Below are 56779 nucleotides of genomic sequence, written 5' to 3'. Positions count from 1 at the left end.
GAGGCCAGGCACGTCGATGAAGGCAGCGGCCTTGTCGGTGTTCTTGATTCTCGATGCTGCAGCACCGCCGGCCTTCAGCCAGTCGTGGGCGGTGAGTTCGGCGGCCTTGCCGAGCCCGATGACGACGATGCGCTCGACGGGCGCGCCTTCGGGGGCGACAATATCGAGCCCGCTCATGGATTTCGCGGAGAATCGGGCGATCCTGGCAGCCTTGGGGATCACACCTGCCGGGTCGACCGTATCGGTGCCGGCAGCGCTGTCGGCCTCCGCGGTCTTCAACAGGATCGCCAGGCCGCCATTGAGCTTTGCCGACTTCGAGAATGAAATTTCCAACTTTACTGACATGTCTTCTCCGCTGGGATTCTTTGAAATCCGTCCCTCGCGGATAATTTCGCGTTTGGCGGGTCTGTCAATGGCTTGCGACAATTGTTATGGTCGCCCGCAGCCATCAGGGCTCTCATGTTTTCGTCAGTTTCGTAGATATTCGCGTTGACAGTTTTTTCGAAAAATCGATGGCGGGGCCTGGCAATCCGCCTGCCGAAAACGACTTTCGGCGCATTCATGCTGCTGTTTTGGATGTGGTGGGCGCTGCTTGCCGTCTTCCGCGCCTTTCCCGGAATAGACATCTATTTTTCCCAGCTTTTTTTCGTGGGCGCAGATTGCGACGCGACTGCTGCTGCCGGGAGCATCTGCGGCGGCTTTCCCTATCGCGACGTCGCGACCTTCGACCTGCTGCGCACCGTCTTCTTCCGCCTGCCCTATGTGGTGGCGATCGTGATGGTGTGGAAACTCGTCGAATGCTACCAGCAGCATGGCGCGACCTTCAACAGAGAGCGCGCGCAAAAGCTCAAAGTCGCGCTCGGAACGCTGCTGATCGGACCGGTGCTGCTCGTCAATGTCGTCCTGAAGGAACATTGGGGTCGGCCGCGGCCGATACAGACGGACATTTTCGGCGGTGCGCTGCATTTCGTCGAGGCAGGTTCGGTTGCCGGAAAATGCGTTTCGAACTGCTCGTTCGTCTCCGGCGAGGCGGCGAGTGCCGGCTGGCTCCTCTGCCTTCTGCTCTTCGTTCCGAAATCCCTGCGTTATGCGCTGGCGCCGCCCGTGGCGGCGATCTCGATCCTCACCCCGGCGATGCGGCTATCCTTCGGCGCACACTACCTTTCCGACGTCGTTCTTGGATGGCTTTCCTCGCTTGTCGTCTTCGCCGCATTGCTGGCGTTAACTGAGTCGCAACAGCATCAAAAAAATTCTGAAATTTGAATGAATTTTTGACACCAGCTTGTCGCAAAAGCGCGACAAAGAGCGTAGAGGGATTCTCCTGCAAAGCCGTTTGGGCGTGCAGGTGCTTTCAAGGGCAGGCATGAAACTACTCGAGACATACATATTGCGGCGCGTCGGCCAGATGTTTCTCGTGGCGCTCCTGCCCGTTCTGGCGATCATTTGGACGACTCAGGTTCTGCAGCGCATCAATCTGGTCACCGACAGCGGCCAGTCGATCGGCTCGTTCGCCAAGCTGGCGACGATGATTCTGCCGTCGATCATTCCTGTCGTGCTGCCCTTCGCCCTCGTTATCGCGATCACCCAGACGCTGACGACGATGAACAATGATTCCGAGCTCACTGTCATCGACGCGGCCGGGGCGCGGCGCAGCGTGCTGATCCGCCCGATCCTGCTGCTCGCCGCTGTCATCAGCGTCTTTTCCTTCTTCGTCGACAACGTCGTCGAGCCGCGCGCAAAGACCGTCGTGCGCCAGATGATCGCCGAGACCTATGCTGACCTCCTCTCTTCGGTGATCGAAGAAAAGACCTTCCGCAAGCTCGATGAAGGCCTCTATGTACAGATCTCGCAGCGGATGGCGGGCCGCATGCTGAAGGGCCTTTTCGTCGCCGACGAGCGCGACCCGGCCTATGAACTGATCTATTATGCGAAGGAAGGCGCCGTCGACGACACGGGCACGACGCTGATTATGCATGAAGGCGAAGTGCACCGCAAAACGCCCGACGGCAACGTCTCGGTCATCAATTTCGATTCCTATTCCTTCGACCTCTCGGACATGACGGAGAATCGCGGTCAGGCGACGCTGCGCGCCAGCGACCGTGACCTGTGGTTCCTGTTCAATCCGGATCCCGCCGACAAGGACTATACGATCCGGCCGCAAAGCTACCGCGCCGAACTGCATCGGCGGCTGACCGACTGGATCCTGCCTGTCGTCTTTGCCCTGTTTTCACTGGCGATCGCCGGCGATGCGCGCTCGCACCGCGAAGCGCGGCTGCATCCGATGGTGAGCGCTCTCGCTTATGCCTTCGCGATGCGATGGGCGGCCTTCTACGCGGCCAATCAGATCGACACCGATCCTGAATATATCGCCGTCCTCTACGCCATCCCGATCGTCAGCAGCATCGTCTCGATCGTCTTCCTCGGCCTGCACAAACGACTGGTCATGCCTTCGTTCATCCGCGACCGGATTTCGTCTTTCTGGAGACGGATGCAGGAAAGGCTGCTTGCCGCAACCGGCAGGACCGGCGGGGGCACTGCCCAATGATGTTCGGGACATTGTCGCGTTATTTCTTTCGCCGCTATCTGGTGACGACGGGCTGGTTCCTGATCGGCGTCTCGGCGATTTCTTTCCTCCTCGATTTCAGCGAGACGGCCGGCCGCATGTCCGGCCTTCCCGGCTACACGATCGGCGGCGGCGTCTTGATGACCGCGGTGCGCCTGCCGCTCATCCTGCAGCAGACGGTGCCGTTCATTGCGCTGTTCGTCGGCATGACGGTGCTGATCGGCCTCAATCGCAAATATGAACTCGTCGTCACGCGCGCAGCCGGCATTTCGGTCTGGCAGTTCATGTTCCCGTTTATCGCCGGCTCGCTGGCGCTCGGCCTGTTGACGATGGCGGCGCTCAACCCGCTTGCCGCCTGGGGACAGCGCCAGGCGCTGCTGGTCGAATCCGACTGGCGCGGCGAGAACGCGGTTCTGCGCAAGGCGCCGCAGATTCCGTGGCTGCGCCAGATCAGCGGCCGGGACGATGTCATCATCGGCGCCCAGACGGTTCAGGAGAACGGAACCAAGCTGATCGACGCGGTGCTGATCCATTTCGATTCACGCGGTCAGGTCATTCTGAGACAGGACGCCGCCACGGCAAAATTGGAAGATGGTTACTGGCAACTTAACACCGTTGTCGAGCGCAAGCCTGGCGAAATCCCCGTGCGTAAAGCTTCGGTTCAACTTCGCACCAATCTGAAACAGGACTTCGTCCAGGAGCGGCTGACAGCGCCGGAAACAATTGGTTTCTTTGACCTTTCCAACCGGATTGCGGCGGCCAAATCCTTCGGCATCTCGACCAAGGCGCTGGAGACGCAATTCAACTCCCTGTTGTCCCAGCCATTGCTGCTGGTGGCCATGACTTTCATAGCCGCAACAGTGTCCCTAAAATTTAGCCGGTTCAACCAATCCCGCTCCGTGATTCTGGGTGGCATCCTTTCGGGCTTCATGCTTTATGTCATCACCGTGCTTGTAAAGGCATTCGGAAGCAGTGGAGTCGTGCCTCCCTTCGTGGCGACGTGGATACCGGTGGTCGTCGCGCTGGCCTTGGGTGCGACTATTCTGCTTCATCAGGAGGACGGCTAGTGGCGGCAGGCGACCGCAAGTATTTTAGTAAACAGCTGGTTGCCCTGCTTGTCGGTGCGGCTTTATGTTCCTATTTCGGCAGCGCCCCGGCCTCTTTCGGCCAGGCCAGCGCGCCCGAACAAAATATAGAGAAGAATATTCCCGAAGGGGCCAAGCTCCTGCTTTCGGCCAATGAACTCGTCTATAACCGTGACGCCGATCTGGTGTCGGCGGTCGGCGGCGTGCAGATCAACTATGGCGGCTATAAAATGGTCGCGCAGAAGGTCGAGTACAATCAGAAGACCGGCCGGATGATGGCGCTCGGCAATGTCGAGCTCGTCAGCCCCGACGGCAATCGTATCTATGCCGACGACCTTGACGTGACCGACAATTTTGCCGACGGGTTCCTGAACTCGCTGCGCATCGAGACCGCCGACAACACGCGTATCGTTGCCGAAAGCGGCGAGCGCGTCGGCGGCACGATGATGATTCTCAACAAGGGCGTCTACACGGCCTGCCTTCCCTGCGCCGAAGATCCGAAGCGCGCGCCCTTCTGGCAGGTCAAGGCCCAACGGGTGATCCAGAACGGCGAGACGCATACGATCCGTCTGGAGAGAGCGCGCTTCGAGCTGCTCGGCCATCCGATTGCCTTCCTGCCGTTCATCGAAGTTCCCGACAATACGGTGAAACGCAAGTCCGGCTTTCTGTTTCCGACGATGAGCCTGTCGCAGAATCTCGGCTTCGGTCTTTCCGTTCCTTATTACTATGTGATCTCGCCGAGTATGGACGCGACGGTCACCGCCACGGGCTACACCGCCCAGGGCTTCCTCATCGAAGGCGAATTTCGCCAACGCTTCGAAAATGGCACGCATATTCTGCGCGTCGCCGGCATCGACCAGGCAAAGCCGGGCAACTTCAGCTCCGGCACCAGCGATGCCGAAGCCGACCAGCGTGGCATGGTGGCTTCGAAGGCCGAATTCCGCATCAATCCGCGCTGGACGTTCGGCTGGGACGTCATGATGCAGAGCGACAACAATTTCTCGAAAACGTACAAGCTGCGGGGCCTGACCGGTACGGATCGTACCAACCAGATCTACCTGACAGGGCTCGGGAAACGCAATTATTTCGACATGCGGGCGTTCTATTTCGACGTCCAGGATGCCGATCGGACGAATACCGCTGAAAAGCAGCAGGCGATCGTCTATCCGGCGCTCGACTATCACTATGTGGCGCCGCAGCCGCTTGCCGGCGGCGAGCTTTCGGCGGATGTCAATCTGACGAATATTTCGCGCACACATGATGACTTCTATACCGTCGACGGCTTCGACCGTTTCCGCGGCCTGAAGGGCCAGACTTCGCGCCTGACCGCCGAGCTGCAATGGAAGCGCACCTACGTCACGCCGACCGGCCTGGTGATCACGCCGCTTCTGGCCGCGCGCGGCGATGCCTTCGCGTTGAACATGGATGACCCCACCGGCTACACCGGCAACTACGTCGACGGCAATTCCGCCACCCGCTCGATGTTCACAGCCGGGCTGGAGATGCGTTATCCGATCCTGATGACGACGGACAATAGCACCCATATCCTCGAGCCGATCGCGCAGATCTATGCCCGCCCCGACGAGCAGCTCGCCGGCCGCCTGCCGAACGAGGATGCGCAAAGCTTCGTCTTCGACGCCACCTCGCTGTTCGACCGCGACAAGTTCTCGGGCTACGACCGCGTCGAAGGCGGTACCCGCGCCAATATCGGCGTTCAGTACACCGGTACATTCGACAGCGGTTACAAGCTGCACGGCATCTTCGGCCAATCCTATCAGATCGCCGGCCAGAACTCGTTTGCGACCGATGACCTCGTCAATGTCGGCGCGGATTCGGGCCTTGAAACCGACCGCTCCGATTATGTCGGCCTTGGCGGCGTCGAAACACCGTACGGCGTTTCCGTCGCCGCCTCCTACCGGCTCGACGAAAAAGATTTCGAATTCCGCCGCGGCGATCTGACGACGGCCTACCAGAACGACACCTTCTCGACGCAGCTGACCTACACTCATCTCAGCGCCCAGCCGGCATATGGCTTCGCCGAGGACAATGACGAGATCCAGACCAACAGCAGCGTCAAGTTCAAGGATTACTGGTCGATTTTCGGCGGCATTGCCTGGGATCTGAACAATGATGTGATCAGCCGGCGGACGATCGGCCTCTCTTATGACGACGAATGCACGATCTTCACGATCGCCTATACGGACAGCAGAGATTCCGACGACGAGTCGGGAAGCGACTGGACGATCGGCGCACGGCTGACCTTCCGCACGCTCGGCGACATCAAGATCGGTTCCGACACCCTCGAATGACGGGCGATCGGCGCAAACATGGCCTGAAGCCATTCTTTCGCCGTAAGCCTGTGCAGGACATTGCCGCCAGTCGGTATCTGAGGCATAGGGGTTTCGCGCCGTGATGGAAGCGATTTCGGCGTGTCTCGCACTGTGGTAAGAACGCCGCGAACAACGTCTCGCGGCGCTATCGGGAGGTCAACAGATGATTGACGCGAAAAAAGCCATAACCAAGTTCCTCGCCGGGGCAGCGCTTGCATTGCTGACAGGCCTTGCCAGTCCAGCGCTTGCGGCCAGTGAAGTCAAGGCCGTGGTGAACGGCACCGCCATCACCAGCGGCGATGTCGCCAAGCGCCAGGCCTTCCTGCGGCTGCAGCATACGAAGGCCGATGCCAAGACCGCCGAGGAGCAATTGATCGATGAGGCGCTCAAGCGGCAGGAAGTTGCCCGCGTCCGTATGTCGGTTTCGCAGCAGGACGTCGATGCGTCTTTCGCGCGCTTTTCGAGCGGCAACAAGCTTTCCCCAGAGCAGATGTCGCAGATCCTCGATCGCGCCGGCGTCGGCGTCGATCATTTCAAGGGTTTCATCGCCGTGCAGATGAGCTGGCCGCGTGTCGTCAACGCCCGCTACGGCTCGACCTCCCGGCTGTCGAACTATGATCTCGTCTCGCGCATGATGCAGAACAACAAGCAGAAGCCGGTGACGACGGAATATATGCTGCAGCAGATCATCTTCGTCATTCCGCAAGCCAAGCGCGGCGCCATCACCGGCAAGCGCAAGGGCGAGGCCGAGGCGTCGCGCTCCAAATTTCCGGGCTGCGATCAGGCAAAGGTGTTTGCTGCGACGATGCGCGACGTTTCCGTGCGCGATCTCGGCCGCCTGCTCGCCCCCGAGATTCCGCCGGATTGGAAGCCGCTGGTCGAGCAGGCCAAGGGCAACACGACGGGGACCCGCGTCACTGACAAGGGCGTCGAATATCTGGCAATCTGCAGCCAGCGGCAGGTCTCCGACGACCAGGCCGCCGAAATGGTCTTCCGCCAGGAAGATCTCGACAAGTCCAAGGCCGGCAAGGATGCCAGCCCAGAAAACGAAAACAGCAAGAAATACCTGGATGAACTGCGCAAAAAGGCGCAGATCGCCTATCGCTGACCGACAATGGCGATACCGTTTTCGCGACCGCTTGCGCTGAGCCAGGGCGACCCCGCCGGCATCGGGCCGGATATTACTTTGATGGCTTGGCTGAGGCGGCGTGAACTCGGGCTACCGCCTTTCTTCCTGATCGGCGACCCCGATGTTCTGGCGTTGAGAGCCCGCCAGCTCAATCTGGCGGTCTCGATCCGCGAGACCGACGAAGCCAGCAAGGCCGCCGGCATGTTTGCCGATGCGCTGCCCGTCATGACCATACCGGCCGGTATCGAGGTCGTGGCCGGCGAACCGCATGCGGCAACGGCGAAAGGCACGATCGCGTCGATCGAGAAAGCCGTGTCGCTTGTCATTGACGGCGAGGCGCTCGCGGTCGTCACCAATCCGATCGCTAAGGCCGTGCTTTACGAGGCGGGTTTCCGGTTTCCCGGCCATACCGAATTTCTCGCCGATCTCGCCGCCAGGGCGACCGGCCGGCCGGTGACACCGGTGATGATGCTGTCCGGACCGAAGCTCCGGGCCATTCCCGTCACCATCCATATTCCGGTCCGCGACGTGCCGCAGGCGCTGACGGGCGAACTGATCACGGAAACCTGCAGGATCGCCCATGAAGATCTGAAGCAGCGCTTCGGCATCGAGGCGCCGCGACTCGCCGTTGCCGGCCTCAACCCGCATGCGGGCGAAGGCGGGGCGATCGGCACGGAGGACGAGGACGTCATCCGTCCGGCGATCGAGCGCCTGCGCGATGAGGGCATCGATGCGATCGGCCCCCTGCCCGCCGATACGATGTTTCATGACGAGGCGCGGACGCGATACGACGTTGCCATCTGCATGTATCACGATCAGGCGCTGATCCCGGCCAAGGCACTTGGTTTCGACGACAGCGTCAACGTGACGCTCGGGCTTCCCTTCGTGCGCACCTCGCCGGATCACGGCACCGCTTTCGGCATTGCCGGCAAGGGACTGGCGCGCGAGCACAGCCTCGTTGCGGCGCTGAAGCTCGCCGCCCAGCTCGGCCGCAGCGCGGAAAGCCGCCGCTGATGGCAGCACTCGATGGCCTGCCGCCGCTTCGCGACGTCATCCAGCGTCACGGCCTCGACGCGCGCAAGGCGCTCGGGCAGAACTTCCTGCTCGACCTCAACCTCACCCAGAAGATTGCCCGCACGGCGGGCGCGCTCGAAGAGGCGACCATCGTTGAGGTCGGCCCTGGCCCTGGCGGATTGACGCGGGCGATCCTGGCGCTCGGCGCCAGAAAGGTCATCGCCATCGAGCGGGATCCCCGCTGCCTGCCAGCACTCGCCGAGATCGCCGATCATTATCCCGGCCGGCTGGAGGTGATCGAAGGCGATGCGCTGAAGATTGATTTCGAGACCTTGGTCCCCGAAGGCCCGATCAAGATCATTGCCAACCTGCCCTACAATGTCGGCACGCAGTTGCTGGTCAACTGGCTGCTGCCGAAAGCCTGGCCGCCGTTCTGGCAGTCGCTGACGCTGATGTTTCAGAAGGAAGTCGGCGAGCGTATCGTCGCCAACGAAGACGACGATCATTACGGCCGTCTCGGCGTGCTCTGCGGCTGGCGGACGGAGGCACGCATGGCCTTCGACGTGCCGCCGCAGGCCTTCACGCCGCCGCCGAAGGTGACGTCGACGGTCGTGCAACTGACCCCCCGCGAAACCCCGATCCCCTGCGCTGTCGGCAATCTGGAAAAGGTGACGCAGGCGGCCTTCGGCCAGCGCCGCAAGATGCTGCGCCAAAGCCTGAAACCGCTCGGCGGCGAGAGCCTGCTCGTCAAGGCCGGGATCGATCCGGCGCGTCGGGCGGAAACCCTGTCCGTCGAGGAATTCTGCCTTCTCGCAAACAGCCTGTAGGGTAATTCCAGGAACGTCCGAAGCGGTTTTCCCACAAATTACTCTAAAGCGACGGCGTCTCTTCCAGCAACTCGCGGACGAAGTCGAACATGCCATGGCGGCGGTCGCGGCGCAGGCGTTCGGCCTTGACGATCGATTGGACGGCGTCGAGGGCGGCGTTGAGATCGTCATTGACGATGACATAGTCGTATTCGCGCCAGTGGGCGATCTCGGCGCGGCTGTTGGCGAGACGCGTCTGGATGACCTCCTCGGAATCCTCGGCACGGCGATGCAGCCGCGACTGGAGCTCGGTCATGGTCGGCGGCAGCACGAAGATCGAGACGACGTCCGCCGACATCTTCTCCTGCAATTGCTGGGCGCCCTGCCAGTCGATGTCGAAGAGCATGTCGCGGCCTTCGGCCATGGCCTGCTCGACCGGCTCGCGCGGCGTGCCGTAGAAATTGCCATGCACCTCGGCCCATTCGAGCAGCGCGTCGCTATCGCGCAGCCGCTCGAACTCGCGCACACTCTTGAAGTGGTAATGCACATCCTCGACTTCGCTCGGGCGGCGCTGGCGCGTGGTGACGCTGACGGAAAGGCCGATTTGCCTGTCGGTCTCCAGCAGCGTGCGCGCGATGGTGGATTTGCCGGCGCCTGACGGCGACGAGATGACAAGCATCAAACCGCGGCGGGCGATCTGCACGGGCGAGGATTTCGCCGGTTTCATGTCTTACTCCAAATTCTGGACCTGCTCACGGAACTGGTCGATCACGACTTTCAGCTCGATGCCGGCAGCGGTGACCGCCGAGGCATTCGACTTCGAGCAGATGGTATTCGATTCGCGGTTAAATTCCTGTGCAAGGAAGTCCAGCCGGCGCCCGGCGGGGCCACCTTTCACCAAGAGATCGCGCGCTGCGGCTATATGAGCCTTCAGACGATCGATTTCCTCGCGCAGATCCGCCTTGGTCGCCAACAGCGCGGCTTCGGCATGCAGCCTGTCGCGGTCGAGCGCGGCCATGCCGTCCATCAACAAGGCGACCTGCGCGGCCAGCCGCGCGGCGATCTCCTGTGGCGAGCGCGACGGATCGGCCTCGATCGTCCGTGTCAGGCCTTCGATCGTCGTGACGTGGTCGTGAAGAATGCGGGCCAGCGCCGACCCCTCCTGTTCGCGCATCGCTCGCAGATCGGCAAGCGCGGCCAGCAGGCCGGCAGCGATATCGGCGTCACGGGCGGCAAGCGCCTCCTCGCCATCCTCGCTTTCGCGGAATTCGACGATGCCGCGCACCAGAAGCAGCGTATCGAGCTTCAGCGGCGCCGGATCGATGACACCGTCCAGCTGCTCGCGCATGGCCAGCACGGCGGCGAGAGCCTCCTTGTTCAGCACCGCCTCGAAACGGTTCTCGTCGGCGGTGACGGATAGGGATGCCTGCAGGTTGCCGCGGCTGAAGCTTTCGCCGGCGAGGCGGCGGACATCTGCCTCCATGCGTTCGAGACCGGGCGGCAGGCGCAGGCGCAGGTCGAGGCCCTTGCCGTTGACCGAGCGCAGTTCCCAAGCCCAGCGCCAGCGGCCGCTCGTTCCCTCGCGCCGCGCAAAACCGGTCATGGACTGCAAAGCCATGCGTGCCTCCCGAAAGTATCAGTTGATCTTCTTTTTCTTCGGCGGCGCGACGGTCGCGCCATTATCCGCCGGCTGCTCTTCAGGTTGGCCGTCGACTGCGATGTTCGGGTCCGAACCCTTGTCGGCTTCGAGCTTGCGCCAGCGCTTGACGTTGGCATTGTGCTCCTCGAGCGTCGCAGCGAATACATGGCCACCGGTGCCGTCGGCGACGAAATAGAGATCCTGCGTCTTCCAGGGATTGGCGACGGCTTCCAGCGCATCCTTGCCGGGATTGGCGATCGGCGTCGGCGGCAGACCCTTGATGACATAGGTGTTATAAGGCGTGTCCCGCTTCAGGTCCGACTGGTAGATCGGCCGGTCGGCCGGTTTGCCCTCGCCGCCGAAGAGGCCGTAGATGATCGTCGGGTCGGACTGCAGGCGCATGCCCTTGCCGAGCCGGTTCAGGAAAACGGAGGCGACATGGGCACGCTCGTCGGGAACGCCGGTTTCCTTTTCGACGATCGATGCGAGCGTCACGAACTCCTCCTTGGACCGCAGCGGCAGCGACGAGTCGCGCTTGTCCCAGATCTGATCGACGAGCTTCTGCTGCGCAGCCGCCATCTGTTCGATGATTTCCGAGCGCTTGGTGCCGCGCGAGAATTTGTACGTATCCGGACGCAGGCTGCCCTCGGTCGGCAGTGCCGCCGGCAAGTCGCCTTCCAGCACGGTATCCTGCAGCATGCGGTCGAACATCTGGCGGACCGTCAGGCCCTCGGGGAAGGAAACGGAATAGAGAATGGACTTGCCCGATTTCAGCAGCTCCATGATATCCCTCATGGAGGCCCTCGCCTTGATCTCGTATTCACCCGCCTTCAGGCTCTCACCGGCAGAAAGATGCGTTGCCGTGAGATAGCGGAAGATGCGGGCATCGCTGATGATCGCGTTGCGCTCGAGGTTCGAGGCGATTTCGGTCAGACCAGCACCGTTGCGGACGATGAAATTGGTGTTGGTCTGCAGCGGACCCGGGTTCCGATAGGTCGATGTGGCGTAGTAGAAGCCGATGACGGCGACGACGCAGACCAGAACCGCCATCGTCATGATGAAGTTCAGGAAAAGAACGACCTGGCCGCGGGCTTTCTTGGACCGCTTCGGCGGCTCCGGAACGCGCTCCGGACGCAGGGCTTCGCTCGGCGACTTCGGGATAATCGGTCCCTTCTGCGCCTGGGTATCGTTGCTCTGGTTCGTCGTATCGCTCACCGGCAATCCTCTAAAACTTGACCCTCACTTCGCTATTTCGCGAAGCAATGCGGCAAAAGCAGGTTCTGCCGCCGTTCAACGACGCCGCTGACGGTCGTTATGCTTTCGCACGCCCCCTTACGCAACGTAGAGGACGGCCGGTCTGCGGTGCAAGGGAGACCTGTCACACCGCTTGCAGGACTCTTATTGCGCGTAACGGCGCAGTACGAGCGACGCGTTGGTGCCGCCGAATCCGAACGAGTTGGACAGCGCCACATTGATGTCTCGCTCACGCGCCTTGTGCGGAACAAGATCGATCGCCGTCTCACGTTCGGGATTGTCGAGATTGAGCGTCGGCGGCGCGATATTGTCGCGAATGGCGAGCGTGGTGAAGATCGCCTCGATGGCGCCTGCAGCACCGAGAAGGTGTCCTGTCGCCGACTTGGTCGAGGACATGGAGATCTTCGACGCCGCATTGCCGACCAGCCGCTCGACGGCGCCGAGTTCGATCGTGTCGGCCATGGTCGAGGTACCGTGGGCATTGATGTAATCGATATCGGCCGGCGTCAGCCCGGCGCGCTTCAGCGCCATCGCCATGCAGCGCCCGGCGCCCTCGCCGTCTTCGGAGGGCGCGGTGATGTGATAGGCGTCGCCCGACAGGCCATAGCCGACGATTTCGGCATAGATCCTGGCGCCGCGCGCCTTGGCGTGTTCCAGTTCCTCGAGCACGACGATGCCGGCGCCCTCGCCCATGACGAAGCCGTCGCGGTCGCGGTCATAGGGGCGTGACGCCTTCTGCGGATCGTCGTTGTGCTGGGTCGACAGCGCCTTGCAGGCGGCAAAGCCTGCAAGCGAAATGCGGCTGACGGGGGATTCCGTGCCGCCGGCGACCATGACGTCGGCATCACCCAGCGCAATCAGCCGCGCGGCATCGCCGATCGCATGCGCACCCGTCGAGCAGGCGGTGACGACCGAGTGATTGGGTCCGCGCAGCTTGTGGCGGATCGAGACCTGGCCGGAGACGAGGTTGATCAGGCGACCGGGAATGAAGAAGGGGGAGATGCGGCGCGGGCCTTTGTCGCGCAGGGTATAACCCGCTTCGACGATGCCTTCGATGCCGCCAATGCCGGAGCCGATCAGCACGCCGGTGGCGATCTGGTCTTCATCGGTTTCAGGATGCCAGCCGGCATCGGCAAGCGCCATGTCGGCGGCGGCCATGCCGTAGATGATGAAGGGATCGACCTTGCGCTGCTCCTTCGGCTCCATCCACTGATCGACATTGAAGGTGCCGTCGGTGCCATCACCGATTGGAATACGGCAGGCGATCTTGGCGGGAAGGTCGTCGACCTCGAATTCGGTGACGAGGCGGGCGCCGTTCTGACCGGCAAGCAGCCGGGACCACGTCACCTCGGTTCCGCATCCCAAGGGTGATACCATGCCGGTACCGGTGATGACGACACGTCTCATCGCGTGCTTTCCCCCGTCTCTTATGTTCTATGGAGAAATATGCCGAAAAGAAAAGGGCGGACTCCAGGCCCGCCCTTTCTCAAATTCACAGGATCAGGCCTGGGCCTTCTCAATAAACTTCACGGCATCACCGACCGTCAGGATCGAGTCGGCAGCATCGTCAGGAATTTCAACGCCGAATTCTTCTTCGAAAGCCATGACAAGTTCGACCGTGTCGAGCGAGTCAGCGCCCAGATCGTCGATAAAGCTGGCGCTCTCGACGACCTTGTCGGCATCAACGCCAAGATGATCAATAACAATTTTCTTTACGCGTTCTGCGATATCGCTCATGTCGGTTTCCTCGACCTTATGTCCTGATCGGAATGCCATCGCGGCACCCCTACCCTGTTTCAGCCTGCGATGTTTTCAGACATCCTCGGCAAACTCGTTTACCCGGCTTCAGAGATGTCCCAGGCTTGCAAAAAGCCCGCCGGTCCGTCTGCTTTCTCGGGACGACTGTTGACAGTCATGGCCCGCTTAACATGCTTTATGTCTGCCGCAAAGCCAGAAAATCAACGGTTCGTGATTGCTCAACATGCTATTGGCGGAAATATTCCCATGCCAACAGTTTGTCGTTTCAGATCATTGCCATGCCGCCGTTTACGTGCAGCGTCTGGCCCGTCATATAAGCGGCCTCGGAGGACGCAAGGTAAGCGACCGCCGAAGCGACCTCGCCGCCCGTGCCCATGCGCTTCATCGGGATCGCCCCCATGATCGCTTCCTTCTGCTTGTCGTTCAGCTTGCCGGTCATGGCGCTCTCGATGAAACCGGGCGCCACGCAATTGACCGTCACGTTGCGGGTGGCGATCTCCTGCGCCAGGGACTTGGTGAAGCCGATCATGCCGGCCTTGGAGGCGCAGTAATTGGCCTGGCCTGGATTGCCGGTGACGCCGACGACGGAGGTGATGTTGATGATGCGGCCATAGCGGCGGCGCATCATCGGATGCGTCAATTCGCGCGTCAGGCGGAAGGTCGACGTCAGGTTCACCTCGAGAACGGCGTCCCAGTCCTCGTCGCTCATGCGCACGAACAGGCCGTCGCGAGTGATGCCGGCATTGTTGACGAGGATGTCGACGCCTTCGAGATCGGCCTCGGCTTTCTGGCCGAGCGCCTTGACCTCATCGCGGTCGGAGAGGTTCGCCGGGAAGATCTTGACGCGCTCGCCGAGATCGGCGGCCAGCGCCTCCAGCTTCTCGACGCGGGTGCCATGCAGGCCGACGATGGCGCCCTGCTTATGAAGAAGGCGGGCGATTTCCTCGCCGATACCGCCCGATGCGCCTGTGACGAGAGCCTTGCGGCCGGAGAGATCGAGCATGGAAACGTTCCTTATATCTGGAGATACCAATCAGGCCATGAGGGCGGCGACGGCCGCGTCGATATCCGCCGGACCGTTGACGGAGATGCCGTTGATCGTCTTGTCGATGCGGCGGGCAAGGCCGGTCAGCACCTTGCCGGAACCGAGTTCATAAAGCGTCGTCACTCCATTTCCGGCGAACCATTCCACCGTCTCGCGCCAGCGGACCTGACCGGTCACCTGCTCGACCAGCAGGCTGGTGATCTCGTCGGCGTCAGTCACCGGGGCGGCACGGACATTGGCGATGACAGGCACGACGGGATCGGACTTGGCGACTTTTGCCAGCGCTTGGCGCATGGCATCGGCGGCGGGCGCCATCAGCGTCGAATGGAACGGAGCAGAGACCGGTAGCAGAATGGCGCGCTTGGCGCCCTTGTCGGTCGCAAGGACGGCCGCCTTTTCGACAGCTGCCTTCTCACCCGAGATGACGATCTGGCCGCCGCCATTGTCGTTGGCGATCTGGCAGGCGCCGACGGCGGCGGCTGCCTCACAGACGGCAACGACGTCGGCATGTTCGAGGCCGATGATCGCGGCCATGGCGCCGACGCCGACGGGGACGGCGGCCTGCATGGCATTGCCGCGGATGCGCAACAGCCGCGCGGTGTCGGCGAGCGAAAAGGTGCCGGCGGCGCAAAGTGCCGAATATTCGCCGAGCGAGTGGCCGGCGACGTAGGCGACCTTGGACTTCAGATCCAGCCCTTTGGCTTCGAGAACGCGGATAACGGCGATGGAGACGGCCATCAGCGCCGGCTGGGCGTTCGCCGTCAAGGTCAACGTATCCTCGGGACCGTTGAACATGACGTCCGAAAGCTTTTCACCGAGCGCCTCATCGACCTCTTGGAAAACGGCGCGGGCTTCGGCAAAATTCTCGGCGAGATCCTTGCCCATGCCGACGGCCTGACTGCCCTGACCGGGAAAAGTGAAAGCAATGGTCATTCTCATGTCCCTGGCTGATGCCCTGATTGCGCCCCTTAAGGCTGTTTTGCCTCCAATTGACATTCTTTCCGGCAGAGTCAAGTGGCGGCTCATTCTCCGCAAAGCCTTTCGCGCGCGCGCAAAAGCCCGGTTTTTGCTCTTGCGCTCCGCCAAATCCAGCCTAGATTTGCGCAGACCTTCCCAAGGCTTTCACCTCTCTCCCAAGGTTTTTCCATGAAGTACAATTCACTAGGCCGCACCGATATTTCCGTTTCAGAGATTTGCCTTGGCACCATGACCTGGGGCTCGCAGAACAGCGAAGCCGATGCCCATGCGCAGATGGATTACGCCGTCGAAAAGGGCGTCAATTTCTTCGATACGGCCGAACTTTACCCGACCACCCCGGTTTCGGCCGCGACACAGGGCTGGACGGAAGACTATATCGGCAGCTGGTTCGAGAAGACCGGCAAGCGCGACGATATCGTGCTCGCCACCAAGGTCGCCGGCCGCGGCCGCGATTATCTGCGCGGCGGCGAAGGTGCCGATGCAAAGAATATCCGCCTGGCGCTCGAGGCCAGCCTGACGCGGCTGAAGACGGACTATGTCGACCTCTACCAGATCCACTGGCCGAACCGCGGCCATTTCCATTTCCGCCAGAACTGGAGCTACAATCCGTTCACCCAGGATCGCGACAAGGCCGTCGCCAATATGCTCGACATCCTGGAAACGCTCGGCGCTCTGGTGAAGGACGGCAAGATCCGCGCGATCGGCCTTTCCAACGAAACCACCTGGGGCATACAGAAATATCTGACGCTCTCCGAACAGAAGAGCCTGCCGCGGGTCGCCAGCGTCCAGAACGAATACAACCTACTCTACCGCCATTTCGATCTCGATCTCGCCGAACTCTCGCATCATGAGGATGTCGGGCTGCTTGCCTATTCGCCGCTCGCCGGCGGCATCCTGTCCGGCAAATATGTCGACGGCGGCAGGCCGAAAGGTTCGCGCGGTTCGATCAACCACGATATCGGCGGTCGCCTGCAGCCGCTGCAGGAGCCGGCGACCAAAGCCTATCTGGAGATTGCCGCAACATATGGCCTCGAGCCGGCAGCGATGGCGCTCGCCTTCTGCCTGTCACGTCCCTTCATGGCCTCGGTCATCATCGGCGCGACCTCAATGGAGCAGTTGAAAATCGATATCGGCGCAGCAGACATTACGCTTTCGAACGAGATCCTGGCGGAAATCGCCAAGGTGCACCGGCAGTATCCGCTGCCGCTTTGATCATATTTGTTTGGCTCCCGCCCGATCCGACCATTGGCCTGCATCGGGTTCGGGTGTCCGATTGCGCTTGCCTTTCCACGAAAAATCCGTATAAGCCGCCCTGTTCGTTAACCCGGTCTTCTGGCTGGTGGCTGAACGGAGGGCCGGTTTCCTTACGGAAATCGTTCGGAACGGAAGCGTTCCAGCCTCCCGTGTCTCCGCTCTCGACCGTCTCGGAAACGCTTTCTTGCCTGGGCCCGCCCAATCAGGAGCAGTCGTTGAGGCTTAGCCGCCGAATATCGGGTTGAACCAAACGCAAGAAAGGCAAAGCTGTCATGGCTCTTTATGAACATGTATTCCTTGCCCGGCAGGATATTTCCGCTCAGCAGGTCGATGCCCTCGTAGAACAGTACAAGGGTGTGATCGAAGCGAATGGCGGTAAGGTCGGGCGTATCGAGAACTGGGGCCTCAAGTCCCTCACCTACCGCATCAAGAAGAACCGCAAGGCGCACTACGCCCTGATGGACATCGATGCACCGGCTGCTGCCGTCCAGGAAATGGAACGTCAGATGCGCATCAGCGAAGACGTTCTTCGCTACATGACGATCGCCGTCGAGAAGCATGAAGAAGGTCCGTCTGCCATGATGCAGAAGCGTGACCGTGACGACCGTCCGCGCGAAGGCGGCCGTGGCCCACGTGAAGGCGGCTTCGGCGATCGTGACCGCGGCCCGCGTCCGCCGCGTGAAGGTGGCTTCGGCGACCGCGACGACCGTCCGCGCCGTCCGCGCGAAGACCGTGTATAAGGGAGATCTGAGATATGTCTGAAACTTCCTCCGCTCCGGTCCGCCGCCCGTTCCATCGCCGCCGCAAGACCTGCCCGTTCTCCGGCGCCAATGCGCCGCGGATCGACTACAAGGACGTACGCCTGCTGCAGCGCTACATTTCCGAGCGCGGCAAGATCGTTCCGTCCCGCATCACGGCCGTTTCCCAGAAGAAGCAGCGCGAACTCGCCCAGGCGATCAAGCGCGCCCGTTTCCTCGGCCTGCTGCCCTACGTCGTCGCCTGATCATCGGCCGACGCACACACCTTTGAGGGAAGGCATTCGTGCCTTCCCTTCTCCCTTCCGCGATGGGCGCGGATCGGAACTGTTAAAACCCATGTTGAGACGTTTCTGAATTTGATTCAGCAACATCCTCTAACTGCTTGATGAAGCAGGACAGCGACCTTGAAACGACCGAACATTAAAACGCTGCTGATCGGCGCACTCGCCGGATTGACCGCCGCCCTGCTGGTGCTGGGCGCGAGCATGCAGCCGTCGTTTTTCAGCGCGCTTCTCTACACGGCCTCGGCTCTGCCGATCCTCATCGTCGGGCTCGGCTGGGGCAATACCGCCGCGGTCTCGGCCGTCGTCAGCGCCGCGGCACTCGGCGCGATCTTGATCTCGCCTTCCTTCGCGCTGATCATGACGATGGTGACGCTGCTGCCGGCCGGTTGGCTCAGCCATCTCGCCAATCTGGCGCGTCCGGCCGCCGAACTCGGCGGACCCGACCATCTGCTTGCCTGGTATCCGCTCTCCGATATCCTGCTGCATCTCTGCGGTCTGGTGACGCTCGCCGTCATCGTCATCGGTGTGATCATCGGCTACGGGCCTGAGATCACCGATCCGATCGTCGATCTGCTGATCACCTCGCTCAAGCAGCAGCAGCCGGAATTCATGCCCGATCCGGCAGCGACCGCGCAGACCAAGTCGCTGATCCTCCTGATGCTGCCGGCTTTGCAGGGCGGCATGTGGGTCAGCATGCTGTTTGCCGCCTATTATTTTGCCGTGCGCATCGTTGCAGCCTCCGGCCGCGGCCTTCGTCCGCGCGAGGATATTCCCTCGTCGCTGCGGATGAACCGCAACTCGATCTTCATCTTCCTGGCCGGGCTTGCCGCCTGCTTCTTCGGCGGCGTTCCGGCACTGGTCGGTGCGACCGTGATCGGCACGTTCGGCGCCGGTTTCATGCTTTCCGGTTTCGCCTCGCTGCATTTCCGCACGCGCGGCAAGGACTGGCGCATACCGGCCCTCATCCTCTGCTACCTGGCTTCGATGCTCATGCTCCTGCCAGCCCTCTTCATCCTCGTCCTGGGTCTCAGCGATACGCGCAAAGCGATCGCACTGACCCCGACGAAAGATGCCGATGCCCCCAAACAATCCGATACGAAAATCTGAGACACAAGAAAGGAAAAAGAAAATGCAAGTCATCCTTCTCGAACGCATTTCCAAGCTCGGCCAGATGGGCGAAACCGTAAAGGTTCGCGACGGCTTTGCCCGCAACTACCTGCTGCCGCTCGGCAAGGCGCTGCGCGCCAACGCCGCCAACAAGACCCGCTTCGAAGCCGAGCGCGCGACGCTCGAAGCCCGCAACCTCGAGCGCAAGTCAGAAGCCCAGACGGTCGCCGACGTTCTCGACGGCAAGTCCTTCATCGTCGTGCGCTCCGCCGGCGAAACCGGCCAGCTCTACGGTTCGGTTGCTGCCCGTGACGTCGTCGAGATTCTCGGCGCCGAAGGCTTCAACATCGGCCGCAACCAGGTTCACCTCAACACGCCGATCAAGTCGATCGGCCTGCACAAGGTCGAGCTGCAGCTGCATGCCGAAGTCGAAATCCACGTCGAGCTGAACGTTGCCCGTTCGGCCGAAGAGGCAGAGCGCCAGTCCAAGGGCGAAGAACTCACCTCGGTCGACGCGATCTACGGCGTCGACGAAGACGCGCTGCGTCCGGAAGACTTCTTCGATCCGGAAGCCGACGGCGTCGACGAAGACGAAGCATAATTCTCGTCGGAGCAATCCGCGTGAGGGAAAGCCCGGCCACCGCGCCGGGCTTTTTCGTTTCCATCCCTTCGATATGAGCCGCCGATTGGTTCGCTTTTTTTAAGGGGATTTTCCGGATGTTTTTGCTGCGTGCCTTATCGCATCGCGCTAAAATAACATTCTCCGAAGCGGATGGGCTGAGTCGGCGCCATACCGTGTCGTGCGGGTGACACTGCCAGTATTTCTCCTTTGTGTCGCCCAAGACTGTGGAGAAGTCGAACAACGTGCACAGCGTTCAGGATTTAGGCGAAGCGAGCCCCCGCTCCTTTCGTAGCCTCTTGATTTTCGCGTCCGGAATTGCAAATCCGGAGCTGGAAAAAGACAGAACGGATGATGATGAACGACGCCGCTCGAAAGATTACAGCCGTTGCTCCGTCGGAGCAGCATTATCGCGAAGCGCCCAACAATATCGAAGCCGAGCAGGCGCTTCTGGGTGCGATCCTGATGAACAACGACGCCTATTACCGGGTGTCGGATTTCCTGAAGCCGATCCATCTCTATGAACCGCTGCACCGGAAGATCTTCGAGGTCGCCGGCGATATCATCCGCATGGGCAAGATCGCCAATCCGGTGACCATCAAGACCTTCCTGAAGGCCGACGAGAAGGTCGGTGACATGACGGTTTCGCAATATCTGGCGAGCCTGGTCAGCAATGCCGTCACCGTCATCAATGCCGAGGATTACGGCCGGGCGATCTACGATTTGGCGCTGCGCCGGGCGCTGATCACCATCGGCGAGGACGTCGTCAACATCGCCTATGACGCGCCGCTCGACATGCCGCCGCAGTCGCAGATCGAGGATACCGAACGCCGCCTCTTCGAATTGGCGGAAAACGGCCGCTACGACGGCGGCTTCCAGGCCTTCAACGATGCGGTTGCGCTGGCGATCGACATGGCGGCCGTCGCCAAGGAACGTGACGGCGGGCTTTCCGGCATTTCCACCGGCATCCATTCGCTGGATTCCAAGATGGGCGGTTTGCAGCGGTCGGACTTGATCGTGCTTGCCGGACGCCCCGGCATGGGCAAGACTTCGCTTGCCACCAACATCGCCTACAACATCGCCGCCGCCTACGAAGGCGAAGTCCAGTCGGACGGCAGCATGAAGGCAAAGAACGGCGGCGTCGTCGGTTTCTACTCGCTCGAAATGTCGTCGGAACAGCTCGCCACCCGTATCATCTCCGAGCAGACGGAAGTCTCCTCCTCGAAGATCCGCCGCGGCGACATCAACGATGCCGATTTCGAAAAGCTCGTCGCCTGCTCGATGATGATGCAGAAGGTGCCGCTCTTTATCGACCAGACCGGCGGCATCTCGATCGCCCAGCTTTCGGCCCGCGCGCGCCGTCTCAAGCGCCAGCGCGGCCTCGACGTGCTTGTGGTCGACTACATTCAGCTGATGACCGGCTCGGGCAAATCCAGCGACAACCGCGTGCAGGAAATCACCCAGATCACCACCGGCCTCAAGGCGCTCGGCAAGGAGCTCAACGTTCCGATCATCGCGCTGTCGCAGCTCTCGCGTCAGGTCGAAAGCCGCGACGACAAGCGGCCGCAGCTGTCCGACCTTCGCGAATCCGGCTCGATCGAGCAGGACGCCGACGTCGTGCTCTTCGTGTTCCGCGAGGAATATTACGTCAAGAATTCGGAGCCGCGCGACATCCACGATCCGAAATATCCGGAATGGGAAGCGCTGTTCGACAAGGTGAAGGGCACGGCCGACGTCATCATCGCCAAGCAGCGCCACGGGCCGACAGGCACGGTGAAGCTCGCCTTCCAGGCGGAATTCACGCGCTTTGCCGATCTCGCCGATCCCTCCTTCACCCAATATGAAGAGCACTGATCGCGCGGATGCTGCGTGCAGCGCCGGGCTTTCCCTTGACATAGTTGACCTTTAAACTGGCCGGAGAATCCTTCTCCGGCCTCTTTTTCGATGCGGATCATGAGCGATTTTTTCGACGCCCCCGAAGATGACAATTTTGCATCGGCAGGCCTGCGGCTGACTGTCGACCTGACCGCCCTGACGGAGAACTGGCGCGACATGGCGCGCCGCTCCGGTGCGGCGCGCACTTCTGCGGTCGTCAAGGCGGATGCCTATGGCATGGGCATCGAGGATGCCGGCGAAGCGCTCTATATGGCCGGCGCGCGCGACTTCTTCGTCGCGACCGTCGACGAGGGCGTAACGCTTCGTCTCTATGCACCTGATGCGCGCATCTTCGTGCTTTCCGGCATCTGGCCAGGCACCGAGCGGCGCTTCTTCGAAAACGATCTGGTGCCGGTGATTTCCTCCGACGAACAGCTCGCCTTCTGGATGGCGGTGCTTGCCGATTACGGTGACTACCCCTGCGCGCTGCATGTCGATACCGGCTTCAATCGGCTCGGACTGCATATCGACGATGCGATCGCGCTCGTCGACGATGTCTCACGGCCTGCGAGCTTCGCGCCCGTGCTTGTCATGAGCCACCTCGCCTGCGCCGACGATCCCACCCATGCGATGAACCGGCAGCAGCTTGAATCATTCCGCAGGGTTAGCGCCGCCTATGAAGGCATCGATTCAAGTCTTGCTGCCTCGGCCGGCATCTTTCTCGGTGAGGATTATCACTTCGACCTGACCCGCCCCGGCATCGCACTCTATGGCGGCGAAGCGGTCTGCGACATGGCGAACCCGATGCGGCCGGTGGCGACGGCGGAAGCGCGCATCATCCAGGTGCGCAGCGTCGAAGCCGGCGAGACCGTCAGCTATGGGCGGGCGCTGCAGCTTCGCCGCGAAAGCCGGCTGGCGATCGCCTCGGCCGGTTATGCCGACGGCTACATGCGCAGCCAGTCAAGCGGCGGTGTGCCACTGCGCCAGGTGGTGCCGCAAGGCGGGCAAGGTTTCATCGCCGGATACAAGGTTCCGGTTGCCGGCCGGATCACCATGGACCTGACGATCTTCGATATCACCGACCTGCCGGAGAATGCCGTGCGCGCCGGGGATTATGTCGAACTGTTCGGAAAGAACATGCCGGTGGACGATGTGGCGCGGGCATCCGGCACGATCGGATACGAGATTCTGACCAGCATGGGGCTGCGCCATGAGCGGCGCTACGTGGCCGAGGAATAGCGGCCTTCCTAGAACAGGATGATTTTAGGCCGGGTCGGCCTAAAATCTGAATCCTGTTCTGCATTATATAGTTAGAGCATGATGTCGTCCGAAAACCGCTCACACTTTTCGGCATCATGCTCTAGCGGCTGCTGAGGGCGAGACGGACACCGAGCGCCAGGAAAAGCGCACCGAGGCCGCGATCGAGCCAGAGGCCGACTTTTTGATTATGCCTGATTGCATCGGCAAGGCGCCCGCCGAGAAGGACGAGCGGCGGTTCGATAAAGGCGGCGACGACGATGATGAGCCCGCCATGCAGCATGAGTTGCGCCCATGCCGGCCCTGCCCCTTCGACCACAAATTGCGGCAGGAAGGCCAGGAAGAATATCGCCACTTTCGGATTGAGCACCGAAACCAGAATACCCTGCCGATAGATTCTCGCAACCGGCAAACTTTCACCAGCAGCCTTTATCAGGCCATCGCCGCCACCGGAGCGCAAAGCCTGAATGCCGAGCCAGACGAGATAGGCGGCGCCGATCCATTTGACCGTGGAGAAGGCGACGGCGGAAGCGGCAAGTATGGCGGAGAGGCCGAGTGCTGCCATCAGAACATGCAGGCAGGCGCCGGACCAGACGCCGAACAGCGCGGAAAAACCGGCACGTTTTCCGCTTCTCATCGTGTGACCGAGGATGAAGGCGATGTCGGGGCCGGGCGAGAGATTGAGCAGAACCGCCGCCGACAGAAATGCAAGCCAGTGCGCAAACGAATAATCGAACATCTTCCACCGTTCCGGATAAGCAGCGGCAAAGGATAGGCACGGGTGCGTTGATGGGGAAATCATTAGTTTTGATCCGTCGCGATAGCCATTATCTCAAGCGCGACAATGATTCGGTGGAGCGGCGCATCGCTTCGCCCGGGAACCCGGACTGAAAGAGTAATTGATGGCGAAGGCCAGGACACAATTCATCTGCCAGAGTTGCGGCACGGTTCATAACCGCTGGGCCGGCAAATGCGAGAACTGCGGCGAGTGGAACACCATCGTCGAGGAAGACCCGATGGGCGGGATCGGCTCCGGTCCCGGCAAGACGCCGAAGAAGGGCCGACCGGTGGCGCTGACGGCACTCTCCGGCGAGATAGAGGAGGCGCCACGCATCCATACCGCCATGTCGGAGCTCGACCGGGCGCTCGGCGGCGGTTTCGTGCGCGGTTCGGCGGTGCTGATCGGCGGCGATCCCGGCATCGGCAAATCGACGCTGCTGATGCAGGCCGCCGCCGCCCTTGCGCGGCGCGGCCACAAGATCATCTACGTCTCCGGCGAAGAAGCCGTGGCGCAGGTCCGGCTACGGGCACAGCGCCTTGCGGCGGCCGATACCGACGTGATGCTGGCGGCCGAAACCAATGTCGAGGATATTCTGGCGACGCTTGCCGAGGGCAAGCGGCCGGACCTTGTCATCATCGATTCCATCCAGACGCTGTGGAGCGAACTTGCCGAATCCGCGCCGGGAACGGTGACGCAGGTGCGCACCGGTGTGCAGGCGATGATCCGTTTCGCCAAGCAGACTGGAGCCGCCATGGTGCTCGTCGGCCACGTGACCAAGGACGGGCAGATTGCCGGGCCGCGCGTCGTCGAGCACATGGTCGACGCCGTGCTCTATTTCGAAGGCGACCGCGGCCATCACTACCGCATCCTGCGCACCGTCAAGAACCGCTTCGGCCCGACCGACGAGATCGGCGTCTTCGAAATGTCCGACAGAGGCTTGCGTGAAGTCGCCAATCCTTCCGAGCTCTTCCTTGGTGAGCGCAACGAAAAATCGCCGGGTGCTGCTGTCTTTGCCGGCATGGAGGGCACCCGCCCTATTCTCGTCGAGGTGCAGGCACTGGTGGCCCCAACCTCGCTCGGCACGCCGCGGCGCGCCGTGGTCGGCTGGGATTCGGCACGGCTCTCCATGATCCTTGCGGTGCTGGAAGCCCATTGCGGCGTCAGGCTCGGCCAGCACGACGTCTATCTCAACGTCGCCGGCGGTTACCGCATCTCCGAACCGGCGGCCGATCTTGCGGTCGCCTCGGCGCTCGTTTCCTCGCTTGCCGGTATTGCCCTTCCTGCCGATTGCGTCTATTTCGGCGAAGTCAGCCTGTCCGGCGCCATCCGGCCGGTTGCGCACACCGCCCAGCGTCTCAAGGAAGCCGAGAAGCTGGGCTTTTCCGCAGCGCTGCTTCCGTCCGCCTCCGCCGAATTGCCGAAGGGCTCCGGCGGGCGCTGGAGCGAAGTCGCAAGCCTGCCGGATCTGGTCGCGCGCATCGCCGGATCGAAGGGAGCGCTGCGTGTGGAAGACGACGTTTGATCCTTTCATTGCCAAGAGTGGTGATGATATAGGAGCACACGATAAGGCACGACACGGCCGCCAAGCGGCAGTCCTGGAGTTGAATTTACATGCCCATTACGATTTTCGACGGTATTGTCATCGGCGTCGTGCTCTTCTCCGCCGTGCTGGCGATGGTCCGCGGCTTTTCGCGCGAGATTCTTTCGATCGCGAGCTGGGGCGGTTCGGCCGCGGCTGCCTACTATCTCTATCCGTACCTGCTGCCCTATGCGAAGAAATATACCGATGACGACCGCATCGCGATCGTCGGTTCGGCAGCGGTCGTCTTCCTGATCGCGCTCATCGTCATCTCCTTCATCACGATGAAGATCGCCGATTTCATCATCGACAGCCGTGTCGGCGCGCTCGACCGCACGCTCGGCTTCCTGTTCGGGGCAGCGCGCGGCGTGCTGCTCCTGGTCGTCGCCGTCGCCTTCTGGAACTGGCTCGTCGATGCCGACCACCGTCCGGCCTGGGTCAACGAAGCGAAGTCGAAGCCCTTCCTGGATTCGATGGTCGTGAAGCTGAAATCGGTTCTGCCGGAGCAATTTGCCCAGATGATACCGGAAAGCATCCGTGATAAGCTGCAGCCGCCGGCACAGGGCGCCGAAGGTACCACTCCGCCGACGGGCGACCAGGCTCCGGCGGAAGACGCACCGACCGCGCCCGCAGACGGCGCGCAGCAGCCGGCGAATTGACACAGTGTTCAAGAGCTTGACCCGCCTTCCGGCAATCGCCATTTGAGCGGGACGTGAAATGAGGGTCCGGCCGGGCATTCAGCTCCGCCGGGCTCAGCTATTTCTGGAAATGCCGATCCATTCTTGTGAGAGCAGAGGCCCGCAGAAATGAACCAATCCCATTCCTTCCCGACCGACGATCCGCTCGACGGAGATACGCTGCATGAAGAATGCGGGGTTTTCGGAATTCTGGGACATCCCGATGCCGCCGCGCTCACGGCTCTCGGCCTGCATGCGCTTCAACATCGTGGACAGGAAGCGGCCGGCATCGTCTCCTTCGACGGCAAGCGCTTTTATCAAGAGCGCCACATGGGCCTCGTCGGTGACCACTATACCAATCCGATGACGCTTGCCCGCCTGCCCGGCAGCATTACGATCGGTCATACCCGCTACTCGACAACCGGCGAAGTGGCCATGCGCAACGTGCAGCCGCTCTTTGCCGAACTGGAAGAAGGCGGCATCGCCATTGCCCATAACGGCAATTTCACCAACGGCCTGACGCTGCGCCGCCAGATCATCGCGACCGGCGCCATCTGTCAGTCGACCTCCGATACCGAAGTCGTCCTCCACCTCATCGCCCGTTCCCGCCACGCTTCCACGTCCGACCGCTTCATCGACGCCATTCGTCAGATGGAAGGCGGCTATTCGATGCTCGCCATGACGCGCACGAAGCTGATAGCCGCGCGAGACCCGACAGGCATCCGCCCGTTGGTCATGGGCGAACTCGACGGCAAGCCGATCTTCTGCTCGGAGACCTGCGCGCTCGACATTATCGGCGCCAAGTTCATCCGCGACGTTGAGAACGGCGAGGTCGTCATCTGCGAAATCCAGCCTGACGGTTCGATCAGCATCGATGCGCGCAAGCCCAGCAAACCGCTGCCGGAGCGCCTCTGCCTGTTCGAATATGTCTATTTCGCCCGTCCGGATTCGGTCGTCGGCGGCCGCAACGTCTATACGACGCGCAAAAGCATGGGCATGAACCTTGCGAAGGAATCGCCTATCGATGCCGACGTGATCGTGCCGGTGCCGGATGGCGGCACGCCGGCGGCGCTTGGCTATGCCCAACAGAGCGGCATTCCCTTCGAATACGGCATCATCCGCAACCATTATGTCGGGCGCACCTTCATCGAACCGACGCAGCAGATCCGCGCCTTCGGTGTGAAGCTGAAGCATTCCGCCAACAGGGCAATGATCGAAGGCAAGCGCGTGGTGCTGGTCGATGATTCCATCGTGCGTGGCACGACGTCTCTCAAGATCGTCCAGATGATCCGCGAAGCCGGGGCGCGCGAAGTCCATGTCCGCGTCGCAAGCCCGATGATCTTCTTCCCGGATTTCTACGGCATCGACACGCCCGACGCAGACAAGCTGCTGGCAAACCAATATGCCGATGTCGAAGCCATGGCGAAATATATCGGTGCGGATTCGCTCGCCTTCCTGTCGATCGACGGCCTCTATCGCGCCGTTGGCGGTGAGGACCGCAACCCAGCCCGGCCGCAGTTCACCGACCACTATTTTACCGGCGACTATCCGACCCGCCTGCTCGACAAGAACGGCGAGTCCATGGGCAACAAGATTTCCATGCTTGCCAGCAACGGCTGACACGGCGCGCCGCCTTTTCCATTGTCCATCCCGAGGGGTGCATTGCACGCCTCTCCCTTCGTGAGGGAACACGACATTATGAACATCAATCTTGAGGGCAAGATCGCGCTCGTCACCGGTGCGTCGCGCGGTATCGGCTATTTCACGGCGCTCGAACTTGCCAAAGCCGGCGCCCATGTGATTGCCTGCGCACGCACGGTCGGCGGGCTCGAGGATCTCGACGATGCGATCAAGGCCGTCGGCGGCACGGCGACGCTCGTGCCCTTCGACCTTGCCGACATGAATGCGATCGATGCGCTCGGCGGCTCGATCTTCGAGCGCTGGGGCAAGCTCGACATCCTCGTCGCCAATGCCGGCGTGCTCGGCGTCATTTCGCCGATCGGGCATATCGAAGCGAAGGTGTTCGAGAAGGTGATGACCATCAACGTCACCGCAACATGGCGGCTGATCCGCTCGGTCGACCCGCTGCTCGCCCGTTCCGATGCCGGCCGTGCGGTCATCCTGTCTTCGGGTGCCGCGCATAAATGCCGTCCCTTCTGGGGTGCATACTCCGCGTCCAAGGCCGCCGTCGAGGCGCTGGCGCGCACCTGGGCCGGCGAGAGCCAATCGACGGCGCTGCGCATCACCAGCGTCGATCCCGGCGCGACCCGCACCGCCATGCGGGCGCAGGCCGTGCCCGGCGAAGATCCGCAGACGCTGCCGCATCCATCCGAGGTGGCGAAGGCGATCCTGCCGCTTCTCGGTCCCGGAGTGACCGAGACGGGCAAGCTCTTCATCGTGCGGGAAAACAAGCTCGTCGACTATCATCTGCCGGAATAGGCTACTGCATAATTCCTTAAATCGGAATCGATTTAACGACGAAATTATGCAGCAATTCAAAGTGCTACAGCGTCCTTTGCGCATCTGAAAAGACGCGCGGCGCTGTAGACGTCTCAGTTCACTGCAACGGCGGGGAACAGGTGCGCCAGGCCCGTTTCCGACGGGCATAGCGCATTGAGGTCAACCGGTCCCTGGATGCCGTCCAAGGTGCCGTTATCGGCAAATTGCCAGATCGACCAACGACTGCACTCTTCCTGCCTCGGCTCTCTGAACACGCTGCGCAGCCACAGATAGTGGTCGGGGAAGCGTGATTCATTGCCTTTCATATATTGATCAAAGAACTCCTGCGTGACGTAGAAAATGGGCTTTTCCGGAAAAGTGCCCTTTAGCTCGGTGAAGAAGGCGTTCACCTCGGCAACCATTTCCTCGAGCGTCGGGATCTTGTTGCAATTGCCGACAAACTCCAGATCGACGGCGATCGGCAGAGTTCCCTGCTCCTTCGGCACGGTCGCCAGGACATTCTGCGCCTGATCCTTACCCGGACGGCAGAAGGTGAAGAAATGATAAGCGCCCCGGACCACTCCCGCATCTCCGGCGCGCTGCCAGTTGTCGGCGAACTTGGAATCCCGATGATCTCCGCCTTCGGTCGCCTTCATGAAGGCGAAGCGGACATTCGCCTGCGAGGCGACGACCTTCCAATCGATATCGCCCTGGTGATGGCTGACATCGATGCCTTGGATCGGATAGCTGCTGAGAGAGGGATTGTTGAAGCGAAGCATCCCGAAATCGTATGCCAGATATGCCGCGAATGCGACCACCAGAATTGCAGTCGCTGCGATCGTCGATCGGGCCAGTTTCCGCATCCCTTCCCCCTATTTTTCAACAGCGCCTCAACTGGCTATGCGAGGTTTGTGCCGCGAAAATGGCAGACGAATATCAGGGGCGGGCCGACTGGTTTCAAAGACGTTCATTGCTGCAATCTTTTTCATCGGATGGATGGGTTCTGTCGCCGCCGGATCGCGCTTCGCCCCCTTGACCGGAGGCGCGAACCGGGCCATAAAACCCGCCATGAAAACGGTTATCTGCATTATCTGCCGGAAGATTATTCGCTAGCGCGAGCGCTGGCCCGGCCGTTTTCGTCTCCCAAATAGTCAAGATGCGAAACGCCCCGGTCCGCCGGTCGCATATTTTTCTGATCGTGCATTTGGGAGAGTGAAATGGACGCGACGCCGGAACTCAAGCTGTACAACACGCTGACACGGGAAAAATCGGTGTTTTCGCCGATCGATCCCAACAATGTCCGCATGTATGTCTGCGGCCCGACCGTCTATGACTTCGCTCATATCGGCAATGCCCGGCCGGTCATCGTCTTCGACGTGCTGTTCCGGCTACTGCGTCATGTCTATGGCGCAGATCACGTCACTTATGCCCGCAACATCACCGACGTCGACGACAAGATCAATGCGCGCGCACTTCGCGACCATCCGGGCCTGCCGCTCAATGAGGCGATCCGCGCGGTCACCGAAAAGACCGAGACGCAATTTCACGCCGATGTCGCCGAACTCGGCTGCCTGGAGCCGGACGTCGAGCCGCGCGCCACCGACAATATCGAAGAGATGACCGAAATCATCGAAAAGCTGATCGGCAACGGCCATGCCTATGTCGCATCGGGCGAAGTGCTGTTCGACACCAAATCCATGGCGGATTACGGTCAGCTTTCGAAGCGCCCGCTCGACGAGCAGCAGGCCGGCGCCCGCATCGCCGTCGATGCGCACAAAAAGAACCCGGGCGATTTCGTGCTCTGGAAACTGTCGAGCCACAACGAGCCCGGCTGGGAGAGCCCATGGGGCCGCGGCCGGCCCGGCTGGCACATCGAATGCTCGGCGATGAGCAAGCGCTACCTCGGCGATGTCTTCGACATTCACGGCGGCGGGCTGGACCTGATCTTCCCGCATCATGAAAACGAGATCGCCCAGTCGCGCTGCGCCCACGGCACCGAGGTGATGGCGAATGTCTGGATGCATAACGGCTTCCTGCAGGTCGAAGGCCGCAAGATGTCGAAATCCGAAGGCAATTTCGTCACCATCCACGAGTTGCTGCAGACGGAAACCTTCGGCGGCCGCAAATGGCCGGGACAGGTGCTGCGCCTTGCCATGTTGATGACGCATTACCGCGAGCCGATCGATTTTTCGATCAAGCGACTGGAAGAAGCCGAACGTCTGCTCGCCAAATGGCCGGCGGCAGAAGCCGGCGATGCGGCGCCCGATGAAACCGTGCTGAACGCGCTTTCCGACGACCTCAATACGGTGGCGGCGGTGCAGGCATTGCATGCGCTGGCGCAAGCAGCCCATGCGGATCCCGTAGCCCGTGCCGTCTTTGCCGCAACGGCCGACCTTCTGGGCCTGCTGCCGAAAAAGATGGAGATCGACGAAGCCGTCGCATCGGCGGTCGACGCGCTGGTCGCAATGCGTCTCGAAATGCTGAAGGCGAAGAATTTTGCCGAAGCAGACAAGATCCGCGACGAGCTGGCGGCAAAGGGCATCCAGTTGAAGGACGGCAAGAATGCGGTGACGGGCGAGCGCGTGACGACGTGGGAGGTCAAGAGATGACGACCTATACCGGCGGCTGCCAATGCGGAGCGGTCCGTTTCCACGTCAGCGGCGACCTCAAGGATTCATCGATCTGTCATTGCCGCATGTGCCAGAAGGCGTTCGGTGCTTATTATGCGCCGCTGGTCTCGGTGCGCGGCGCCGATTTCGAATGGACGCGCGGGGAGCGGAAGAGGTTCCGCTCTTCCAATTTCGTCGAGCGCGGCTTCTGCGGCGATTGCGGCACGCCGCTGACCTACGAGGCGCCGGATGGAATGGCGATTGCCGCAGGCGCGTTTGACGACCCTTCGGCGTTTCCGCCGGTGATCCAATTCGGCATCGAGGGCAAGATCGGTTTCGTCGATCATCTGCATGAATTGCCGGGCCACCGGACGGAGGAGGATGCACAAGCCGCCCCCTTCCTGCTCGAGCTCGTTTCCTGCCAGCATCCCGATCGCGAGACGCAGGCATGGCCACCCAAGGAGCTCGGATGACGGCGGAAGCGGACAGAAGCGGCGGGTGCCAGTGCGGGGCAGTGCGTTACCGCGTCAAAGGCGAACTCGGCTATCCCCATCTTTGCCATTGCCGCATGTGCCAGAAGGCGGCGGGCAATTATTTCATGCCGCTTGCCGGCGTGATGCGCAGCGATTTTACCTTCACACGCGGCGCGCCGAAATGGTTTCAGTCCTCGGATCTGGTGCGGCGCGGTTTCTGCGGCGATTGCGGTACGCCGCTGTTCTACGATATTCCCGAAGCGGACTTCATCAACATCACGCTCGGCTCGTTGGACGATCCCGATGCGGTCAAGCCGGTGATGCAATCGAATACCGGCCGCAAGATGTCCTGGTTTCATGCGCTCGACGGCTTGCCGCTGGAACCACAGCCTGAAACGCCCGACCGTGAAAACGCGATCGCGGCAAGCAACTATCAGCACCCCGACCACGACACGAAAAGCTGGCCCCTCGGAGAAACCTCATGACGGACACGATCAAGACAGGCGGATGCCAGTGCGGCGCCGTGCGCTTCCGCATCTCAGGCAGACTGGGGCGCCCCTCGATCTGCCATTGCCGCATGTGCCAGAAGCAGTTCGGCGGCTTCTTCTCCGCGCTCGTCACCGCGCCTGAGGAAGGCATGGAGTGGACGCGCGGCGAGCCGAGCTACTTCCAGTCCTCGGTCAATATCGAACGCGGCTTCTGCAGCAATTGCGGCACACCGATGACCTATCGCCATCCGGGCGGGCTGGAGCTTGCGATCGGCACTTTCGACGACCGCAGCGACCTCGCACCGCTGATCCAGGTCAACTACGAGGCCCGCCTGCCCTGGGTCGAGGAAATCTTCGAGGCGCCGGTGCTGAAGGATCAGGATTTCTACGCACGGCAGGAGGCGATCATCTCCTTCCAGCATCCCGACCACGACACCGAAGTGTGGCCCGCAAAAGGCGTGAAGATATGACCGAGACCCTGCGCACGCTCTATCCCGAAATCGAGCCCTATGCCTCCGGCCATCTCGATGTCGGCGACGGTCATGTGATCTATTGGGAGCGCTCGGGCACGCCCGGCGCCAAGCCTGCCGTCTTCCTGCATGGCGGTCCGGGCGGCGGCATCTCGCCCGCCCATCGCCGGCTCTTCGACCCTGCTCTCTACGACGTCATGCTGTTCGACCAGCGCGGTTGCGGCAGGTCGACGCCGCATGCGGAACTCCATGCCAACACGACCTGGCACCTCGTCGCCGATATCGAGCGGCTGCGCGAGATGGCCGGCGTCGACAGCTGGCAGGTGTTCGGCGGTTCCTGGGGCTCGACGCTGGCGCTCGCCTATGCCGAGACACATCCGGAGCACGTGTCCGAGCTCATCCTGCGCGGCATCTATACGCTGACCAAGGCGGAGCTTGACTGGTACTACCAATTCGGCGTCTCGGAAATGTTCCCTGACAAGTGGGAGCGGTTCATCGCTCCCATTCCGGCGGAAGAGCGGCATGAGATGATGCATGCCTATCATCGTCGCCTGACGCATGAGGACAAGAACGTGCGCCTCGCGGCCGCACAGGCCTGGAGCATCTGGGAAGGCGAAACGATCACACTGCTGCCGGAACCTTCGACGAGCGGCAAGTTCGAGGAGCCGGAATTCGCCTATGCATTTGCGCGCATCGAAAACCATTTCTTCGTCCATGCCGGCTGGATGGACGAGGGACAGTTGATCCGCGATGCCGGCAGGCTCAAGGACATTCCCGGTGTCATTGTGCATGGACGCTACGATATGCCCTGCCCGGCCAAATATGCCTGGCTGCTGCACAAGGCCTGGCCGAAGGCAGAGTTCCACCTGATCGAGGGGGCGGGCCATGCCTATTCGGAGCCGGGGATTCTCGATCAACTGATCCGGGCGACGGATCAGTTTGCTGGGAAGGTATAAGCCGTACCGTGAGGCCCCCTCACCCTAACCCTCTCCCCGAGGGGAGAGGGGACAAGGCGAATGACACGGCTACCCCTTCTCCCCTCGGGGAGAAGGTGCCCGTAGGGCGGATGAGGGGGCTTCCGCACAACAGAAAACAACACCCGCCCGCCGGGAGGAAACGACATGAAAGAACGCATTTACCTCTTCGACACGACGCTTCGGGACGGGCAGCAGACGCCCGGCATCGATTTTTCCGTCGAGGACAAGATTGCGATCGCCGCCATGCTGGACGAGTTCGGCCTCGATTATGTCGAGGGCGGATATCCCGGCGCCAATCCGACGGACACCGCCTTCTTCAGCGAGAAGCGCACCAGCCAGGCCAGCTTCGTCGCCTTCGGCATGACGAAGCGGGCGGGCGTTTCGGTCTCCAACGATCCCGGCATTGCCGGGCTGCTGCAGGCAAAATCCGACGCCATCTGTTTCGTCGCCAAGAGCTGGGATTATCATGTCGCGGTGGCGCTCGGCTGCACCAACGAGGAAAACCTCGAATGCATCGCCGAAAGCGTCAAGGCGGCGGTTGGCGCGGGCAAGGAGGCGATCGTCGATTGCGAGCATTTCTTCGACGGCTTCAAGGCCAATCCGGCCTATGCGCTTGCCTGCGCCAAGACGGCCTATGAGAGCGGCGCCCGCTGGGTCGTACTCTGCGACACCAATGGCGGCACACAGCCGCCGGAGGTGCGGGCGATCGTCGAGGCGGTGATCGCCTCAGGCGTTCCCGGCCACTGTCTTGGCATCCATGCGCATAACGACACCGGCCAGGCGGTCGCCAATTCGCTTGCCGCTGTCGAAGCCGGCGTCCGGCAGATCCAGGGCACGCTCAACGGTATCGGCGAGCGCTGCGGCAATGCCAATCTGGTGACGCTGATCCCGACGCTGGCGCTGAAGAGCGCCTACAACACACGTTTCGAAACGGCGATCGACGAGGAGCGGCTGCTCAACCTCACCCGGCTCTCGCATGCCTTCGACGAGCTGCTCAACCGCTCGCCCGACCACCAGATGCCCTATGTCGGCGCCTCCGCCTTCGCCACCAAGGCCGGCATCCATGCATCCGCCTTGCTCAAGGATCCGCGGACCTATGAACACGTGCCGCCGGAAACCGTCGGTAATTTCCGCAAGGTCATGGTGTCGGACCAGGGCGGCAAGGCAAACTTCATCAATGCGCTGAAGCGGCGCGGCATCGCGGTCGCCAAGGACGATCCGAAGCTCGACCTGCTGATCTCGATCGTCAAGGAACGTGAATCCATCGGCTATGCCTATGAGGGCGCGGATGCGAGCTTCGAGCTGCTGGCGCGCAGAACGCTCGGCACGATCCCGGAATTCTTCACCATCGAAGGCTTCCGCGTGATGATCGAGCGCCGCTTCGACAGTCTCGGCCGTGTGAAGATCGTCTCGGAGGCGGTAGTCAAGATCACCATCGACGGCCAGACGCTGATGTCGGTTGCCGATGCCGAAGGCCCCGTCAACGCACTCGACCTCGCGCTGCGCAAGGATTTCGGCAAATACCAGCACGAGATCGACGATCTGGTGCTCGCCGACTTCAAGGTGCGTATCCTCAATGGCGGCACGGAGGCAATCACCCGTGTGCTGATCGAATCCACCGACAGTGACGGTGTGCGCTGGTGGACCGTCGGCGTTTCGGAGAACATCATCGACGCTTCGTTCCAGGCGCTGATGGATTCGGTCATCTACAAGCTGATGAAGAACCGGCAACTGGCGGGCAAGATCGCGGCGGAATAAACCTATTCCGCCGGCTCGGCGGAGGGGTCCCAGCCCTCGCCAGAATACCATTCGCTTCCTTCGGACTCCGCCTCCCATCGCAGAGTGCGGAATCATTGCGTCGTCTCCCGCTTCAAATCCTCTCACCCTTCATTCAACGAAATGAATTGGCCTATTCACGGCGCTTAAGCTAGGCCGGATCAGAAGAAGAACAAAGATGGAAACACCGATGTCGACCGATGCATCCGTTCCGTTGGCCAAGAACGAAGACAGTCCGCGCGGGTTCGCCTTCGCGCTGACGGCCTATCTGCTCTGGGGTTTCCTGCCGATCTACATGAAGGCGGTGGCGCATGTCTCGCCGGCCGAGGTGATCGCCCATCGCATCGTCTGGTCGCTGCCGCTGGCGGGCATCGTGCTGATCGTGCTCGGGCGCACGCAGGATATCCGCGCAGCGCTCGGTTCGCCGCGCATGCTGGCGATGGCGGCGCTGACGGCGTCGCTGATCACTGTCAACTGGGGCACCTATGTCTGGGCGATCGGCGCCGGCCATTCGCTCGACGCAGCACTCGGTTATTTCATCAATCCGCTGTTCAGCATCTTCCTCGGCGCGGTATTCCTCAAGGAAAAGCTGCAGCCGCTGCAGATCGCCGCGATCGCGCTTGCAGCACTTGCCGTCGCCATTCTCGCACTGGACAGCGGCGGCATCCCGTGGGTGGCGCTGACGCTGGCGGTCAGCTGGGGTTTCTACGCCCTGTTGCGCAAGACGCTGCCACTCGGGCCGAACCAGGGCTTCTTCCTCGAAGTGCTTATCCTCAGCGGGCCGGCCGTCCTCTACATCCTCTATCTCGAATTCGGCGGCCAGGGCCACCTCTACCGCACCGGTCTTGCAGATACGACCCTGCTGCTCGGCTGCGGCGTCATCACCGCCGTGCCGCTGATGATCTATGCGAACGGCGCCAAGCTGCTGAAACTCTCGACGATCGGCATCATGCAGTATATCGCGCCGACGATGATCTTCCTGATCGCGGTCTTCCTCTTCCACGAACCATTCGGCACGGCGCGCATGGTCGCCTTCCCGCTGATCTGGGCGGGGTTGTTCCTCTATAGCTGGTCGATGCTGAAGGGAAGCCGGGGGCGCTAGAGCAATTCCAGCAAAAGCGCGCAAGGGTTCTGCGTCCGGGATTGCGTAAGAACAAAGCTTAGAGCGGTTCTGCGCTTCCGTGGAAAATGAACTGCTCTAAGGGCAGCCCGCCTACATCTTCGAAATCACCTCGTCCTCGCCGTCACGATCGGCGGCAAGCTGGGCTGCCTGGGCCATGATCGCAGGAATGATGCCGGATATCTCGTCGACGACGAGCGGCTGCACCCGGTGGGCGGTGTGCAGGAAGCCCTCTTCGGTCATATGGCGCATCAGTTCCATCATCGGATCCCAGAAACCGTTGACGTTGGCGAAGACCATCGGCTTCTCGTGGCGGCCGAGCTGCGCCCAGGTCATGATCTCGACGATCTCCTCCAGCGTACCGATACCGCCGGGCAGCGCGACGAAGGCATCGGAGCGCTCGAACATGGTGTGTTTGCGCGCATGCATGTCAGGGGTTACAATGAGTTCGTTGAGCTGACCGAGCGAGTGGCGAGTCGCTTCCATATCGATCAGGAATTCGGGAATGATGCCCGTGACCTGACCGCCGCCTGAAAGCACGCCGCTGGCAACCGCGCCCATGATGCCTTTGGTACCCCCGCCATAGACGAGGCGCAGGCCGTATTCGGCGATCTCTCTTCCGAGAGCACGCCCGGCCGCCATGTGGGAAGGATCGCGTCCCGGCCTGGAGCCGCAGTAAACGCAGATGGATCGAATCGATACAGATTGTTCGGTCATGAGGGCAAAACAACTATTCCATTTCAATGCAGTCAAGAAAATTGACTGAAAAGCAGCGTGCCTAGCTTGCCTAATTGCTTTGAATGCTTGTGGAAAGCAACGGGAATCGCTAGCAATTTTGGGTATTACGGCAAATTGCCGCCTTGGGAGACATAATGATGAAGAACCGTGCCGGCTTGCTGGCCCTTGCAGTGCTCGCAATCGCAATCCTACTGATGGTGTTTGTCGTCATGCCGCGCATCGGCGGCGATGCAACCAAGGTCGGAGACGCCATCAACCAGGCGGGCACGGAGGTCAAGAACACGGTTAACGAGGCGGCAAAGACATCGCGCTCCGCCGTGGGCGACGCGGCTGCGGTCGCCGATCAAGTCGGTCGCCTTTCGGCCGATGCCGGCGTATCGCTCAGTGAGCTCAAGGCGCTGTTTGCCGACGGCAAAGGCCCGACCATCGATGTCTTCACCGCCGCCAAGACCAAAGCCGTCAACGCGCTGACCGCGCTTGCCGATTTCACCATTCCCGAGGGCCTCGATCCCGCGACTCAAACCCTTGCCGCCAAGGCCAAGGACGGCGGCGCGAAGGCGCTCGCCATCGTCCAGTCGCTGCCTGAGAACATCGCCGATGCGCTTGCCGCGATCGCCAAGGCCGAGGTTGCGCTGACCGGTGCGCCGGAGGCCGCCCCTGGGGCGAATACGGCAGCGGAAAATACCGGCCCGAAGCTTCCGGCCTTCGACGTATTGCGCGTCGAACCCGACGGATCGACGGTGATTGCCGGTTCCGCCGAACCGAACGGCAAGCTCGAGGTGCTCGACGGCGAGAAGGTCGTAACGACGGCCAATGTCGATGCGAGTGGCGATTTTGCTGCCGTCCTCGACGATCCGCTTCCGGCCGGTGACCACCAGCTCGTGCTCAAGTTTACGGGCAAGGACGGCAAGAGCACGCTTTCTGAAGAAGTCGCGACCATTTCCGTGCCGAAGGATGGTAATGGCGCCAATCTGCTCGCCATGGTCTCCAAACCCGGCGCGGCGAGCCGCATCATCACGGCGCCGAAGGCCGGAACCGAAGTTGCCGATGCCTCCAATCCGATGGTGCCGCCTGCGGACAAGCCGGCAACCGGTGAAAGCTCGGCTGCTGCCGCAACCGGCGAGCTGGCGCTGCAGACGCCGAACCTCACCGATACCCCCTCCGGCGGCGCTGATACGGCACCGGCCATTCCCGGCACGGATAAGACGAATGTGCCCGATGTGATGGTCAATGCCGTCGAAATCGAAGGCAACAAGATCTTCATTGCCGGCACAACGCGCTCCAATGCCAAAGTCATCGGTTATGCCGACGACAGCCTCGTCGGCCAGGACACGGCCGGCTCCGACGGTCATTTCGTCATCGATGGCGTGGTGGCGCTCTCGGTCGGCGACCACAAGATCCGCGTCGATGTCGTTGATCCCACAGGTAAGGTGATCGTGCGTGCGGCGGTGAATTTCAATCGCCCGGCCGGCGATCAGGTCAGGGTCGCCGCGCAATCGGCCCCCGCCGACGCGAACGGTGCTTCCTCGATGGTGCCGCTCGACGAAGGCGAGCTCGGTAAACGCAAGGCCGAGGCCGGCAAAGCCTTCGGCCTGCTGAAGGGACTGTTTGCCGATGGCAAGCTGCCCGGTGCCGAACAGCTTGCGGCAGCGCGCTCGGCAACGGAATTCGCGCTGCGCTCCGTCGCCGACTTCCGCCCGGCTGCCGATGCGCCTGATGTCTTCAAGCAAGCGTCCGGTTCCTCCTCGCAGATTGCCGGCAATGCGCTGAAGCTGCTGCAGAGCCTGCCTGGGGATGCGAAGTCCGTCGGAGCCGCGCTCGAAAGACTGGGCGGGATGATCGCCGAACTCACCGCTGCACCCGCGCCGGCGGCACCCACCGCAGACGATGTCGGAAGCAGCCAGCCGAAGACGATCGAACAGGCGCCGCTGACGGCAAACAACGCAGCGGTCATCATTCGCCGCGGCGACACGCTATGGCAGATCTCGCGCCGCACCTATGGCCGCGGCGTCCGTTACACGACGATCTACATCGCCAACGAGGACAAGATCATCAATCCCGATCGCATCCGCCCCGGCCAGATCTTCGGCCTGCCGAAGGATGTGTTGCCGAACGCCGAAGAGCTGCACCGCAAGCGGATGTCCGGCCAGCACCTCTAGGCTCGAAACAACATGGCGAGGCCGGGCAGGATAAGCGCCCGGCCTCGTCGTTTCCTTACCCCAGCAATTGTTGTATTCGTCCGCCCGGCACCCTATCTGGCGGCGGCGGCTGCGGGATATGGGAAGCGCTTTCAGGCACGTCCCGGTTCTGCGCTTTGCCGGCATCGAAGCGCCGCAATCGCGGCAAGCCCATCCGGGCTGGAGACAAGCATGGCAAACGGCAAGACAGTCTCGGAATCCAACCTGCCGCAGACGCTTCTCAACCTCTGGCCCTATATGTGGCCGGCCGGCCGGCCCGACCTCAAGATGCGCGTCGTCTGGGCCTCGGTCTTTCTGCTGATCTCCAAATTCGTATTGCTGCTGGTTCCCTATTTCTTCAAGTGGTCGACCGATGCGCTGAACGGCAGGATGGATCTTGCCGGCTACGTGCCGCCGCTGCTGGCCGGCGCCATTGCGCTGGTGATCGCTTATAACATCACCCGGCTGATCCAGCTCGGCCTCAATCAGCTGCGCGACGCGCTCTTTGCCAGCGTCGGACAACATGCGGTGCGCCAGCTCGCTTACAGGACCTTCGTGCACATGCACGAGCTGTCGCTACGCTTCCATCTCGAGCGCAAGACCGGTGGGCTGTCGCGCATCATCGAGCGCGGCACCAAGGGCATCGAGACGATCGTGCGCTTCACGATCCTCAATTCGGTCCCCACCGTCATCGAATTCCTGCTGACGGCAGTGATCTTCTGGTGGGGCTACGGCTTCTCCTATCTCGCCGTTACCGCCTTTACCGTCTGGGCGTATATCTGGTTCACCATCCGCGCATCCGACTGGCGCATCGCCATCCGCCGGTCGATGAACGACAGCGATACCGACGCCAACACCAAGGCGATCGACTCCCTGCTCAATTTCGAGACCGTCAAATATTTCGGCAATGAGGAGATGGAGGCAAAGCGTTTCGACAAATCGATGGAACGCTACGAGAAGGCGGCGACCGATGTCTGGACCTCGCTCGGCTGGCTGAACTTCGGCCAGGGCGTCATCTTCGGCATCGGCACGACGATCATGCTGGTGCTGTCGGCGCTGGCCGTGCAGCGCGGCGAGCAGACGGTCGGCGATTTCGTCTTCGTCAATTCGATGCTGCTGCAGCTTTCCGTACCGCTCAACTTCATCGGCTTCGTCTACCGCGAAATCCGCCAGGGGCTGACCGATATCGAGCAGATGTTCGATTTGCTTGAGGTGCAGACCGAAGTCAAAGACGCGACCGATGCGACCGAACTTCGCATCGGCCAGGGCGCGATCTCCTTCAAGGACGTGCACTTCGCCTATGATGCGGCCCGTCCGATCCTGAAGGGCATTTCCTTCGAGGTGCCGGCCGGCAAGACGGTCGCCGTCGTCGGCCCGTCGGGTGCAGGCAAATCGACGCTGTCGCGCCTGCTCTATCGCTTCTACGATATCCAGAGCGGAGCAATCACCGTCGACGGTCAGGATATCCGCACGGTGACGCAGAAGAGCCTGCGCTCCGTGATCGGCATGGTGCCGCAGGATACCGTGCTCTTCAACGACACGGTCGCCTACAACATCCGCTACGGTCGCACATCGGCCAGCGACGGCGAAGTCTTTGCCGCCGCCGAGGTGGCGCAGATCGCGCATTTCATCGAAACGCTGCCCGAGGGTTTCGAAACCAAGGTCGGCGAGCGCGGGCTGAAACTTTCGGGCGGCGAGAAGCAGCGGGTGGCGATCGCCCGCACCATCCTCAAGGCGCCACCGATCCTGATCCTCGACGAGGCGACGTCGGCGCTCGACACGACGACGGAACGGGAGATTCAAGAGGCGCTCGACCTGGTTTCGAAGAACCGCACGACGCTGGTCATCGCCCACCGGCTTTCGACGGTGATCGGCGCCGATGAAATCATCGTGCTCAAAAGCGGCGAGATCGCCGAGCGCGGAACACATGCCGCCCTCCTCGAAAGAAACGGCCTTTATGCCTCGATGTGGAACCGCCAGCGCGAGGCGACACAGGCGGAGGAACATCTGAAGCAGGTGCGCGAAAGCGACGACCTCGGCGTGATAACGCGGCTTGCTCCGGCAAGCTGAGCCGGGAGACCGACGCCGGCCGGCTTTTGTTGTTCAGAACCGCGGCGTCGGAACCAGTGCCGGGGCCACGGCATTGCCCCAGAGACGGTTTTTCGCTAACCAGCAAAAAACGACAACGCAAGGAGACCGGCAGCATGAGCCTGTTCAATACGGTTCGCAACACGATCGTCCCCGTGCATAAGGAGGGTTATCCCTTCGTTGCCGCCTTCTTCGTCGCGTCGATGGTCCTCGGCTGGATCTTCAAGCCGCTCTTCTGGATCGGCATGATCTTCACGCTGTGGTGCGCCTATTTCTTCCGTGATCCGGAGCGCGTGACCCCGCAGGACGACGACCTGGTGATCTCTCCCGCCGACGGCAAGGTTTCGGCGATCCAGATGGTGACCCCGCCGGCCGAGCTCAACCTCGGCTCCGAACCGATGCTGCGCATCTCCGTCTTCATGAACGTCTTCAATTGCCATGTGAACCGGGCGCCGATGCGCGGGCGCATCGTCAGCATCAACTACCGCTCCGGCAGCTTCGTCAACGCCGAGCTCGACAAAGCGAGCGAAGACAATGAGCGCAACGGGCTGGTGATCGAAACCGGCCACGGCCAGATCGGCGTCGTGCAGATCGCCGGTCTCGTGGCACGGCGCATCCTCTGCTGGGCCAACCCCAACGAGCCGGTCGATGCCGGCGAGCGCTTCGGGCTGATCCGTTTCGGCTCGCGGCTCGACGTGTTCCTGCCCGCCGGTGCTGCGCCACGCGTCTCGCTCGGCCAGACGGCGGTTGCGGGAGAAACCGTCATCGCCGAATTCGCCTCCGCCAAGGGTCCCGTCATTAGCCGCCGCAGCTAGAGCGGTTCAGCTTTTCTCGGAAGCGACCGCTGCGCAGTTTTGCTGGAATTGCTTTAGGAACGATTGGAACGCGATATGGAAACGCCTTTTCCGCCTTTCGAGCCCAATGGGCCGGATGATTCCGCCCGCGGCCCGCGTCTGCGCGAAATCCCGCTCCGGCTCGTCTTTCCGAACCTCATCACCATTCTGGCGATCTGCGCCGGGTTGACCGGCATCCGGCTGGCTTTCGAGAACCGTTATGAGCTCGCCGTCGCCATGGTGCTGCTCGCCGCCTTCCTCGACGGCATCGACGGGCGCGTGGCGCGGCTGATGAAGGCGACCTCGAAATTCGGCGCGCAGATGGATTCGCTTGCCGACATCGTCAATTTCGGCGTCGCACCCGCCCTCGTCGTCTATGTCTTCGCACTCGATCAGGCGCGTTCGCTCGGCTGGATCGCCGCCCTGATCTATGCGATCGCCGCCGGGCTTCGCCTTGCCCGCTTCAATGTCATGGCCGAACGCGAGAACAAGGCGAGCTGGCAATCGGAATATTTCGTCGGCGTACCGGCGCCGGCCGGCGCCATGCTGGTGCTGCTGCCGGTCTATCTCGGCTTCCTCGGGCTGGCGACGGACCGCACCTTCGCCTATCTCTCGTCGATCTACACCGTGCTCATCGCCTTCCTGTTGATCAGCCGGCTGCCGGTCTGGTCGGGAAAATCGGAAGGCAATCGCTTGCGGCGCGATCTCGTGCTGCCGATGATGCTCGGCGTCGTGCTCTATGTGGCTCTGCTGATGAGCTACACCTGGGAGGTGATGGTCTTCACCGTTGCCGCCTACCTCATATCGCTTCCCTTCGGCGCGCGGAAATGGCGGCGGAAATACGGGACGCTGACGATCGAGGAGCCGGGTATCGGCGACGACGACATCGGCCGGCACATCTGATCTCCGAGCATTTCCAGATTTCTCCGAATGACGGAAATGCTTCTCTCCCTTCGTTCAGTCGTATCCCCGGGAAAAGCATGCGCTTTCCCCGGAGAAAACTCTGCGCTTGTCCGAGTGAAAACTATTCCGCGCTTTTCCCCAGAAAACCGCTTTCGCACTTTTATTGGAACTGCTCTCTTCAGTAAGTATTAACCAACGTAGGCTTCAGTTAAGCCTCGCGAATTATGGTGGGCGTTTACAAATCCTGATAAGCTACGCCCCCGTTTTGTCGCTATTCGTGACGAAACATCAAACTATAAATTACCCAGGGAAGAACCACGTAAGGAGAGTATCGTGACTTCGAAGAAGAGTAGTACCGGCGAACAGCAGGCGGCCAAGCCAGACCTCGCCGCCAACTATCGCCCCGTCGGCCTGAAGGCTGTTGCCGCAGCATCGCTGATGGCGAAGCATAAGCCGACCAGCGTCAAAAAATCCGCTTGAAGCGGAAGGCTTCAAATTGGAATTATGCGTGCTTTCGGGGTACATGCGTTAGGCACCGCTGACGAAGTGAATGACGAGGCGATCGCCGCGAATCTCCTGACAACGCTCTGGCGACATAAGCACAACCCGAAAAACCTGATGGACGAAGCGAATGGCGGATAGTGTTTAGAAGAAGCTGAGCTGGCCGTCGTCAGGCTTTTGCTTGTCGGGCGCCTTCAACGGCTTTTCGATGACGACCGGCTCCTGCAGGTCGGGACCCATGTTGGCAACCTTGTTGACCTTGTCGGAGACAGGGACGGCCTCGAAGAAATCATCCTGAACCGGCTGCATCAGGCCGACAACCTCGCGTGGCTCCTGCGTCTTGCAATCGAGCCAGCGCGTGAAATCCTCAGGCCTGATGACGACGGGCATGCGATCGTGGATCGACGATATGGCTGAATTGGCTGACGTCGTCAGGATCGCACCGGTATCGACCTCGGAGCCGTCAGCCGAGGACCATGTCTCCATCAGCCCGGCAAAGGCGATCACCCCACCCTGGCGCGGCCTGATCCAGTAGGCCTGCGGCTTCTCCCCGCTTTCCTTCGGCGGGCGATGCCATTCATAGAAACCCGATGCCGGAATGAGCACGCGGCGATGACGCATGGCGGCGCGGAAAGAGGCCTTGCCAATCGCGGTTTCGGAGCGCGCGTTGATCAGCAGCGGGAAATCTCTCGGATCCTTGACCCAGCCCGGCGTGAGGCCCCAGCGCACGAGTACGGCGCGTCGGTCGGCCAAGTTACTGCCCTGCTCCCTGCCCTCGCCTGATATGACGACGAGGATCGGCTGCGTCGGCGCGATGTTGTAGCGCGCCGGAAAATCGCCGAGATCGAGACCGGAGAAGACGTCGCTCAGGTCGACGCTGGAGACTGTCAGGGCGAAACGTCCACACATCGGTCTGTCTTTGCACCCGGCTCGTATCCGGTCAAGACGCCTCAGCCTCTCGGCGCGAAGAGGATAAGGCTGGCGCCGGCAAGGCAGATCAGCGCGCCGCCGATATCGTAACGATCAGGCACGCGGCTCTCGACCAGCCACAGCCAGAGCAGTGAGGCGAGGATATAAATGCCGCCATAGGCCGCGAAGGTACGGCCGGCGGCTTCGCTCGGCGCCAGCGTCAGAAGCCAGGCGAAAAGCGCCAGGGAGATTATGCCCGGCGCCAGCCACCAGATGGGCTTTTCGAGCTTCAGCCATGCCCAGAAGGCAAAGCAGCCGACGATCTCGAAGAGAGCGGCAAAGGCAAAGATGATGTAAGTCACGGAAGCACCTTTCGAATCCCCGTCGCACTATTCATCCGATAAGATAAACCATCACAGCAAGAGAGCAGCCTCCGATGATCTCTACTGCCAAAGCCGCCTCCTCCGCCATCCTCGAACGCGATGGACGATTCCTCCTCGTGTTGCGGCGTAATCCGCCTTCCGCCGACATGTACGCCTTTCCCGGCGGGCGGGCCGAGCCCGGCGAAACGACGGAGCAAACGGCATTGCGCGAACTCTATGAAGAGACCGGCATTTCAGCACGTAATCCGCGGCTGTTTTCGACCTACGACCTGAAGACGCATGCGGCCGACGGCAGCGTCAACAGCCATTTCCTGCTGTCGGTCTTTCGCGTCGATGCGGATCGGGATGCCGTGGCGGAAGCCGCCGACGATGCGGCCGCCCTCGGCTGGTACACGGTGGAGGAAATCCGGCAATTGCCCGTGCCGCAGAGCGTGCTCGAATGCGCGGAGCGGCTTTCGGGCGGCGATTAGACGTGGAAATTTTAAAGCACGCCTTGTTGCCGTCATGCTGAGCGTATCAACTGTGAGCATGATTCCCGTTCGACGCGTTTTTCTGTCCCTGCTCGTGCTCGCCGGCCCCACGATGGCGCAGGGCAAGAATACGCCGCCTCCTCCACAGGAGGATGAGATTGCGCCGCCGATCGTGAGCGTGCCCTATGACGACAAGCTGGCGCGGTTCGCCGAGGTACTGGGTTCGGTGCATTATCTGAGAACGCTCTGCAAGGCGGCGGGTGGCGACGAGTGGCGAAACGGCATGCTGCAGCTGCTCGATTCGGAGACCGGCAACGAGCCGCAGCGCAAGGAAAAGCTGACAGCGGCCTTCAATCGCGGCTATCGCGCCTTCGCCTCGGTCTATACGGATTGCACCCCGGCGGCCATCGTGGCAGAAGAGCGCTACCGTAACGAAGGTGCAACACTTGCCACAGAAATTACCTCGCGCTTTGGAAATTGACGTTTAATTAACCTGTTTTCGCATGCGGACGTGTCGTTTTGGGAAAAGGCTGTTAGTGTTGTTAACGGTGCAGTAAGACATGAGAAGTGCTGAGGAAAAGACAATGGAAGCAAGCCTCAACGACATCGACGACATGATCGTCCACGAAAAGATGCAAGCAGCTCTGGAGTACCAGAACGAGGCTTGGGCCGACGGCATGGCCGATGGGATCGAGCCTGAAATCATCGCTGATGCTGCCATTGCACATGCGCTGCGCGAGACGATCAGATTGCATGGGGAAAAGAGCGCCGAAGCTCTGCTCGATTCGCTGCGTGAGCGCATGCTTGCCGGCGAATTCTCCGCGAACCGCACCCTGCAATAATTTATCAGAGAGTTTGATGCACACCGGTAAAGAGAAAGTTTCGCGAATTTCGCTCGCGCCGGTGCTGCTTGCGTTCAGCCTCGCCACCGGCAATGTTTTCCTCGCGCCGGCAGCCTACGCGCTTTCCGAACTGCACAAGATCCCCGGCCAGGCGGCCAACGAGACGCCGCCCGCACAGGGAAGCGCTCAGGGACAGAGCCAGCCGCAGGGCGGGACCACTCCCGGCGTTCCCATGGCCGATCCGCTGGTCAACAGCCAGAACAATCAGGGTGTCGACAAGACGCCGGGCGCTCAGGAGAATTCCAAGCCCGCCGAGGTGATCTACGACATCAGCAAGGTGCCAGAGCCGGTTCGCAAGATGCGCGAGCAGATCGTCGAGGCGGCCGCCTCCGGCGATCTCGAGCGGCTGCGGCCGCTGATGGGCGCCGGCGCCGACCAGACGCAGGTGACTGTGGGCGAACCGACCGACGACCCGATCGGAACGCTGAAGGATCTGTCGGGCGATCCTGACGGCGACGAGATCCTTGCCATCATGCTCGACATCGTCTCGACCGGCTTCGTGCATGTCGGCCAGGGCACAGCTGAGGACATGTATGTCTGGCCCTACTTTGCCGAGAAGGATTTGAAGTCGCTGACACCGCCGGAGCGCGTCGAGCTGCTTCGCATCGTCACGGCCGGCGATCTCTCCGACATGCAGGAATTCGGCGGATACAATTTCTATCGCCTCGGCATTACGCCTGAGGGTAAATGGAAATTCTTCACAGCGGGCGATTGATGCCCGTCTCGCCTGCGCTGTTCACGTTTCGCATGGCGCTTGCGATCCACCTCATGAAGACATACCTCTGAGCGATGACCAACGCGACAGGTTCCGCCATGCCAGCCGTATTCCTGAAAGACCGCTCCTTGCTCTTCGTTAGCGGCGCGGAAGCCCAATCCTTCCTGCAGAACCTAATCACCACCGATATCACCGCGCTCGGGGCCGACGAGGCGCGGCCCGGAGCATTGCTGACGCCGCAGGGCAAGATCCTGTTCGACTTCATGATCTGGCGGGACGGCGAAGGTTACAGGATCGAGACCGATGCTGGCCAGCGTGACGCCCTGCTGAAGCGGCTGACGATGTACAAGCTGCGCGCCGCCGTCACACTTGCGCCGAGTACCGAAGAGGGCGTCACCGTTTCCTGGGGCGAGGATGCCGAGGGCAGCCAGGGCGTCCGGGACAGCCGCTTCGCCAAGGCGGGCATCACGCTGATCCGCCGGCCCGGCAAACGTGGCGATGGCAGCGAAGCGCTCTACCACGCGCTGCGCATCAGCCACGGCATCGTCACATCAGGATCGGACTTCGCCCTGCAGGACGCCTTCCCGCATGACGTGCTGATGGATTTCAACGGTGGCCTCTCCTTCAGGAAAGGCTGCTATGTCGGCCAGGAGGTCGTCTCGCGCATGCAGCATCGCGGCACCGCGCGCCGGCGCGTCGTGACGGTGTCCGCCGCAACGAATCTGCCAGGGACCGGGACGGAGATTTCCGCCGCCGGCAAGCCGATCGGTACGCTCGGTTCGGTCGACGGCGGCAATGGACTTGCGATCGTGCGCATCGACCGTGCCGGCGCCGCGATGGCGGCAGGCACGCCGCTGCTCGCCGGCGACACGCCTGTTTCTCTTGTCCTGCCGGCATGGTCCGGTCTCGTCTTTCCCGCCAGCGCCGACGAGGCCAGCGCGTGACAACGACGAAAGCTCCGCGTGCCTGGCAGCGCATGCTGTCCGGGCGCAGGCTCGACCTGCTCGACCCCTCGCCGCTCGATGTCGAACTGATCGACATCGCTCACGGGCTTGCGCGCGTGGCCCGCTGGAACGGCCAGACGTCAGGCGATCATGCTTTTTCGGTGGCCCAGCACAGTCTCGTCGTCGAGGATATCTTCCGCCGCTTCAACGATGCGCGGCCGCAGGAGTGCCTGATGGCGCTGCTGCACGATGCACCCGAATATGTGATCGGCGACATGATCTCGCCGTTCAAATCGGTGGTCGGCGGCGGCTACAAGACGGTGGAAAAGCGGCTGGAGGCTGCCGTGCACCTGCGCTTCGGCCTGCCGCCGCATCCCTCGCGCGATCTCAAGGACCGGATCAAAAAAGCCGACACGATCGCCGCCTATTTCGAAGCGACCGTGCTTGCCGGTTTCACACCCGCCGAGGCACAGAAATTCTTCGGCCAGCCGCGCGGCATCAGCAAGGACATGCTGATGATCGAGCCCCTGCCCGCGATCGAAGCGCAGCGGTTGTTCTGCGAGCGCTTCGCGGCGATCGAGGTCGAACGGGAGATGGTATCGTGACCTTCATCGTCGTCTCGCCGCTATCGCGCATCGCAGAAATGGCAGTGCGCCACAAGGCGCGTGACATGATCAGCCTGATCGCCAAGGAGCAGGCCTTTCACCGGCCGGGCGTGATCGCGGCCGATCGCCATCTGACACTTGGCATGAACGATATCGTCTTCAAGGGCACTGGCGATCTCGTGGCGCCTGACGAGACGCATGTGCGCGGGATTATCGACTTTGCCGCTTCGTGGCGGCAGGAGACGCCGCTGCTTATCCATTGCTGGATGGGCGTGTCGCGATCGCCGGCCGCAGCGCTCATTGCCGCGCTGTCGCTGGCACCCGATCAGAGCGAGGAAACGCTTGCCCGCCGGCTGCGGGCCGCCTCGCCTTTCGCGACACCGAATGCCCGGCTGATCGAGATCGGTGACGCGCTGCTTAACCGCAACGGCCGGCTGGTCGCGGCGGTGCGGGCAATCGGACGCGGCGCGAATGCCGACGGCAACGCGCCCTTCCTGCTGGCGATCCGAGACGCCGCCTGCGGTTGACGCTGCCGCCCGCCGCTCCATCTAGCCCCCGACCAAGCACAACGACAGGGCCAGATCATGGAACAACAGGCAGCCGATGTCCTCCTCGCCACGCAAACGGCACTCAGTCAGGCAAGCGCGCTGGCGGTGCAGTATTCCTTCTCCGTTCTCGGAGCGGTGATCCTGCTCGTTCTCGGCTGGGCGCTGGCCGGTTTTGCCAGCCGCTGGGCTTATGAAGGCCTGTCGCGCGTTCATGGCATCGACGAGACGCTGGCGCGATTCTTCACCAATGTGCTGCGCTATGCGCTGCTCATCCTGGTGTTCATCACCGTGCTCGGTCAATTCGGCGTCCAGACCGCCTCGATCATCGCCACCCTCGGCGCGGCAGGCCTGGCGATCGGACTGGCGCTGCAAGGGACGCTGCAGAATATCGCCGCCGGCATCATGCTGCTGATCCTCAGGCCGTTCCGCGTCGGCGAATATATCGAGACCAGCGGCGTGGCCGGCACGGTGCGCGAAATCGGATTGTTTGCGACCGAACTCAGAACCGGCGACGGGCTCTACCGGTTGGCGCCGAATTCCACGCTCTGGAACACGCCCATTACCAATTTCAGCCGCGAGCCTACGCGGCGGGACGAGCTGAAAATCAGCGTCGCCCCTGAGGATGACATCGATCTGGCGATGGAGAGGCTGATTGGCCTTGCCAAAGCCGATTCCAGAGTGCTGACGTCACCGGCACCCAGCGTCTTCATCGATAGCCTCGGCGACAGTGCGATCTCCGTAACGCTGCGCTATTGGGCAAAGACCGGCGATTGGTGGCTGGTCAGCCGTGACATGGTGAAGCGCGTGAAACTCGCCTTCGACGAGAATCCTGCCGCTGTGGCGAATGCTTCAGATGCCGCGCCGTCAAAAAAGTCCAATGGCGGGGCAACCGCCGAAAGGTCGACGCAGACGCGGCAGTAAGACATTGCAGCGCCGCGGATCTTATTAAGACCAGCGGCGCTGTGCGCACTTTGAATTGTTGCATAGCTTTGCCCTTCAATCGATTCCGATTCAAGGAATTGTGCCGTAGCTATTGGATGACGCCGCAGGAAAGTCTTTCGCCGGCATCACCAGAAGGCTGGCTGCGATAATCATCCGAATTGGCATGCACCATCAATGCGCGGCCGCGAATGCCGTCGGTCTTGCCGTCGAGCGTGACCATGCTGTCGAAGATCTGTGCCCGCAGCACGCCGTCCTGCCCGACATATTGATTGGGCATGTCGCCGGCGTGCGGACCCTTGGCGGCAAGAATGCCATGCTCCGCCTTCTCAGGATTGAAATGACCGCCCGCCGATTCATGATGGGTCGCGGCGTCGCAGCGGCCGGTCTCATGAACATGGAAGGCCACCCATTTGTTCGCCGGCAGTCCCGATATCTCGACTTCGATCAGGACGCCGCCAGTGGCGGCAGCCGTCAGCTGTGCGCGACCGTCTTCCTTGCCGTCCTTGCCGACGAAATTGGCGACCGCCGTCTGCTTGTCCTGAGCGCCTGCCGGCAATGCAACCGCAAGCAGGCTCAAGGCGGCGATAATGCGCATGGCTTTCATGGAGATCTCCTTCCGTCCGGTTGTCCTTCTGAACGTGTCAAACCGGAAGGTGTTCCTGATCCAGAGCGCCGCGTGTCCGACAGGACGCGCTATCACCTTTGAATCGGCGCATAATCCTTTCCGAAAATCATTTCGATTTTCGGGGTTATGCAGTAGAGCGCCGCGCGTCCGACAGGACGCGCTAAGGACGCTCTACGACTTTAAATTGGCGCATAACCCCGAAAATCGTTCCGATTTTGGGGTTATGCGCTGGGAATATCGGACGAGAAAAGCCGGCCAAACGGCCGGCTTGCAAATCACTCGAATTGAGACGTCGGTCGTCAGGCGACAGCGTTGAAGTCGAACTGGCCGTAAGTGTTACGATAGAGATCGTCGGACTGATTGCCGGTCGCCGGCGCGGTCTGCTGCAACGGATAGGAAACCGCGATGCTGCTTGCCGTGCCGCCGTCACGCGTGTCCATCATCAGCGCAATCAGGCTGCCGGAAAATTTCGGCTGCGTCTCGCTGGTCGTGTCGTCTTCCAGGAGTTCCTTGATGATGCCGGGTTTCTCATCGGCGGCACGTTCGCCGCGGCTGAGGACGCCATCGCCATTGACATCGAGACGCGAAAGCGTCGCCAAATATGCATATGAGGTGTCTGAAACGGATGTAGTGCTGGTCATACAAACCTCCATTCACCGCCTTTTGCCGGTGGTGTTTGTACGCAATACGAACGTGGAAAATCAGTGTTGACTCGGTGGTTAAACTGATTTGCGCAGTGCGTCAATAAGTTGTTAACTTCTCATTAACGATGATTGACAAAAGTTAACGGAATGCCGCGAAATCGCGTGCCACCTGCGTCAGACAACCGGCCCTACCAGTATTTCAGTGATTTTTCACATATAAAACAAACGCCTAACAAACTGTCATCGCTGCTGCACTGCAACCGAATATTAATCCGGCCCATCCAGAATGGGCGTTGCAAGGTACCACCTTGACGTTCGGCTTATAAAAAATCAATTTTATGTTCACTTTAGAAAGGTTTTCCGAAGCGATGAGGTACGTTCATCAATTGAAGACGATCATTGCCGTCGCAGCCGTCCCACAGGACGCGCCCACATGAAAGCCGAAGCGCTCTTCTGGCAGCAATGCAGCCAGGCCGTCACGGCCGATGGATCGGTCGACGCGCAGCGTCTGATGGAGCTTGTGATCGCGACCTATCGCGTCCATGAAAATGACTATGACGAAATCGAGAGAAGCGCGGAAACGCTGTTGAGGGAAAACCATGCGCTGAGAGGCAATATTTCCGCCCTCAGCCAGGCATTCGACGGGCAGCAAAAACTCTTCGAAATCATCCTCAACAACCTGCCGCTCGGTCTCAGCGTCTTCGACGCCGATCAGCGGCTGACGCTTTCCAACATCGGCTTCCGGCAGCTCTTCGGCCTGACGCAGGACGATGTCGTCGTGGGCGTGACAATCGCCGATCTCATCGACAAAATGCGCGGTGCGGAGGGCACCAGCGCCAAGCCCGGCCGGCGGGTCGGGCGACATTCCTCTGCGATCGCAACAAGCGGCAGTATCCGCCGGCGCGAATGGCTGATGGACGACGGCCGCACCATCCAGAGCATGGTGACCATCCTTGCCGACGGCAGCAGCATCGCCATTCATGCCGATATCACCGAGGATCGAAAGGCGGCCGAGCGTATCACCTATCTCGCTCACCACGACCCGCTGACCGGCCTTCCGAACCGCATCCATTTCCGCGAGCAGGTCGATGCGACGCTCATCGAGCGCAAGCCGGACGAGCAGGTCGCCCTCGTTCACCTCAATCTCGACCGGTTCAAATCGATCAACAACACGATGGGCGTGTCGGTCGGCGACAAGATCCTGCAGCAGGTCGCCGAGCGTATCCGAGCCTCGGCCGGTTCGGAGAACGCCCTGGCACGCCTCGGCTCGGATGAGTTCGCCATCCTGCAGACAGGCAAGCAGCAGCCGTGGAACGTGACGGCGCTGGCCGAGCAGATCCGCCGTGAGCTTTCCGAGCCATTTTTCCACGGCGAGAAACAAGTGGAGCTCAGCGTTTCCATGGGGATCGCGGTCGCCCCTGATGATGGCGAGGAAACCGATATCCTGCTGAAGAATGCCGGCGTGGCGCTGTCGCATGCCAAGGCGGACGGGCGCAAACGCGAGCGTTTCTTCGCCGGTCAGATGGAAGTGCAGATGCAACTGCGCCACGCGCTCGAGGCAGACCTCAGAGCAGCCGTCGAGAACGAGGAATTCGAGCTGCACTACCAGCCGCTTTATGACCTCTGGCAGCGGCGCATCTGCGGCTTCGAAGCCCTGATCCGCTGGAACCACCCGATCCGCGGCCGCGTCCCGCCGATGGATTTCATTCCACTCGCCGAAGAGGTCGGCCTCATCGTCGATATCGGCCGTTGGGTTTTGCGCCGAGCCTGCAGCGATGCGGCGCAATGGCCGGAGGGCATCAAGGTCGCGGTCAACGTTTCTGCAATCCAATTCAGCGGCAGCGACCTGACCAAGGACGTCGGCGAAGCGCTTGCCGCCGCCGCACTGTCGCCGTCGCGGCTCGAACTCGAAATCACCGAGAGCGTGCTGATGGAGAATCTCGACGAGGTGCTGCCAATCCTGCATGCGCTGAAGGAGCGCGGCGTCCGCATCTCGATGGACGATTTCGGCACCGGCTATTCCTCGCTGAGCTATCTCTCGAGCTTTCCCTTCGACAAGATCAAGATCGACAAATCCTTCGTCAACGACATCGTCGACAACAAGGAAGCGCATGCGATCATGCACGCGATCATTCTGCTCGGCGATGCGCTCGGCATGCGCGTCACCGTCGAGGGCGTCGAGACCGCCGAGCAGCTGGCGCTGCTCGAACGCGAGGAATGCGACGAGATCCAGGGCTATCACATTAGTCCGCCGAGACCCGCAGGTGACGTGCCCCATCTTCTCTCCCTGCCGCCGAAGAATAGCGACGCGCGTCTTGCCAAAGCCAAGCACTGAGATCCCCCTGCCGCGCGGCGCTGTCGATTGCGACTCGCGCAGCAAGCCGCTACAAAATCGCTGCGGTTCCCGAGGTCTTCGTTGTTGCATCCTTTGACCCGCCCGCTCCGCCCCGATGCTCTATCGACGGAAAAGATCTTCCTCATAACAGGTGGCGCAATGTTCGAGGCTGAAGCCTTCTTCCCACACGAAACGCTTGCGGCGGTGCTGATTGCGCATGCGGCCGATGGCGACGACGGCTCACACGACCTTGCCCATATCCTGCGCGTCTTCAGGAATGCCATGCGCATCCACGCGGGAGAAGGTGGCGACGGGCGGGTGCTTGCCGCTTCCGTGCTGCTGCACGACTGCGTCGCTGTCGAGAAGAATTCGCCGTTGCGGGTAAAAGCATCGGCTTTGGCGGCGGAGAAAGCATCGGCGATCCTGGCAGAACTCGGCTGGAGCGGCGCGGATATCGAAGCCACGGCCCACGCAATCACCGCGCATAGTTTCTCGGCCGGGGTGGTACCGCAGACGCTGGAGGCGAAGATCCTGCAGGATGCCGACCGGCTGGACGCGATCGGCATGATCGGCGTCGCCCGCTGCTTCTATATCGCCGGGCGATTGGGATCCGGGCTCTACGATCCGTTCGATCCGGCGGCGGCAGACCGCCCGCTCGATGACAAGCGTTATGCCATTGACCATTTCCAGACGAAGCTGTTCAAACTGGCGGAAGGATTCCAGACCGAGACCGGCCGCAGGCTGGCGGCCGCGCGTGACAAAAGCTTGCGCGATTTTCTCTCGGAATTCATGGACGAAATCTAGGAGAACGGCATGCGTGTCAGCGACCTCTTCATCTACCCGCTCAAGAGCGCTCGCGGCATTGCGCTGCCGGCCGCCGACATCGACGCCTATGGGCTTCCCGGCGACCGGCGGGCGATGATCACCGATGCGCAAGGGCGCTTCATCACCCAGCGTGAGCTGCCCGACCTCGCACGCATCGAGGTACGACCGGAAGCGAGTGCCTTTCGGCTGCTGATGCAGGGGAAAACGGACATATCGGTATTGCCGCCTCAGCCTGAAACCCGCATGGATGTGACCGTGTGGAAATCTGCCGTCAGCGCCGCCGTCGCCGATCCGCAGAGCAACCGGCAGCTTTCCGAATGGCTTGGCCGCGAGGTGCGCCTAGTCTTCTTCGACGGGCAGGCACGGCGGACGGCGAATGCCGAATGGGCCGGCGAAGCCACGCCCGTGACCTTTACCGACGGCTACCAGATCCTGGTGACGACGACCGGCTCGCTGAAAGCGTTGAATGCCGATCTCGCCGCCCATGGCGAGGGCAGCGTCGGCATGGAACGCTTCCGTCCGAACATCGTCATCGATACCGACGAAGCCTGGGCGGAGGACCGCTGGGCGGCGATCGAGATCGCCGGCATCCGCTTCGATCTCGTCAAACCCTGCTCCCGCTGCATCATGACGACGCAGGACCAGTTGACCGGGTCCCGCGAGGGACCAAACCCTATGCCGGCCATGGGCCGCATCCGCATGTCGGCCGACCGGCGCGTGCCCGGCCCGCTCTTCGGCTGGAACGTCACGCCGCGCGGCAGCGGCAGGATCAAGATCGGTGACGAGGTGAAGATCATCGAGGCGCGACCGGAGGGCTGGGCGATGAAGGTGCGCGCACGGGGGTAGGTCGAATTGCGGAAAGCGGCTTGAACGAGGCTTTCTCCCGCACACGCCGCAATATCCTCCTCACCTGTCCTCAGTCCTGACCCTAGGACAGGATGAGAGAGCAACGAGCAACGTCGTTCGACACATCTTGCTCTGAGTAAGGAGAGACGGAAAGGCGTTGCCACGAATCTCTTCTCCCCAACGGGGAGAAGGTGCCGGCAGGCGGATGAGGGGGTGAGCGACGATAGGAGCGAATGCACTGAGCGCAAGCGAAGGGCAATTAAGGGCGTGCCGTGCGGCCCCCTCATCCGACCCTTCGGGCCACCTTCTCCCCGCTGGGGAGAAGAGGGAGCAAACCCGCGACCTTCCCGCTTTGGCGCTAGCGGCACGGCGAGTCCAAGGAGATGCCAGTTCGGGCTGAACTGACTTGGTGAGGGCGTTGAGGACTGTGCCGTGACCTACGCGCGCGAGAGTGCAGCATCGATAGCTGCCATGACATCGGCCGGCAGTGGTCCCTTCTCCAGCGCGCCGGCATTTTCCTCCACCTGGGCAACGGTGCGGCAGCCCGGAATGGGAAGGGTGCGCGGCGAGCGTGCCCAGAGCCAGGCAAGCGCGCCCTGCGTCAGCGTGCGGCCGCCTGATATCAGGAGATCGCGGACGGCATCGAGCCGTGCGGCGAATTCCGGGGCCATGCGCCCGTCCTTGAAATAGACCATCCAGTCAAGGGCGGCCCCACGGACATCCTTGGCGCCCACCGCCTTGTCGGCGGTGAATTTGCCGGTCAGCAGCCCCATCGCCAGCGGACCGCGATTGATGGAGATCAGGCCCCTCCCCTCGATCACCGAGATCATCTCCGGCACCGGTTCGAAAACGTTCATCGTATGCTGGATCGAGACGTAGCCCTGGCGGCTGGTATGACGGGCGGCACGATCGGGAAAATCGGTGCTCCAGCCGAACGCATCGATCTTGCCTTCGGCGCGCAGCGCTTCCAGCGTATCGAAGACGGCATCCGACTGTTCCAGCGGAAAATCATTGAGGTGGAACTGCAGGAGATCGAGGCGATCGCGCTTGAGACGGCGCAGCGAGGTCTCGACCGAACGGCGGATGAAGGCCTCATCGGCGAAGGCGCCGGTTGCCTGCTTGGTTTCCGAATCGGTGGCGAAGCCGAACTTGGTGGCGATGACGATATCGTCGCGATTGCCGATCGCCCGGCCGAGCACCTCCTCCGAGTGGCCGGCGCCGTAATTCGAGGCCGTGTCGAAGAAGCGGATGCCGAGTTCGATGGCGCGGTTGATCGCCTGCACGGATTCATCGTCGTCGACATCGCCCCAGCCGAGCGGCGTGTCGCCGGCAAAGAAGGGACCGCCGATCGCCCAGCATCCCATGCCGAGGCGCGGAATTTCGCGGCCGTTCCAGAGTGTGATCGTCGTCGGTGATGCGGTCTTGGTCAGCATGAGGTCCTCCTTGATTGGCAATCCTGTGAAGACATAGGAAGCGCTCATCGGCAGGTAAACCGCCAAATCCGGAGGATGTTTTGCACCCGTAAAAAACGAGATCAGGCGGAAATACCATTCGGGCCGGAAAGCGTCCGCAAGGCTGGATTAAGCGCCTTGAGCGCCGCCTGAACGAAACCATCGCGGGCAGCTGCCGCCTCGATGCCGCGCGGCTCGTAGACATGACGATGCAGAAAGAACCCTGTCAGACGGAATGCGGCTGCGAGACT

Annotated in this window: 58 protein-coding genes (2 of these 58 only partly in view); 41 read left to right on the top strand and 17 right to left on the bottom strand. The window is 61.6% G+C overall.

The window, feature by feature from the left end; genetic code table 11:
* On the bottom strand, positions 1–345 hold the start of the coding sequence (locus B5P46_RS10780) for a leucyl aminopeptidase (protein WP_129418639.1). The gene continues 1146 nt to the left of window position 1, outside the view; 345 of the gene's 1491 nt are visible here — the first part of the coding sequence; it begins with the start codon at positions 343–345; its stop codon lies off the left edge, out of view.
* Between the two features lie 144 nt (positions 346–489).
* On the opposite strand from B5P46_RS10780, the gene B5P46_RS10775 reads away from it, so the two are divergent.
* The 7 genes from B5P46_RS10775 (at position 490) to rsmA (ending at position 8948) form a co-directional block, all read left to right on the top strand.
* Positions 490–1263 (top strand): phosphatase PAP2 family protein, encoded by a 774-nt coding sequence (locus B5P46_RS10775; RefSeq protein WP_129418638.1) that lies wholly within the window; start codon positions 490–492, stop codon positions 1261–1263.
* A 100-nt stretch (positions 1264–1363) separates the two neighbouring features.
* Positions 1364–2545 (top strand): LPS export ABC transporter permease LptF, encoded by a 1182-nt coding sequence (lptF, locus tag B5P46_RS10770; RefSeq protein WP_129418637.1) that lies wholly within the window; start codon positions 1364–1366, stop codon positions 2543–2545.
* Positions 2542–3630, top strand: a complete 1089-nt coding sequence (gene lptG, locus B5P46_RS10765) for an LPS export ABC transporter permease LptG (RefSeq protein ID WP_129418636.1) — start codon at positions 2542–2544, stop codon at positions 3628–3630. Before lptF ends, lptG begins: the two co-directional genes overlap by 4 nt.
* On the top strand, positions 3630–5957 hold the full coding sequence (locus B5P46_RS10760; protein WP_129418635.1) for an LPS-assembly protein LptD: 2328 nt from the start codon (positions 3630–3632) through the stop codon (positions 5955–5957). Before lptG ends, B5P46_RS10760 begins: the two co-directional genes overlap by 1 nt.
* Positions 5958–6141: 184 nt before the next feature.
* Positions 6142–7086, top strand: a complete 945-nt coding sequence (locus tag B5P46_RS10755; protein ID WP_129418634.1) for a peptidylprolyl isomerase — start codon at positions 6142–6144, stop codon at positions 7084–7086.
* Positions 7087–7092: 6 nt separating this feature from the next.
* A complete protein-coding gene (gene pdxA / locus B5P46_RS10750; RefSeq protein WP_129418633.1) occupies positions 7093–8121 on the top strand; it encodes a 4-hydroxythreonine-4-phosphate dehydrogenase PdxA in 1029 nt (342 codons plus the stop codon).
* On the top strand, positions 8121–8948 hold the full coding sequence (gene rsmA / locus B5P46_RS10745) for a 16S rRNA (adenine(1518)-N(6)/adenine(1519)-N(6))-dimethyltransferase RsmA (RefSeq protein ID WP_129418632.1): 828 nt from the start codon (positions 8121–8123) through the stop codon (positions 8946–8948). Before pdxA ends, rsmA begins: the two co-directional genes overlap by 1 nt.
* Positions 8949–8991: 43 nt before the next feature.
* On the opposite strand, the gene gmk is transcribed toward rsmA, so the two are convergent.
* The 7 genes from gmk to fabD form a co-directional block, all read right to left on the bottom strand.
* The gene (gene gmk, locus B5P46_RS10740) at positions 8992–9654 is read right to left on the bottom strand and encodes a guanylate kinase (protein ID WP_025393970.1); all 663 of its coding nucleotides are present in this window, start codon (positions 9652–9654) and stop codon (positions 8992–8994) included.
* A gap of 3 nt (positions 9655–9657) precedes the next feature.
* Positions 9658–10545 (bottom strand): YicC/YloC family endoribonuclease, encoded by an 888-nt coding sequence (locus B5P46_RS10735; protein WP_129418631.1) that lies wholly within the window; start codon positions 10543–10545, stop codon positions 9658–9660.
* An 18-nt stretch (positions 10546–10563) separates the two neighbouring features.
* Positions 10564–11781, bottom strand: coding sequence for an endolytic transglycosylase MltG (mltG, locus tag B5P46_RS10730; protein WP_129418630.1), 1218 nt, complete (start codon positions 11779–11781; stop codon positions 10564–10566).
* 183 nt (positions 11782–11964) lie between these two features.
* Positions 11965–13227, bottom strand: coding sequence for a beta-ketoacyl-ACP synthase II (gene fabF / locus B5P46_RS10725; RefSeq protein WP_062942139.1), 1263 nt, complete (start codon positions 13225–13227; stop codon positions 11965–11967).
* 93 nt (positions 13228–13320) lie between these two features.
* Positions 13321–13557 (bottom strand): acyl carrier protein, encoded by a 237-nt coding sequence (locus B5P46_RS10720; protein WP_003547058.1) that lies wholly within the window; start codon positions 13555–13557, stop codon positions 13321–13323.
* Positions 13558–13843: 286 nt separating this feature from the next.
* On the bottom strand, positions 13844–14581 hold the full coding sequence (fabG, locus tag B5P46_RS10715) for a 3-oxoacyl-[acyl-carrier-protein] reductase (RefSeq protein WP_064653948.1): 738 nt from the start codon (positions 14579–14581) through the stop codon (positions 13844–13846).
* A 30-nt stretch (positions 14582–14611) separates the two neighbouring features.
* Positions 14612–15556 carry an ACP S-malonyltransferase gene (gene fabD, locus B5P46_RS10710; protein ID WP_129418629.1) on the bottom strand — a complete coding sequence of 315 codons (945 nt, stop codon included), beginning with the start codon at positions 15554–15556 and terminating at the stop codon, positions 14612–14614.
* Between the two features lie 213 nt (positions 15557–15769).
* Here fabD and B5P46_RS10700 point away from each other — a divergent pair, with 213 nt between their 5' ends.
* The 7 genes from B5P46_RS10700 to alr all read left to right on the top strand — a co-directional run bounded on the left by B5P46_RS10700 (position 15770) and on the right by alr (position 22737).
* Positions 15770–16813: an aldo/keto reductase gene (locus B5P46_RS10700; protein ID WP_129418627.1), complete on the top strand. Its 1044-nt coding sequence runs from the start codon at positions 15770–15772 to the stop codon at positions 16811–16813.
* A gap of 314 nt (positions 16814–17127) precedes the next feature.
* Complete coding sequence (rpsF, locus tag B5P46_RS10695; protein ID WP_003547040.1) at positions 17128–17595, top strand: 30S ribosomal protein S6; 468 nt, start codon at positions 17128–17130, stop codon at positions 17593–17595.
* Positions 17596–17609: 14 nt separating this feature from the next.
* Positions 17610–17858, top strand: a complete 249-nt coding sequence (rpsR, locus tag B5P46_RS10690) for a 30S ribosomal protein S18 (RefSeq protein WP_003547038.1) — start codon at positions 17610–17612, stop codon at positions 17856–17858.
* 159 nt (positions 17859–18017) lie between these two features.
* Positions 18018–19004, top strand: coding sequence for a DUF2232 domain-containing protein (locus tag B5P46_RS10685; RefSeq protein ID WP_129418626.1), 987 nt, complete (start codon positions 18018–18020; stop codon positions 19002–19004).
* Between the two features lie 22 nt (positions 19005–19026).
* Positions 19027–19605, top strand: a complete 579-nt coding sequence (gene rplI / locus B5P46_RS10680; RefSeq protein WP_129418625.1) for a 50S ribosomal protein L9 — start codon at positions 19027–19029, stop codon at positions 19603–19605.
* 375 nt (positions 19606–19980) lie between these two features.
* A complete protein-coding gene (locus B5P46_RS10675) occupies positions 19981–21477 on the top strand; it encodes a replicative DNA helicase (protein ID WP_062942152.1) in 1497 nt (498 codons plus the stop codon).
* A gap of 90 nt (positions 21478–21567) precedes the next feature.
* Positions 21568–22737 (top strand): alanine racemase, encoded by a 1170-nt coding sequence (gene alr, locus B5P46_RS10670; RefSeq protein WP_129418624.1) that lies wholly within the window; start codon positions 21568–21570, stop codon positions 22735–22737.
* Positions 22738–22858: 121 nt separating this feature from the next.
* Here alr and B5P46_RS10665 read toward each other — a convergent pair whose 3' ends face one another.
* Positions 22859–23494 carry a LysE family translocator gene (locus B5P46_RS10665; protein WP_129418623.1) on the bottom strand — a complete coding sequence of 212 codons (636 nt, stop codon included), beginning with the start codon at positions 23492–23494 and terminating at the stop codon, positions 22859–22861.
* A 163-nt stretch (positions 23495–23657) separates the two neighbouring features.
* Between B5P46_RS10665 and radA the strand changes: the two genes are divergently transcribed.
* The 4 genes from radA (at position 23658) to B5P46_RS10645 (ending at position 28231) form a co-directional block, all read left to right on the top strand.
* Complete coding sequence (radA, locus tag B5P46_RS10660; protein WP_003547017.1) at positions 23658–25058, top strand: DNA repair protein RadA; 1401 nt, start codon at positions 23658–23660, stop codon at positions 25056–25058.
* An 89-nt stretch (positions 25059–25147) separates the two neighbouring features.
* Positions 25148–25774, top strand: coding sequence for a CvpA family protein (locus B5P46_RS10655; protein ID WP_029872969.1), 627 nt, complete (start codon positions 25148–25150; stop codon positions 25772–25774).
* Between the two features lie 147 nt (positions 25775–25921).
* Entirely contained in the window at positions 25922–27412 is a 1491-nt protein-coding gene (gene purF, locus B5P46_RS10650) for an amidophosphoribosyltransferase (protein WP_129418622.1), read from the top strand.
* A 78-nt stretch (positions 27413–27490) separates the two neighbouring features.
* Positions 27491–28231, top strand: coding sequence for an SDR family NAD(P)-dependent oxidoreductase (locus B5P46_RS10645; RefSeq protein ID WP_129418621.1), 741 nt, complete (start codon positions 27491–27493; stop codon positions 28229–28231).
* 113 nt (positions 28232–28344) lie between these two features.
* Here B5P46_RS10645 and B5P46_RS10640 read toward each other — a convergent pair whose 3' ends face one another.
* Entirely contained in the window at positions 28345–29094 is a 750-nt protein-coding gene (locus B5P46_RS10640) for a glycoside hydrolase family 25 protein (protein ID WP_129418620.1), read from the bottom strand.
* Between the two features lie 354 nt (positions 29095–29448).
* On the opposite strand from B5P46_RS10640, the gene cysS reads away from it, so the two are divergent.
* The 7 genes from cysS (at position 29449) to rarD (ending at position 36126) form a co-directional block, all read left to right on the top strand.
* Complete coding sequence (cysS, locus tag B5P46_RS10630) at positions 29449–30840, top strand: cysteine--tRNA ligase (RefSeq protein ID WP_129418619.1); 1392 nt, start codon at positions 29449–29451, stop codon at positions 30838–30840.
* A complete protein-coding gene (locus B5P46_RS10625) occupies positions 30837–31313 on the top strand; it encodes a GFA family protein (RefSeq protein WP_129418618.1) in 477 nt (158 codons plus the stop codon). Before cysS ends, B5P46_RS10625 begins: the two co-directional genes overlap by 4 nt.
* A complete protein-coding gene (locus B5P46_RS10620) occupies positions 31310–31798 on the top strand; it encodes a GFA family protein (protein WP_129418617.1) in 489 nt (162 codons plus the stop codon). The genes B5P46_RS10625 and B5P46_RS10620 overlap by 4 nt, the downstream gene beginning before the upstream one ends.
* Positions 31795–32271: a GFA family protein gene (locus B5P46_RS10615; protein WP_033180450.1), complete on the top strand. Its 477-nt coding sequence runs from the start codon at positions 31795–31797 to the stop codon at positions 32269–32271. The genes B5P46_RS10620 and B5P46_RS10615 overlap by 4 nt, the downstream gene beginning before the upstream one ends.
* Positions 32268–33227, top strand: a complete 960-nt coding sequence (gene pip / locus B5P46_RS10610; protein WP_129418616.1) for a prolyl aminopeptidase — start codon at positions 32268–32270, stop codon at positions 33225–33227. The genes B5P46_RS10615 and pip overlap by 4 nt, the downstream gene beginning before the upstream one ends.
* A gap of 165 nt (positions 33228–33392) precedes the next feature.
* On the top strand, positions 33393–35006 hold the full coding sequence (cimA, locus tag B5P46_RS10605; RefSeq protein ID WP_129418615.1) for a citramalate synthase: 1614 nt from the start codon (positions 33393–33395) through the stop codon (positions 35004–35006).
* 208 nt (positions 35007–35214) lie between these two features.
* Positions 35215–36126 (top strand): EamA family transporter RarD, encoded by a 912-nt coding sequence (rarD, locus tag B5P46_RS10600; protein WP_129418614.1) that lies wholly within the window; start codon positions 35215–35217, stop codon positions 36124–36126.
* A 111-nt stretch (positions 36127–36237) separates the two neighbouring features.
* On the opposite strand, the gene B5P46_RS10595 is transcribed toward rarD, so the two are convergent.
* Positions 36238–36861 (bottom strand): TIGR00730 family Rossman fold protein, encoded by a 624-nt coding sequence (locus B5P46_RS10595; RefSeq protein ID WP_003558142.1) that lies wholly within the window; start codon positions 36859–36861, stop codon positions 36238–36240.
* A 155-nt stretch (positions 36862–37016) separates the two neighbouring features.
* Here B5P46_RS10595 and B5P46_RS10590 point away from each other — a divergent pair, with 155 nt between their 5' ends.
* From B5P46_RS10590 to B5P46_RS34370, 5 genes are all read left to right on the top strand, one after another.
* Complete coding sequence (locus B5P46_RS10590) at positions 37017–39041, top strand: LysM peptidoglycan-binding domain-containing protein (RefSeq protein WP_129418613.1); 2025 nt, start codon at positions 37017–37019, stop codon at positions 39039–39041.
* A 210-nt stretch (positions 39042–39251) separates the two neighbouring features.
* Complete coding sequence (locus tag B5P46_RS10585; RefSeq protein ID WP_129418612.1) at positions 39252–41129, top strand: ABCB family ABC transporter ATP-binding protein/permease; 1878 nt, start codon at positions 39252–39254, stop codon at positions 41127–41129.
* Positions 41027–41962 (top strand): phosphatidylserine decarboxylase, encoded by a 936-nt coding sequence (locus B5P46_RS10580; RefSeq protein WP_348639844.1) that lies wholly within the window; start codon positions 41027–41029, stop codon positions 41960–41962. The genes B5P46_RS10585 and B5P46_RS10580 overlap by 103 nt, the downstream gene beginning before the upstream one ends.
* Positions 41963–42037: 75 nt before the next feature.
* A complete protein-coding gene (pssA, locus tag B5P46_RS10575; protein WP_026265120.1) occupies positions 42038–42883 on the top strand; it encodes a CDP-diacylglycerol--serine O-phosphatidyltransferase in 846 nt (281 codons plus the stop codon).
* Positions 42884–43216: 333 nt separating this feature from the next.
* Positions 43217–43363, top strand: a complete 147-nt coding sequence (locus B5P46_RS34370; RefSeq protein WP_003558132.1) for a hypothetical protein — start codon at positions 43217–43219, stop codon at positions 43361–43363.
* A gap of 165 nt (positions 43364–43528) precedes the next feature.
* Here the strand turns inward: B5P46_RS34370 and B5P46_RS10570 are convergent, their stop codons facing one another.
* Both B5P46_RS10570 and B5P46_RS10565 read right to left on the bottom strand, forming a co-directional pair.
* Positions 43529–44293: an SOS response-associated peptidase gene (locus B5P46_RS10570; protein ID WP_129418610.1), complete on the bottom strand. Its 765-nt coding sequence runs from the start codon at positions 44291–44293 to the stop codon at positions 43529–43531.
* 41 nt (positions 44294–44334) lie between these two features.
* Positions 44335–44655, bottom strand: coding sequence for a YnfA family protein (locus tag B5P46_RS10565; protein ID WP_129418609.1), 321 nt, complete (start codon positions 44653–44655; stop codon positions 44335–44337).
* A 74-nt stretch (positions 44656–44729) separates the two neighbouring features.
* Between B5P46_RS10565 and B5P46_RS10560 the strand changes: the two genes are divergently transcribed.
* The 8 genes from B5P46_RS10560 to B5P46_RS10525 all read left to right on the top strand — a co-directional run bounded on the left by B5P46_RS10560 (position 44730) and on the right by B5P46_RS10525 (position 49781).
* A complete protein-coding gene (locus B5P46_RS10560) occupies positions 44730–45146 on the top strand; it encodes an NUDIX hydrolase (RefSeq protein WP_129418608.1) in 417 nt (138 codons plus the stop codon).
* Between the two features lie 34 nt (positions 45147–45180).
* Positions 45181–45627: a TIGR02301 family protein gene (locus tag B5P46_RS10555; RefSeq protein WP_129418607.1), complete on the top strand. Its 447-nt coding sequence runs from the start codon at positions 45181–45183 to the stop codon at positions 45625–45627.
* 103 nt (positions 45628–45730) lie between these two features.
* Positions 45731–45988, top strand: coding sequence for a hypothetical protein (locus B5P46_RS10550; protein ID WP_003546972.1), 258 nt, complete (start codon positions 45731–45733; stop codon positions 45986–45988).
* Between the two features lie 16 nt (positions 45989–46004).
* Entirely contained in the window at positions 46005–46763 is a 759-nt protein-coding gene (locus tag B5P46_RS10545; protein WP_129418606.1) for a hypothetical protein, read from the top strand.
* A 98-nt stretch (positions 46764–46861) separates the two neighbouring features.
* Positions 46862–47707, top strand: a complete 846-nt coding sequence (locus B5P46_RS10540) for a YgfZ/GcvT domain-containing protein (RefSeq protein ID WP_129418605.1) — start codon at positions 46862–46864, stop codon at positions 47705–47707.
* Positions 47704–48312, top strand: coding sequence for a YfbR-like 5'-deoxynucleotidase (locus B5P46_RS10535; protein WP_029872987.1), 609 nt, complete (start codon positions 47704–47706; stop codon positions 48310–48312). Before B5P46_RS10540 ends, B5P46_RS10535 begins: the two co-directional genes overlap by 4 nt.
* Entirely contained in the window at positions 48309–48839 is a 531-nt protein-coding gene (locus B5P46_RS10530) for a tyrosine phosphatase family protein (RefSeq protein WP_129418604.1), read from the top strand. The genes B5P46_RS10535 and B5P46_RS10530 overlap by 4 nt, the downstream gene beginning before the upstream one ends.
* 57 nt (positions 48840–48896) lie before the next feature.
* A complete protein-coding gene (locus B5P46_RS10525) occupies positions 48897–49781 on the top strand; it encodes a mechanosensitive ion channel family protein (protein WP_129418603.1) in 885 nt (294 codons plus the stop codon).
* A 109-nt stretch (positions 49782–49890) separates the two neighbouring features.
* On the opposite strand, the gene B5P46_RS10520 is transcribed toward B5P46_RS10525, so the two are convergent.
* Together B5P46_RS10520 and B5P46_RS10510 are read right to left on the bottom strand one after the other, a co-directional pair.
* Positions 49891–50406 carry a superoxide dismutase family protein gene (locus tag B5P46_RS10520; RefSeq protein ID WP_129418602.1) on the bottom strand — a complete coding sequence of 172 codons (516 nt, stop codon included), beginning with the start codon at positions 50404–50406 and terminating at the stop codon, positions 49891–49893.
* A gap of 320 nt (positions 50407–50726) precedes the next feature.
* The gene (locus B5P46_RS10510; RefSeq protein WP_129418600.1) at positions 50727–51068 is read right to left on the bottom strand and encodes a hypothetical protein; all 342 of its coding nucleotides are present in this window, start codon (positions 51066–51068) and stop codon (positions 50727–50729) included.
* A gap of 436 nt (positions 51069–51504) precedes the next feature.
* On the opposite strand from B5P46_RS10510, the gene B5P46_RS10505 reads away from it, so the two are divergent.
* The 3 genes from B5P46_RS10505 to B5P46_RS10495 all read left to right on the top strand — a co-directional run bounded on the left by B5P46_RS10505 (position 51505) and on the right by B5P46_RS10495 (position 55077).
* The gene (locus B5P46_RS10505; protein WP_129418599.1) at positions 51505–53406 is read left to right on the top strand and encodes a putative bifunctional diguanylate cyclase/phosphodiesterase; all 1902 of its coding nucleotides are present in this window, start codon (positions 51505–51507) and stop codon (positions 53404–53406) included.
* A 159-nt stretch (positions 53407–53565) separates the two neighbouring features.
* Positions 53566–54210 (top strand): HD domain-containing protein, encoded by a 645-nt coding sequence (locus tag B5P46_RS10500; RefSeq protein ID WP_129418598.1) that lies wholly within the window; start codon positions 53566–53568, stop codon positions 54208–54210.
* A gap of 9 nt (positions 54211–54219) precedes the next feature.
* The gene (locus tag B5P46_RS10495; protein ID WP_129418597.1) at positions 54220–55077 is read left to right on the top strand and encodes an MOSC domain-containing protein; all 858 of its coding nucleotides are present in this window, start codon (positions 54220–54222) and stop codon (positions 55075–55077) included.
* A 437-nt stretch (positions 55078–55514) separates the two neighbouring features.
* On the opposite strand, the gene B5P46_RS10485 is transcribed toward B5P46_RS10495, so the two are convergent.
* Together B5P46_RS10485 and recO are read right to left on the bottom strand one after the other, a co-directional pair.
* Positions 55515–56510 (bottom strand): aldo/keto reductase, encoded by a 996-nt coding sequence (locus B5P46_RS10485; protein ID WP_129418595.1) that lies wholly within the window; start codon positions 56508–56510, stop codon positions 55515–55517.
* Positions 56511–56611: 101 nt separating this feature from the next.
* Positions 56612–56779: the end of a DNA repair protein RecO gene (gene recO / locus B5P46_RS10480; RefSeq protein WP_129418594.1), read on the bottom strand. Its footprint extends 603 nt past the window's final position; 168 of the gene's 771 nt are visible here — the last part of the coding sequence; the start codon falls outside the window, past its right edge; it ends in the stop codon at positions 56612–56614.

It is taken from the genome of Rhizobium leguminosarum, from assembly GCF_004123835.1.
GTDB classification, from domain to species: domain Bacteria; phylum Pseudomonadota; class Alphaproteobacteria; order Rhizobiales; family Rhizobiaceae; genus Rhizobium; species Rhizobium leguminosarum_M.
Note: the sequence above shows the minus strand (reverse complement) of the source record. Positions and strands in the feature narration are given on the sequence as shown.

Coding starts and splice junctions, on each gene's coding strand:
- lptF (WP_129418637.1), top strand. CDS start 1,364: ATGAAACTACTCGAGACATACATATTGCGGCGCGTCGGCCAGATGTTT.
- lptG (WP_129418636.1), top strand. CDS start 2,542: ATGATGTTCGGGACATTGTCGCGTTATTTCTTTCGCCGCTATCTGGTG.
- B5P46_RS10755 (WP_129418634.1), top strand. CDS start 6,142: ATGATTGACGCGAAAAAAGCCATAACCAAGTTCCTCGCCGGGGCAGCG.
- pdxA (WP_129418633.1), top strand. CDS start 7,093: ATGGCGATACCGTTTTCGCGACCGCTTGCGCTGAGCCAGGGCGACCCC.
- rsmA (WP_129418632.1), top strand. CDS start 8,121: ATGGCAGCACTCGATGGCCTGCCGCCGCTTCGCGACGTCATCCAGCGT.
- gmk (WP_025393970.1), bottom strand. CDS start 9,654: ATGAAACCGGCGAAATCCTCGCCCGTGCAGATCGCCCGCCGCGGTTTG.
- B5P46_RS10735 (WP_129418631.1), bottom strand. CDS start 10,545: ATGGCTTTGCAGTCCATGACCGGTTTTGCGCGGCGCGAGGGAACGAGC.
- fabF (WP_062942139.1), bottom strand. CDS start 13,227: ATGAGACGTGTCGTCATCACCGGTACCGGCATGGTATCACCCTTGGGA.
- B5P46_RS10720 (WP_003547058.1), bottom strand. CDS start 13,557: ATGAGCGATATCGCAGAACGCGTAAAGAAAATTGTTATTGATCATCTT.
- fabG (WP_064653948.1), bottom strand. CDS start 14,581: ATGCTCGATCTCTCCGGCCGCAAGGCTCTCGTCACAGGCGCATCGGGC.
- fabD (WP_129418629.1), bottom strand. CDS start 15,556: ATGACCATTGCTTTCACTTTTCCCGGTCAGGGCAGTCAGGCCGTCGGC.
- B5P46_RS10700 (WP_129418627.1), top strand. CDS start 15,770: ATGAAGTACAATTCACTAGGCCGCACCGATATTTCCGTTTCAGAGATT.
- rpsF (WP_003547040.1), top strand. CDS start 17,128: ATGGCTCTTTATGAACATGTATTCCTTGCCCGGCAGGATATTTCCGCT.
- rpsR (WP_003547038.1), top strand. CDS start 17,610: ATGTCTGAAACTTCCTCCGCTCCGGTCCGCCGCCCGTTCCATCGCCGC.
- rplI (WP_129418625.1), top strand. CDS start 19,027: ATGCAAGTCATCCTTCTCGAACGCATTTCCAAGCTCGGCCAGATGGGC.
- B5P46_RS10675 (WP_062942152.1), top strand. CDS start 19,981: ATGAACGACGCCGCTCGAAAGATTACAGCCGTTGCTCCGTCGGAGCAG.
- alr (WP_129418624.1), top strand. CDS start 21,568: ATGCGGATCATGAGCGATTTTTTCGACGCCCCCGAAGATGACAATTTT.
- B5P46_RS10665 (WP_129418623.1), bottom strand. CDS start 23,494: ATGTTCGATTATTCGTTTGCGCACTGGCTTGCATTTCTGTCGGCGGCG.
- radA (WP_003547017.1), top strand. CDS start 23,658: ATGGCGAAGGCCAGGACACAATTCATCTGCCAGAGTTGCGGCACGGTT.
- B5P46_RS10655 (WP_029872969.1), top strand. CDS start 25,148: ATGCCCATTACGATTTTCGACGGTATTGTCATCGGCGTCGTGCTCTTC.
- purF (WP_129418622.1), top strand. CDS start 25,922: ATGAACCAATCCCATTCCTTCCCGACCGACGATCCGCTCGACGGAGAT.
- B5P46_RS10645 (WP_129418621.1), top strand. CDS start 27,491: ATGAACATCAATCTTGAGGGCAAGATCGCGCTCGTCACCGGTGCGTCG.
- B5P46_RS10640 (WP_129418620.1), bottom strand. CDS start 29,094: ATGCGGAAACTGGCCCGATCGACGATCGCAGCGACTGCAATTCTGGTG.
- cysS (WP_129418619.1), top strand. CDS start 29,449: ATGGACGCGACGCCGGAACTCAAGCTGTACAACACGCTGACACGGGAA.
- B5P46_RS10625 (WP_129418618.1), top strand. CDS start 30,837: ATGACGACCTATACCGGCGGCTGCCAATGCGGAGCGGTCCGTTTCCAC.
- B5P46_RS10620 (WP_129418617.1), top strand. CDS start 31,310: ATGACGGCGGAAGCGGACAGAAGCGGCGGGTGCCAGTGCGGGGCAGTG.
- B5P46_RS10615 (WP_033180450.1), top strand. CDS start 31,795: ATGACGGACACGATCAAGACAGGCGGATGCCAGTGCGGCGCCGTGCGC.
- pip (WP_129418616.1), top strand. CDS start 32,268: ATGACCGAGACCCTGCGCACGCTCTATCCCGAAATCGAGCCCTATGCC.
- cimA (WP_129418615.1), top strand. CDS start 33,393: ATGAAAGAACGCATTTACCTCTTCGACACGACGCTTCGGGACGGGCAG.
- rarD (WP_129418614.1), top strand. CDS start 35,215: ATGTCGACCGATGCATCCGTTCCGTTGGCCAAGAACGAAGACAGTCCG.
- B5P46_RS10595 (WP_003558142.1), bottom strand. CDS start 36,861: ATGACCGAACAATCTGTATCGATTCGATCCATCTGCGTTTACTGCGGC.
- B5P46_RS10590 (WP_129418613.1), top strand. CDS start 37,017: ATGATGAAGAACCGTGCCGGCTTGCTGGCCCTTGCAGTGCTCGCAATC.
- B5P46_RS10585 (WP_129418612.1), top strand. CDS start 39,252: ATGGCAAACGGCAAGACAGTCTCGGAATCCAACCTGCCGCAGACGCTT.
- pssA (WP_026265120.1), top strand. CDS start 42,038: ATGGAAACGCCTTTTCCGCCTTTCGAGCCCAATGGGCCGGATGATTCC.
- B5P46_RS10570 (WP_129418610.1), bottom strand. CDS start 44,293: ATGTGTGGACGTTTCGCCCTGACAGTCTCCAGCGTCGACCTGAGCGAC.
- B5P46_RS10560 (WP_129418608.1), top strand. CDS start 44,730: ATGATCTCTACTGCCAAAGCCGCCTCCTCCGCCATCCTCGAACGCGAT.
- B5P46_RS10555 (WP_129418607.1), top strand. CDS start 45,181: ATGCTGAGCGTATCAACTGTGAGCATGATTCCCGTTCGACGCGTTTTT.
- B5P46_RS10550 (WP_003546972.1), top strand. CDS start 45,731: ATGGAAGCAAGCCTCAACGACATCGACGACATGATCGTCCACGAAAAG.
- B5P46_RS10545 (WP_129418606.1), top strand. CDS start 46,005: ATGCACACCGGTAAAGAGAAAGTTTCGCGAATTTCGCTCGCGCCGGTG.
- B5P46_RS10540 (WP_129418605.1), top strand. CDS start 46,862: ATGCCAGCCGTATTCCTGAAAGACCGCTCCTTGCTCTTCGTTAGCGGC.
- B5P46_RS10525 (WP_129418603.1), top strand. CDS start 48,897: ATGGAACAACAGGCAGCCGATGTCCTCCTCGCCACGCAAACGGCACTC.
- B5P46_RS10520 (WP_129418602.1), bottom strand. CDS start 50,406: ATGAAAGCCATGCGCATTATCGCCGCCTTGAGCCTGCTTGCGGTTGCA.
- B5P46_RS10510 (WP_129418600.1), bottom strand. CDS start 51,068: ATGACCAGCACTACATCCGTTTCAGACACCTCATATGCATATTTGGCG.
- B5P46_RS10505 (WP_129418599.1), top strand. CDS start 51,505: ATGAAAGCCGAAGCGCTCTTCTGGCAGCAATGCAGCCAGGCCGTCACG.
- B5P46_RS10500 (WP_129418598.1), top strand. CDS start 53,566: ATGTTCGAGGCTGAAGCCTTCTTCCCACACGAAACGCTTGCGGCGGTG.
- B5P46_RS10495 (WP_129418597.1), top strand. CDS start 54,220: ATGCGTGTCAGCGACCTCTTCATCTACCCGCTCAAGAGCGCTCGCGGC.
- B5P46_RS10485 (WP_129418595.1), bottom strand. CDS start 56,510: ATGCTGACCAAGACCGCATCACCGACGACGATCACACTCTGGAACGGC.